The organism is Salegentibacter sp. T436, assembly GCF_001932675.1.
Lineage (GTDB): Bacteria > Bacteroidota > Bacteroidia > Flavobacteriales > Flavobacteriaceae > Salegentibacter > Salegentibacter agarivorans.
In genome coordinates this window covers 862,262-919,932 of record NZ_CP012872.1, presented here as the reverse complement: position 1 = coordinate 919,932, position 57,671 = coordinate 862,262, and the positions used below count along the sequence as shown (strand labels likewise).

The following is a 57,671-nucleotide window of genomic DNA, read 5'->3' as shown; positions in this document are numbered from 1 at the left end:
CGTTCTTTTATTTCCGTTCAGGAAGGGAAAGAGGCTGAAGCCAGAATTATTAAAGATCTTTATGCCCGGCCACAAACCGGTGCAATAATCTCTGGAGAAAGCGAAGAAGAACTAATTCATATAATTAATGAAAGTTCAGAGAAAATGGTTTCTGCCTTTAAAGAAACTGAAATGAAGGAGAAGCAACGCCGAATGAAAAAATCGCTTAAAAAAGATGGAAAGCTGGAAGAAAAATTCGGTTTATCCTTAGATTTTCCATCGGCTTATAGATACGCCTTAGAAGAAGAAGATTTTGTTTGGATTAGAAAGGAAATTCCAAAAGGAAATATGGAAATTCTTATTTATGAGGTACCCATCAGTCAAATTGAAGCCGACACCAATACTATTGGAAATATTATAAAAATGCGCGATTCTATTGGAAAAGCTCATATTCCCGGCCCTACTGAAGGAACTCATATGATTACCGAAGAAGCTTACGCTCCTTATCTTTTTGAGACAGAAATTGATGGTAAATTCGCGTATGAAACCCGTGGAACCTGGGAAGTAAAAGGCGCTTTTATGGCGGGACCGTTCTTAAATTATGCAATTAAAGATGAAGCCAATAATCGCTATTTGGTAGTAGAAGGTTTTGTTTTTTCTCCCTCAAGAGGCAAACGTGATAATATGTTTGAAATAGATGCTATCCTGCAGTCTGCAGATATTGAATAGCACAAATTAAAATACAAATAAAAAGCCCGAACTTTAAAATTCGGGCTTTTTTTATAAGGTAGTTATTGTCTATTTCTTTTCTTCTGAAAAGTTCTTATCATCAGAAGTAACTGGCTTTTCGCCGTTTTCGTCTTTAGAAGCGTCTTTAAATTCTTTAATTCCACTACCTAAACCTCTCATCAATTCAGGAATTTTTCGACCTCCAAATAGTAGCAATATTACCACAACAATTAAGATAATTTGCGGGGCACCAATAGCTAATGGTAAAATAAGTGCATTCATAACGTATAATTTTGATATTACAAACTTAACAAGAATTAAATAATTACAACGTTAATATGGCTTAAATTTAAGTTTTAGTTGTGGGGTATTATAAAACGGGAAGGCAATTTTATTGAAAATCTTATTTTTTCTCTCTAAAAGATCCAATTTGGACCTAAGTTTGAGAACTTCACTAAACAGGCGAAAATTTTAATTTAACTTTGTAAATGTAATATGGCAGAAAATAAAAAAGAGAGAAAAAAATTCACCAAAAAGTTACTTCATAAATACCGAATGGTAGTTTTGAATGAAGATACTTTTGAGGAAAAGCTTTCTTTTAAATTAACCCGCCTCAATGTTTTTGTAACGATCACGCTAAGTGCAATAATTTTAATTGCAGCCACTACTTTTATAATTGCTTTTACTCCGCTTAAAGAGTACATACCCGGCTATTCTTCGGCTCAGTTAAAAAGACAGGCTTCTGAGCTGGCTTATAAGTCAGATTCCCTTCAGCAGGTTTTAAAGCTGAATAATCAATATTTAAGTTCAATTAAAAATGTACTTACCGGGAAAGCAGATACCTCCAGTTTAAGTAGAGATTCTATGGTAGAAAACCCTATAATGGGCCAGGAAATTGAAGCTATAGAACCTTCCCGGGCAGACTCCCTGTTACGAGAAGAAGTAGCGCAGGAAGACAAATACAATGTTTTACCCTCGGCTACAGATAATATTGACTTTTCTCTATTTCCGCCGGTAAAAGGTTCAATTTCTGAAGCTTATGATGCTAAAGAAAAACATTACGCAGTAGATATTGTAGTTGCAAAAAACACTCCGGTTAAATCGGTGGCCGATGGGCGTGTAATTTTTGCAGAATGGACTACAGAAACCGGTTATGTAATAATTATTAAGCACGAATATGGCTTATTGTCGGTTTACAAACATAACGCATCTATAGCCAAAGAACAGGGGGAGAATGTAAGAAGGGGAGAGGTAATTGCCACTGCAGGATCTACCGGAGAATACACCACCGGCCCACATTTGCATTTTGAACTTTGGAACGAAGCCGTGCCTGTAGACCCTACAGATTATATTGATTTTGATTAATAAATCACGACCTTTGTAGCACCAAAGGTATTTCTGAAATTTAAAATACCAATTAATTCAATAAACCTATGTCTTTAAAGTCGTTTGGAGCAAAGATTTTTGCCAATTATATACGCAAAAAAATAGATAAATGGGCTTCCCAACCTGAAGCCACTCAGCAAAAAGTATTCAGGGAGCTTATTGAAAAAGGCAAAGACACGCAGTTTGGCAAAGATCACGATTTTAAAAACATCAAAACTTATAAAGATTTCATCCAAAATGTACCAATTCGCGATTACGAAGAATTGCGCTTTTATATAGATAAAATGGTAGCTGGCGAAGAAGATATGTTATGGCCGGGTAAACCTTTATACTACGCAAAAACTTCTGGTACTACAAGTGGTGCCAAGTATATTCCACTTACAAAAGATTCTATGCCTTCGCACATTAACGCGGCCCGAAATGCGATTTTATGTTATATCGCTGAAACCGGAAATGCAAAATTTGTAGATGGAAAAATGATCTTCCTCCAGGGAAGTCCGGAGATGGAAGAGAAAAATGGAGTAAAATTAGGTCGCTTATCAGGGATCGTGGCGCATTACGTGCCTTCCTATCTTCAGAAAAATAGAATGCCCAGCTGGGAAACCAATTGTATTGAAGATTGGGAAACCAAGGTAGATGCCATTGTAGAAGAAACCCGAAACGAAAATATGAGCGTTATTAGCGGTATTCCATCCTGGGTGCAAATGTATTTTGAAAGACTTCAGCAAAAAACCGGGAAGAAGGTTGGTGAGCTTTTTCCTAATTTCGATTTGTTTATTTATGGCGGCGTAAATTATGAACCTTACCGTTCAAAATTTGAAAACCTAATTGGTAGAAAAGTAGATAGCATTGAACTTTACCCGGCTTCAGAAGGATTTTTCGCTTTTCAGGATAAACAAACCGAAAAAGGAATGTTACTGCAACTCGATTCCGGTATGTTTTATGAATTTGTAAAAGCCGATGAATTTTATGAAGAAAATGCGAAACGGCTTACTATTGGCGAGGTAGAAACCGGTGTAAATTATGTAATATTGGTTTCTTCAAATGCCGGTCTTTGGGCATATAATATTGGCGATACGGTGCAGTTTACAAGCACAAAGCCTTACCGGGTAATTGTTTCAGGCAGGATAAAACATTTTATTTCGGCCTTTGGAGAGCACGTTATTGCCAAGGAGGTAGAAGAAGCTATTCAGGAAGCCACTGCAGCTACAAATGCAAGAATTAGCGAGTTTACCGTGGCACCGCAAATTACCCCAGAAAATGAAGAATTACCTTACCACGAATGGTTTGTAGAATTTGAAAAAGAGCCTGAAGATTTATCTAAATTCAGTAAAATTCTGGATAAAAGTCTTCAGCAGCAAAATTCTTACTATTTTGATCTTATTAAAGGAAAAATTCTTCAGCCATTAAAAATATCAAAAGTTCCGGAAAATGGTTTTCAGCAGTATATGAAATCTATTGGAAAACTGGGCGGACAAAATAAGTTGCCGCGCCTGGCCAACGATCGTAAAATTGCTGAAGTCCTGGAAAAAATTATAAAAGCATAACAAAAAAATGATAAACCTAAAATTACTAGGCCGTACCCGCGCCCAAGAGAGTACCCACGCGATAGAGCGTATGTATATTACAATGCGCCACCTTTTTAATCGTGGTTTTTATAAACCTATGGGCGTTTCGGGAGAGACCTTAAGGGAAGCTTTACTTATACTTCGCCCCGAAATTTACGGCTCTATAGCCGATGATAAAGCTGAATTAAGCGGATTACTTTATGTTATAGACCGTTTACCAAAAGGAATTGAAGAATGCAGGTTTATAAATCTTACCAGTGATGAAGGCTATGGGAATTCGCATTTTAAGCCTATTGTTCCGCCAAAGCGCCGGCGAAACTGCTATAGGATAGACGATGAGCAAATGAATATTGAAATAACCCGTGGCCGTTCTGAAATCTATGATATTCTTACACACCTTACTTTTCTGTTCGTAGAATCTCATAAAATAATGCGTCGCGTAATTATAGATGAAGAAGGTAGCGTTACCAGAGATTGGCAGAAACTGGAAAAAGCTGTTTTGCAGGAAGAACCTTTAGACCAGGCACAACGCGAAATTGCTTTAACTCACACCGCCAATATTTTAGGCCGAACTTTCTTTGAAGTTCAGGATATTTATCCAAAATTCTCATTACCGGGAAATCCAGAACGTTTCTTAAATATAATCTACTGGTTAGGGAAACTCGCTATTGCAGAAACCATAAATAACGATAAAAGGATTATTACTTTTAGTCCCGTTTTAAGAGAACGCTTAGGGCACCATATTCACGGTGAAATTTGGGCCGATAACATTAAGCAACATCTCATAAAAGAGAATTTAATGCACCGCCCTTTACACATTATTAGTGCGAATATGCATAGTGTAATGAACACGCTTTATACTCCTTCAGCCTTAAAAACCGAACTTAAAAAGAAAAAACCACTGGAGATTTACGAATTGCTTAGTAATACTGCCAACGGCGATTTACGCAGCAAAGTAATGAAATCGGCTTTAGATAATGGGATGACGTTTTTAGATGATAAAAGCGGAACCAATATAGATGTGCAAATCTTTGATACAGCTAAACTAAACGGTAAATACGGAAGCTGGGATATTAAAACCGAAGAAGAAGCTCCGGTAATTATCGTGATGGATTATGCTTTTGGTGAGCAGGCTTATGAAACTATGGATGAACTGCTGAAACCATACAATTTTGAAGGAAATGAGATAAAAATGAATGTAGAATCTATCTCCATTATGGGAAAAGCCGGTATCCTGGAAGGAGGAAAAGGAGATATTATGATTCCTTCTGCACATTTATTTGAAGGCACCGCAGATAATTATCCGTTTAAAAATGAACTTAGTCCGGCCGATCTTGAAGGTAGCGGAATTGATATTGTAGACGGTGCTATGATCACTGTTTTGGGAACTTCGCTTCAAAACCGGGATATTCTTAAATTTTTCCACGATTCTACCTGGAATGTTAGCGGGCTTGAGATGGAGGGCGCACATTACCAAAAAGCCATACAGGCGGCTTCCAAATTACGCGGAAGCATAGATAGCGAAGTTAAAGTTAGATATGCCTATTACGCCTCAGATAATCCGCTGGAAACCGGTAGCACCCTGGCATCAGGAGGACTTGGAACTACCGGGGTAAAACCCACTTATTTAATTACTGAAAAAATCCTGGAACAAATCTTTAAATCTTAGTTTATGAAAGTTGAAGAATCACCATTAAAAGACTGTTTTATAATAAAACCCGATATTTTTCGGGATAAAAGGGGCCTTTTTCTGGAGAGCTATCACAAGAAAAAATTTATAGAATTAACCGGGATAGAAAAGGAATTTGTTCAGGATAATCAATCTATTTCCAAAAAAGGGGTTTTACGTGGGTTGCATTATCAAACCGGGGAATTGGCACAAACCAAGTTGGTACGTGCTATTTATGGCAAAGTGCTGGATGTGGTGGTAGATTTACGGCCAGAATCGCCAACTTTTAAACAAAGTTTCAAAATAATTCTTGACGATGAGAATTTATATCAGCTCTATATTCCAAAAGGATTTGGGCACGGCTTTGTAACCCTGTCTGAAACTTCGGTTTTTGCTTATAAATGCGACGAATATTACTATCCGGGTTACGAAGCAGGTGTTATTTTTAACGACCCCGATTTGGCAATAGACTGGGGCTTTCCTGAAGAAGATATGATAATCTCAGATAAAGATTTAAAACAACCGCGATTAAAAGAGATTTTTAAATGAAAAATATTCTCGTTACCGGTGCCAATGGACAATTAGGAGCTTGTTTTAAAAAGATTTCGGGGAATTATCCTAATTTTCATTTCGTTTTTAAATCTTCTGCAGAAGCTGATATTACCAATAAATCGAAATTACAGAGACTTTTTGCTGAGGGGAATTTTGATTGGGTTATTAACTGCGCAGCTTACACGAATGTTGAAAAAGCCGAATCTGAAGAAGAGAAAGCTTTTAAAATTAATGCTGAAGCTGCCAAACATCTCGCTGAGCTTTGTAATGAAAATCAGGCGAAATTAGTTCATTTTTCCACCGATTATGTTTTCGACGGGAAAGCTGAAAAACCTTATATAGAAACCGATAAGACAAATCCTATTAACGTCTATGGCGCTTCAAAATTAAAGGGAGAACAGTTAATCGCTGAGGTTTTAAAAGAACATTTTATTTTAAGGACTTCGTGGCTGTATTCAGAATTTGGTCATAATTTTTATAAAACTATCCTTCGAAAAATAGACGAAAAAGCTGAATTAAATATCACCACTTCTCAAACCGGAACACCAACAAATGCTAATGATCTGGCTAAATTTGTTTTGGAAATAATCGCTTCAGAAAATAATGATTTTGGCTTGTATCATTTCAGCAATTTGGGCGAAGCTACCTGGTATGGTTTTGCAAAAGCAATTTTAGAATTTACGGGAAATTCAGAAGAAATTCGGTTAAACGAAAGCAACAATTTTAAAACTATTGCCGCAAGACCGGAATATAGCGTGTTAGATAAAAATAAAGTTCAGGAGAAATTTCATAAGAAAATTCCGGAATGGAAGGCAAGCCTTAAAGCACTCATCCTTTCGTAAATCTCATAAAATTTGAGTAATTTTCACACAAACTTCAGGAATGGCAAAAAGAATACTCATTACCGGGGCTGCCGGCTTTTTAGGCTCTCATTTATGTGATAGGTTTATTAAAGAAGGTTATGAAGTTATTGCAATGGATAACCTTATTACCGGAGATTTAAAGAATATCGAGCATCTTTTTAAACTGGATAATTTCGAGTTTTTTCATCACGATATCACCAAATTTATTCACGTTCCCGGTGAGTTAGATTATATTCTTCATTTTGCTTCTCTTGCAAGTCCCATAGATTATTTAAAAATTCCCATTCAAACCTTAAAAGTAGGTTCGGTGGGGACTTTACATTGCCTAGGTTTGGCAAAAGAAAAGAATGCCAGGATTTTGATCGCTTCTACCTCTGAAGTTTATGGGGATCCTCAGGTTCATCCACAAAATGAGGAATATTACGGAAATGTAAATACAATTGGACCACGCGGAGTTTATGATGAGGCCAAGCGATTTCAGGAATCTATAACAATGGCTTATCACAGATTTCACGGTTTAGAAACCAGGATTGCGCGTATTTTTAATACTTACGGTCCCAGGATGCGATTAAACGATGGTCGGGTAATTCCTGCATTTATTGGTCAGGCCTTGCGGGGTGAAAACCTCACCATTTTTGGTAATGGCTTGCAAACGCGCTCGTTTTGTTATGTAGACGATCAAATTGAGGGAATTTATCGTTTATTATTAAGCGATTATCCAGATCCTGTGAATATTGGAAATCCAGATGAAATCACTATTAAAGATTTCGCCGAAGAAATTTTAAAACTTACCGGAACCGAGCAAAAAGTGGTTTATAAAGAACTTCCGGAAGACGATCCTTTAAAAAGACAGCCAGATATTAGTCGGGCAAAAGAGGTTTTAGGCTGGGAGCCTAATGTTTCCCGTAGTGAAGGAATGAAAATTACTTACAATTATTTCAAAAATCTAAGTCCCGAAGAATTAGAGAAAAGCGAGCACAAAGATTTTTCCAATCATATAAGGCGATAATCAAGTTATGGAGAATCTCCTGGTTTCAGTAATTATGCCCGCTTTTAATGCGGAAAATTTTATTGAAGCTGCGGTAAATTCTGTAATTGTTCAAACTTACTCCAACTGGGAATTGTTTATTATCGATGATGCCTCAACAGATACTACGCTTTCTAAAGCTGAAAAATTTGCAAAGCAAGATTTCCGAATTAAAATACTTCAAAATCAAAATAATTTCGGCACAGGAATAAGTCGAAATAAAGGAATTAAAGCCGCTCAGGGCGATTTTATAGCTTTTTTGGATGCAGATGACCAATGGAAACCGGGAAAGCTGGAAATTCAGCTTAAATTGATGCAGCAGCAGGATGTTGCGGTTTGTTTCTCCAGTTATTTACAAATAGATGAAAATGGAAATACCAGAAACGAAATTATAGAAGCACTGCCCGTTTTAACTTATCAAAAATTGCTTAAATCAAACTACCTCGGCAACCTCACGGGGATTTACAATACTAAAAGACTAGGAAAGATCTACGCCCCTGAATTAAGGAAAAGGCAGGATTGGGCACTTTGGCTGGAAGCCGTTGAAAAAGGTGGGCCGGCGATAGGAATTCAAAAGTGTTTAGCAAAATACCGGGTGAGAAAAGGCTCTATTTCAAGAAATAAAGTTGAGATGCTTAAATTTAATTTCAACATTTATCACAAGTTTTTAGGTTTTAGTTTCCCTAAAAGCCTTAGTTATATGCTGGTTTTTCTAAAGGAACATTTCTTTGTTAAGCCTAAACAGGTAAAAAAGATTTAGAATAATTTACGTCATCCTGAATTTATTTCAGGATTTATGTTTTGGCCAACCACCCTTTTCTTCAGCTTCGTTAAATTCATTCCCTCCTTTATAAGTAGGGGAGCTTTTTATAAATATATTCGTGAATTCGTGGCCGAAAAACCGGGGGAGTTTTTACCAGGAAATGCTACAAATCTGAAGTAAACTGCTTTAATTTCCCGCTTTTACTACGGGTAAGTTTATCCTTTCTTTCAAAAATCACCTTTAGATTTTTACCCACGTAGGTTTCAATGGCCATTAAAATTTTTTGCTTTTGGTTTTCAGAAAAATCAATTTGACTCACATACTCAATTTTAAAAGAATCCTGGGTATTTTGATTAATCACAAACTCCTTGATACTGCCATTATCTTCAATAATGCTTTTGGTTACATAATAAAAAGTAAGTCCCGGCACCACTTTCCCATCGGGAAGGGTGGCGATATCATTTGTTCGCCCAATTAATTTCTCAAGAATTGGCTTTTTCAAGGTGCTTTTTTTTGAAAGTACGCCGGTATCTCCAATATCGTATCTAATCATTGAATGGGCTTTATTATACAATGAAGTAATTACAATTCGTCCTTCAGTGCCATTTGGTACAGGATTGTTATTCTTATCAAGAATTTCAACAAAAAGATCTTCTGAATTTACTATCCATTCATTTTCCTTATTTTCAAAGGCTATAAGGCCAACTTCACTGGCGCCATATTCGTTCACTACAGGAACTCCAAAAACTGCTTTCATCAGTTTTTTATCTTCTTCAAATAACCTTTCAGAAGTGACTATAGAAAGTTTTAAATTGGGGCAAACTTCTTTTAAAATTAGGTTTTTGTTTTTAAGAAATTTTGCGAAAAGCAAAACTGCGCTGGTGTACCCGTTTATATAGCTAAAGTTTGATTTTTGAAAACGCTTCAGAAATTTTTCCATTTTCTTCTCGCTCAGGTCAAAAATGGGGAATCTTCGCCGTAGACTAATTCGGTCTTTAATTCGTTCCTGGATATTTCCGTAGAAATCTAGTGGAATTCCATAAAACCTGGCCTGTAAAGATTTGTTGAGATCAATATCGTGCCATTGGTAACGATCCTGAAATCCTGCCCAGCTTAGTGCGTGGGCAAATTTATCTTTGGCGAAAATAAAGGGCGTACCGCTGCTGCCCGAAGTTTTTCCGATATAAGCAGTGGATTTAGAAAAACCTTTGCTCAGGCGGTTTTCAAGTTTTTGCTGTAGATCGGTTTTGGCCATTACCGGCACTTCGTTCCAATTAGAAAATGAACTCTTTCCGAAGAAATTTTTATAAAAATGATTATTATTTAAGTGATATTCAACAATTTCCCAGCGTTTTTCACTAAGGTAATATTCATAATTTTCTGCGGGAATTTTCTGTATTTCCTGTAGTACTTTTTGCGCCCGGTTTATGGGAAATTTATTAAGCTGCAACGAAAGTTTAAACCAGTCCAAGGGCGAAAAAGCTTTTTTATAAGAAATAATTGGTGCTTCAATTTACAAACAATTATTTTTGGTGCATAACTAAAATGACTTCAGGATGAAAATTTTAATTCTCGGCGCCGGCGGACGCGAACATACATTTGCTTACAAACTGGCTCAAAGCCCAAAATGTTCTCAACTTTTTGTGGCACCGGGTAACGCGGGAACCGCTGAAATTGCAGAAAACATTGATCTAAAAGTAACCGATTTTAAAGCGATTAAAGATTTTGTGCTGAAGGAAAAAATTGAAATGCTGGTAGTAGGTCCCGAAGATCCTTTGGTAGAAGGAATCACCGATTTCTTTGCGGAAGATGATGCGCTAAACAGCGTAAAAGTTATTGGCCCATCTAAACGAGGGGCGCTTTTAGAAGGAAGTAAAGAGCGTGCAAAAGAGTTTATGGCGATGCATAAAATTCCAACCGCGACCTACGAGAGTTTTACCGAAAAAAGCCTTGAAGCCGGAAAGGAATTTTTGGAAACTTTAAATCCGCCGTATGTTTTAAAAGCCGATGGACTCGCAGCTGGAAAAGGAGTTTTAATTATTAACGATCTGGAAGAGGCTAAACAGGAACTTCAAAATATGCTGGCCGAAAAGAAATTTGGGGCGGCCAGCGCCAAAGTGGTCATTGAAGAATTTTTAGACGGAATTGAATTAAGCGTTTTTGTACTTACTGATGGGAAAAATTACAAAATCTTACCAACCGCCAAAGATTACAAACGAATAGGAGAAGGAGACACCGGCCTAAATACAGGCGGAATGGGCGCTATTTCTCCCGTTCCATTTGTAGATGATGAATTGATGCAAAAAATTGAAGAACGCATCGTAAAACCAACGGTTAATGGTTTGCAGGAAGAAGATATAGACTATAAAGGTTTTGTTTTTATCGGTTTAATTATGGTGAAAAACGAACCTTATGTTATAGAATATAATGTGCGCATGGGCGACCCGGAAACTGAAGTTGTACTGCCCCGAATTAAATCAGATTTAGTAGAGATTTTTGAAAAAGTTTCTGAAGAAAAATTAAACGAAATTTCTTTAGAAATAGATGAACGTGCAGCCACAACGGTAATGTTGGTATCTGGCGGTTATCCTGAAGCTTACGAAAAATCTAAAGAAATCACAGGGTTTGATAAAGTTGAAGAATCCATAGTTTTCCACGCGGGAACCAAATTTGAATGCGATAAAGTAGTAACCAGTGGTGGAAGGGTGATTGCGGTTACTTCTTTTGGGAAAGATTACAAAGAAGCACTAAAAAAATCTTATCAAAATGTAGAAAAGCTACATTTCGATAAGATGTATTATAGAAAAGATCTTGGCTTTGATTTATCCTAAAAACGAGTGTGCTGTAGGATCACGATCTTCATCATTCACTTCGTTGTAGTGCTTTAATTGCTTCATCCAATAAGCAAAAGCAGCCAAACCAACTAAAATAAAGATGAAGTTTAAGGCGTTTGCAGCCCACCAGGAATCAAGCTCCAGCGATCTTAAAGCATCTAAAGGAACAAATAATATTTCCTCGAATAAATAGGCGATACCTTCAAATATATCTCTTAACATTTTTAGTGTATTTTAAGTTCAAATTATTTCAAAGCGATATTAAATTACCTTTGAAGGCGTTCAATAACTAACTTTGGTGTATTTAAGATTACAAAAATATAAAAAACCACAATGCTAACAAGCTTTTTTGGCAAATCAAAACCGGTAAATGGGGTTGCGATCACCGTTTTTCTCATTATATTTTTTATTATCGCTAATTTTAGGGAGTGGTTTTTAGATTTTAACCTATTATTTTTTCTTGAAAAACTGGCGGTTTTATTATCACTTATTTTAAGTGTTTTTACCCTTAATTTTATTGCCAAGAAAAATGAACTTACCCAGCGTAGTGCCTATAAAATCTTGTTTTTTGTAATTTTCACAGCTTCATTTTTTGCACTTTTAAGAAATCACCAGGTGATATTTGCCAATTTATTGGTACTACTGGCTTTTAGAAGAATTATTAGCTTAAAATCTAAAAAAGTAATGCAGAAAAAGGTTTTTGATGCTACCTTTTGGATTTTTATCGCATCACTTTTTTATTTTTGGTCTATTTTATTCCTGGTGGTGGTGTATGCCGGGATCTTATATTATCTTCCAAAACCTAAAAACTGGTTAATTCCCCCAATTGCAGCTTTAGCGGTTGCGCTCTTAACGCTTGGTTTTCATATTATTGCTTACGACCAGTTTTATACATTTTCGCAGTGGTTTGAATGGAGTAATTTTGATTATTCCAATTATCAAAACCTCGAAATTCTTATTCCCGTAAGTATTATTTTGACTTTGGCACTTTGGACACTTGTCCAGTTTTTTGCAGTGGTGAGCAAGGCAAGCGTCTCCATGAAGCCTTCCCTAAACCTGGTTTTGCTAAGTTTACTCACCGCGGTGGCGGTTGCTATTTTTGCGCCTACCAAAGATGGTAGCGAACTTATTTTCTTTTTTGTACCGCTTAGTATAATCACTTCTATTTATTTTGATCAAAGAGAAGACAAAGTCTTTCGGGAAGTTTTGCTGGTTTTGCTTATCTTAATGCCTTTGTGTATTCCTTTTATTTTTTAAATGAATTTACCGGCAATTTAGACCGAATTAAAAAAGCGCTGCAAATACCAGTATCGCTGGTTTCGTAAGCAAATTAATTCGTGGGACAGGCTGTCTTCCTTTGTTTATTCTACTTCAAATTGGGATAAATTAAACGAGCAAATTGCCTTAATTATCGCTACTGAAAAGTTAGACGAAAAGCAATTTTTCCAGTATTGCAGTAATCTTACAGCTTCTGGAGTGCCATGGCCGTGGAGCATATATTTGCCGAAATGAAAGAAGTTATTCCCAATAAAAACCCAAAAAATCGAAAAATTGATTTTAATTTCTTAGGAAATGATTTCGATTTAAAAACAAGTGTTTTCCCAAAAGCGTTTAGTCGTTCCCTTGAATTTGCAAAAAATAATCCTGAAACTCTGATTTCCTGGTTATATAAAAACCAAAGCAAACAAAGCCGTTTTCATCTTGAAAATCGATTATTCTTAATAGTTTATGCTGAAGATGGACAGCATTGGAAGATAAAGGCTGAAATTTCTTTTTTGAAGCAGGTGATTGAAAAATATGTTGCTATTTTTGAAAATTCACAACTAAAAGAATTCCAATTTCAGCAAGGAAAAACCACTTTTGCTGACGTGATCTGGGCAGTAAAATGAATTATATAGGTTCTAAACATAAGCTTGGTAATTTTATAAAATCTACGGTAAAAGAAGTGGTTGGCGAAGATCTGTCTCAAATGGTTTTTTGCGATCTTTTTGCCGGTACAGGCAGTGTGGGCAGGAATTTTAAAACTTCGGTAAAATCGGTTCTTGCTAACGATGTAGAATATTACAGTTATGTTTTACTCAAAAATTATATTGAAAATCATCAGAAATTAGATTCTGAAGACCTCCTCGTTAAATTAAATAAGCTGGAAGGAAAACCGGGTTTTATCTTTGAAGAATACAGCGAAAACGGAAAATCTAACCGACTTTATTTTTCTGAAGCAAATGGAAAGAAAATTGACGCGGTTAGGCAGCAAATTGAAAATTGGAAATTGAATAATGAAATAGGGAAAAACCAGTATTTTTTCCTTTTAGCTTCATTATTAGAAAGTGCCGATAAAGTGGCAAATACCGCTTCAGTCTATGGCGCATTTTTAAAAAAGGTAAAACTTTCGGCCCAAAAAGAATTAGTATTAAGACCAGCAAACTTTGATTTTACAGAACATTCCCACCGGGTTTTCCAAAAAGATGCCAATCAATTAATTAAGGAAATTGAAGGGGATATTTTATACTTAGATCCGCCCTACAATGCACGCCAGTATGGCGCGAACTACCATATTTTAAATACCATCGCAAAATATGATACCTTTGCACCACAAGGTAAAACCGGTTTGCGAGAATATTATCGATCAAATTATTGTAGCAGGACAAGAGTTGAAAATTCTTTTAAAGATTTACTGGAAAATGCAAATTTCAAATATATTTTCTTCAGCTATAATAACGAGGGTTTAATGCCTTCAACAGAAATAAAAAAAATAATGAGTCGTTTTGGAAATTACGACCTGGTAACCAGAAATTACCAGCGTTTTAAGGCCGATAAAACCGAAAACCGAAACCATACGGCCATAAATACAACAGAATATTTACACATTTTAGAAAAAAAATAATTTATGTTTTCAGATAAAGCAAATAAGATTTTTCAGGAAGTAATAGAAAAATATCACGAAAAAGATACGGTAGAACAGCCATTTACCAATCCGTACGACAGCGAAAATGAGTTGATTGAGCATTTATTATACAGGAAATGCTGGATAGATACAGTGCAGTGGCATTATGAAGATATTATTCGCGATAAGCACATAGATCCTGTAGATGCACTGGCGCTAAAACGCCAAATAGATGCGTCAAATCAGGACCGAACGGACACAGTGGAATATATTGATAGTTATTTTTTGGAAAAATTTAAAGATGTTAAGCCAAATGAAGATGCTACAATAAATTCTGAAAGCCCGGCCTGGGCTATAGACAGGCTTTCAATTTTAGCGTTAAAGATTTATCATATGGACGAGGAGGCTAATAGGGAAGATGCCTCACAGGAGCACCAAATGAAATGTAAGGCTAAACTTGATGTTTTGCTGGAGCAACGCGTAGACCTTTCTACCGCGATAAACCAGCTGTTAGAAGATATTGCTGCCGGGAATAAGTATATGAAAGTTTACAGGCAAATGAAGATGTATAATGACGATGAGTTAAATCCTGTTTTAAGAAAAAAATAGCGCTTAAAATTGTTTGAAAATGAAGAAGAAGACCTCTTTTAATAAAAGAAATTCTCCCCTTTCAGGAGAGATTCCACAGGCTGAGGGGGCTTCTCATATTTTGGTTATTCGCTTATCGGCGATGGGCGATGTGGCGATGACGGTACCGGTATTACGGGTGCTTAGCGCCACTTATCCACATTTAAAAGTTACGGTTTTAACCCGCGGGTTTTTTGAACCAATGTTTAAAGGAATTCCGCGGGTTTCTGTTTATGAAGCCGATGTTAACGGAGTGCATAGCGGCGTATTTGGTCTCTGCCGACTCGCAAAAGATTTAAGGGATCTGGGAATTGATAAAGTAGCCGATCTTCACGATGTTTTGCGAAGCAATATCTTGAAATCGGTGTTCTATATGTTTGGGATTTCAGTAAAACAAATTGATAAAGGCCGAAGTGAAAAGAAGGCCTTAACCACTGAAAACAATAAGGTTTTTAAACAATTAAAATCCACCGTACAGCGCTATGCCGATGTTTTTGAGGCTTTAGGTTATCCGTTAGACCTCAAAACCCACAAATTTCCTGAAAAAGAAAAAATTTCAGAAAAGATAAGAACACTGGTTGGCACCGAACCTAAAAAATGGCTTGGCATTGCACCCTTTGCCCAGCACAATTCTAAAGCCTATCCAGCAGATTTAATGGAAGAAGTTTTAGGGAGATTAAGTGAAAATTCAAAGATTAAAATTTTGCTTTTTGGCGGTGGAAATAAAGAAAAACAACAACTGGAAACCTGGGCGGCCAGATTTAAAAATACTCTTAGTATTGCCGGAAAACTCACTTTAGCCGAAGAACTCGCACTTATCTCAAACCTGGATGTCATGCTTTCTATGGACAGTGGGAATGGACATATGGCCGCGATGTTTGGCATCCCGGTAATAAGTATTTGGGGTGTTACGCATCCTTATGCCGGTTTTAGACCTTTTAACCAGCCGACGGAAAATAGCTTACTTCCCAATCTTACGCAATACCCTAAAATACCGACTTCCGTTTACGGGAATAAGTTTCCAGAAGGCTATGAGAACGCTATTAGAACTATTTCCCCACAAACTGTATTAAAAAAGATTCAGGAAGTACTTCTTTAAAGATTGCCTTTTACATATCTGGTTAATTTCTTGTTTAGAAAATGATAAAATTCGTGGTAGAAAGATGATTCTTAGTATCTTTCTTTAGAAGTCTAACATTACGAAAATGCAGGAAATTATAGTTTACGACCTTAATCAAACTTTGTATAAAAAATCGTCTAAAGATGAATTTTTTAAATTCATTTGCTATAAAAAAGGCTATAAGTTATTGCATCTCTTTCAAATTGGCTGGCTGCATGTGTTGGGAAAGCTTCATATAACCAGTAAAACTTATTTTAAAGAAAATTTATATGATTATTTGAATAAGCTTTCACCTGAAAAGGTAAAAAAGTACGCTAAGCAATTTTGGAATATTGAATTTCCCGAACATTTTAGAGAGGATATGCTCACCGATATTAAAGAAAAAGATAAAGCTGGTATAAAAGTGTATATAGTTACCGGCGGATTCGAGGTCTACACAAAATATTTGGAAGAACTTTTGCCTTTAAAAGTGATTGGTACTCTCACAAAATATGAAAATGAAGATTATAAGATAATAGGAAAAACCTGTAATGATGCCGAAAAGGTAAAACGCCTCGAAGCTGAAATGAATGGAGAGTACAGGCTACTAGAGGCCTACTCAGACGATGATGAGGAAATTCTGTATAAAGCTGAAAAAGGCTATTTACTTGAAGAGGGAGAATTGAAATTGGTGCAGAATAGAAAAAAATAAAAAAGAGACTGCCTGAAAAGTTCTTAATATCGTCATCCTGAATTTATTTCAGGATCTAAAATATTGATAATCAAAACATCTTAGAAGCTGAAACAGATTCAGCTTTACGAAACTAGACATTTCAGACAGCCTCTTTGAGATAATAAAAAAATTATCCTTTTACTTCTTCTTCCGTTTTATTAGGTAACGTGTCAAAGCCCATATTATAAAGGGTGAAACCAAAAATATCGGCATATTCTTCAATAATCATTTTTGTAGGTTTTCCTGCACCGTGACCGGCTTTGGTTTCAATTCTGATTAAAGCTGGATTATCTCCGGCTTGCTTATCCTGTAATTCAGCGGCAAATTTAAAAGAATGCGCAGGCACCACACGATCGTCGTGATCTCCTGTGGTTACCAAAGTAGCTGGATATTCGGTTCCTTCTTCCAGGTTGTGCACCGGGGAATATTCAAGAAGGTATTTAAACATTTCTTCACTATCTTCTGCAGTTCCATAATCGTAAGCCCAACCTGCACCTGCGGTGAAAGTATGATAACGTAACATATCCATTACGCCAACGGCTGGTAGAGCCACCTTCATAAGATCTGGACGCTGGGTCATTGTAGCTCCAACTAAAAGCCCGCCGTTAGAACCACCACGAATGGCCAGGTAATCGCTGGAAGTATAATTCTCTTCAATTAAGTATTCCGCAGCAGCGATAAAATCGTCAAAAACGTTTTGTTTTTTAAGTTTTATACCGGCATCATGCCATTCTTTTCCATATTCACCACCACCTCTAAGGTTTGGTACGGCGTAAACTCCGCCTTGTTCCATCCAGACCGCATTTGCGGTGCTAAAAGAAGGCGTTAAACTAACATTGAATCCTCCATAACCATAAAGCATGGTTGGGTTCTTACCGTTAAGCTCAAGACCTTTTTTGTGGGTAATGATCATAGGAACCTTTGTCCCATCTTTTGAGGTATAAAAAACCTGCTTGCTTTCGTAATCTTCTGGATTGAATTTTATGTTCGGTTTGTTATAAACCTCAGAAGTTCCTTCTTCAATATTGTATTTGTAAATAGTACCCGGAGTCACATAATTTGTGAAAGAATAATACAATTCTTCTTTTTCCTTTTTAGCACCAAATCCGCCTGCAGAACCAATTCCCGGAAGTTCAACTTCACGAACTAACTCTCCTTCATAATCGTATTGTTTTACTTCAGAAACCGCGTCTACCATATATTCGGCAAAGAAATAGCCACCGCCTGTAGAAGGGCTTAATACGTTTTCGGTTTCAGGAATAAAATCCTCCCAGTTTTCAGGAGAAGGATTTGCAGCATCTACAGTCACAACCTTACGATTTGGCGCATCCATATTGGTAACGATAAACAATTTACTGTCTTCGTTAGTAATTACGTAGCTATCGGTGTTTTCATGGTCCAAAATAGTAACCAGTTCAGAATTTTCTTTAGAAAGATCCATCATAAAAAGTTTTCCTCCAGAGGTTGAATTCCTTGCAGAAATAAATAAAAACCGGTCATCTTCTGAAACGCCACCACCAACATAACGATGTTTTTGCTCTTCAGAATCTCCAAAGATTACTTTGTCTTCGCTCTGTGGAGTTCCCAGTTTATGGTAAAATAACCTATGCTGATCTGTTTTTGCTGAAAGCTCGCTACCTTCAGGTTTTTCGTAGCTTGAATAGTAAAAGCCTTCGTTTCCTTTCCACGAAATTCCACTGAATTTTACATTTTGAATGGTATCTTCTATACGTTCTTTATTTTCGGCATCTATAATGATTATTTTTCTCCAGTCGCTACCACCTTCAGAAATAGCGTAAGCGGCTTTGCTGCCATCTTTAGAGAAACTTAAGCCGGCAAGGGAAGTAGTCCCGTCTTCACTGAATTTATTAGGATCCAGGAAAACTTCTGTTTTACCATCTTCACCTTTTTTTCTATAAACCACGTATTGATTTTGTAAACCATCGTTTTTATAGAAATAGGTGTAATCGCCTTCTTCAAAAGGAGCACTTATTTTTTCATAATTCCATATTTCAGAGAGTCTTTCTTCAAGCTCTTTTTTATACGGAATGCTGTTTAGATAATCGAAAGTCACCTCATTTTGGGCTTTTACCCATTCTTCGGTTTCTTCGCTACGATCGTCTTCCAGCCATCTATATGGATCTTTTACTTCGGTGCCAAAATAATCGGTTACCGTATCTACTTTTTTGGTTTCAGGATAATTCAAACTGATTTCTTTTTCTGATTTAGAATCGTTGCAGGAAGCCAGGACGGCGAGTGCAAAAATTCCGGGTAATGTTTTTTTCATAAATTATGTTTTGATACAAACAGTTAGTACTAAAAAATGCCTGTAAGTTACAATTTTACAGGCATTAGTTAATTTTTTGTTTGCTACCGTTTACACTAACTTATTTTTAATCAGGTATTCGGCAATTTGTATGGTATTGGTAGCTGCGCCTTTTCTAAGATTATCGGCCACCACCCACATATTTAAACTTTTAGGTTGTGAATAATCCCTACGGATTCTTCCAACAAAAACATCATCTTTTCCTTCAGCATAAATAGGCATAGGGTAAGTGTTGGTATCAGGATTGTCCTGTACGGTTACCCCTGGAAACTGACTTAGAATTTTTCTTACTTCAGCTTCATCAAATTCATTTTCAAATTCAATATTCACAGATTCTGAATGTCCGCCAACAACGGGAATTCTAATCGCGGTAGCACTCACCAAGACCGATTCATCTCCTAGGATCTTTTTGGTTTCTTTGGTAAGTTTCATCTCTTCTTTGGTATACCCGTTTTCCTGGAACACATCGCAATGCGGAAGTGCATTCTTATGAATAGGATAAGGATAGGCCATTTCGCCTTTTTCACCTTTGTACTCATTTTCCAGTTGTTCCACCGCTTTTACGCCGGTACCGGTGATAGACTGGTAAGTAGAAACGATAACACGCTTAATTTTGAAAGCATCGTGCAGCGGTTTTAAAGCCATCAACAACTGGATGGTAGAACAGTTTGGGTTGGCAATGATCTTGTCTTCTTTGGTTAACTCTGAAGCATTAATTTCTGGAATCACCAGTTTTTTGGTTTCATCCATTCTCCAGGCCGAAGAATTATCCACTACCGTTGTTCCATTTTCGGCAAATTTTGGAGCCCATTCCAAAGAAGTTTCTCCGCCAGCTGAAAATAGAGCAATATCCGGTTTAAGATCTACCGCCGTTTGCAAGCCAATTACTTCATAGTCTTTTCCTTTAAAATTGATCTTTTTACCTACAGAACGTTCTGAAGCCACCAAATATAATTCGGTAATCGGAAAATTTCTTTCGGCTAAAACTTTTAACATGATCTCGCCTACCATCCCGGTAGCGCCTACAACTGCTATTCTCATAATTTTAAACTTTTGTCTTTTTCCGCGTAGGCGGAAAACTATTTATTTTAGTCATTCCGGCTAAAGCGGAAATCTTATTTGGGTAATTTCTTTTTGTTACTAAATGTTCTTAAAACAAGCCGCAAATTTATTATCCCCAACTTAACTTACATAGCCCCAGCCCTTAAAATTGAAAAGAATTATTGTTTTTAAACTAATTCGTGTTTTTCGTTAAAAAAAGACCCCACAGTTTCCTGTGGGGTTTGATTAAATTACGATTTATTTAAAATGAGCAGTATAGCGGTGCTCGTATCTTTAAGAATTTTAAGTCGTACTATTCTGTTTTTTTAGCTCATCCCTAATTTGGGTAAGCAAATCTTCCTGGGTTGGGCCTTTTGGTTCCACCAATTTTGGGGCTTCTTTTTCTTTTTTGGTCTTTTCGTAAGCACGTAATACCAAAAATATAAAAAACGCAACGATTATAAAGTGAATAATAGTATCAATTAAATTTCCGTAGGTAATTACAGCGGCTTCAGCTTCTTTTGCAGCTTCTAATGTTTCGTAGGAAACGCCATCTAACGAGATAAATTTCTGTGAAAAATCTGTTCCTCCGGTAATTAAACCAATAATAGGCATAATAACATCGGCCACTACAGAAGCGATGATTTTGTTAAAAGCGGCACCTATCACCACCGCAGTAGCAAGGGCTATAATATCACCCTTGAGCATAAACTTTTTAAAATCTTGAATAAAACTCATGATAAATTCTGATTGGATTAGTAGCTAACCAAATTACACAATAATTCGCTAGAAAAATTCATTTAACTATTGAATAATTATCCGTTTTACTCTTTGTGAAATTCCGGTGATAAGCTCGTAAGAAACGGTTCCTCCTTTGGCTGAAAATTCGGGTACATTTTGGGGACCACCAAAAATTATTACTTCATCACCTTCCTTACAATCAATGTGGGTAACGTTTATCATAATAATATCCATACAAACATTACCAGCAATGGGAGCGTAATCCCCATTAATAAAAACGCCGGCTTTTCCGTGGCCGTATATACGTTTTATACCATCGGCATGGCCAACAGGAAGCGTAGCTATTCTTGTAGTTTTTTCGGCTTTAAAAGCACGGCCATAACCTACCGTATCTCCTTCTTCTAAATTTTGAATTTGCGAAATAACCGATTTTAAAGTGCCAACCGGTTTTAGTTTCTTGTTGAGGTTATCGTCATTGGCGAAACCATAAAGTCCCAGGCCGCTTCTTACCATAGAAAAAGTGGCAGAAGGATAATTAAAAATCGCTGAAGTATTACAAAGATGCAAATGCGGTTCGTAACCAATATCATCCAAAAGTTTACCCGCCAGATCTTTGAATTTATAGATTTGTGAAAGGGTGAATTCCCGCTCTTTCCAGTCTTCGCTGGCTGCTAAATGGGAAAAGGCAGAAGCTATTTTTACCGATTTAGTCTTCTTTAATTTCTCCGGAATATGCTGATAATCGGCTTCAGTAAATCCAAGACGGTTCATTCCCGTATTAAATTTTAGATGCACCGGATAATTTTTCTGTTTTTGCTTTTCAGCGAGCTCTATAAAAAGCTGAAGCGTTCTTGCACTGTATAAATTAGGCTCCAGGCAATTTTCAATTATTTCAGGATAATTTACGGGTTGTGGGTGCAGAATTAAAATAGGTTTGCTAATTCCCGCTTCCCGCAGTCTTATGCCTTCTTCGGTATAAGCAACCGCAAAATAATCGGTGTCCAGTTCTTCTAATTTATGAGCCATTGCTACAGAATCATTTCCGTAGGCATAAGCTTTAATAACCGACATAAATTTAACGCCGGGTTTTAACTGCGATTTTATGGTTTTAAAATTATGAGCTAAGGCGTTAAGGTCTATTTCCAGAACGGTTTCTTCGGCTTTAGGCATTCTTTTTCTTTAGGTTAGGTTGCAATTCTTCGGCATCTTTCACATCTAATTTCTTAACCCTTTCCCTAAGCATAGCTTTGTAATATGCACCACGGCTTAAAGGTTCGTATTCCTCGTTTTCCCCTAGAAAAACCAGATCGTCATTAATAGCTTTTCTATAACTAAATTGTGCCAGGTTTCCGGTGCGGGTGCAAACTGCATGAACTTTGGTTACATATTCTGCAGTAGCCATAAGATAGGGCATAGGCCCAAAAGGATTTCCTTTAAAATCCATATCCAACCCGGCCACAATTACCCGAATTCCTCTATTTGCGAGATCGTTGCAAACCGTTACAATTTCATCATCAAAAAACTGGGCCTCGTCTATTCCTACCACATCACAACCATCGGCAAGAATCCTGATATTGGAAGCCGAAGGAACGGGAGTAGACCTAATTTCATTAGAATCATGAGAAACCACCATTTCCTCGTCATAGCGCGTGTCTATGGCGGGTTTAAAGATTTCTACGGTTTGTTTGGCGAACTGGGCTCTTTTTAAACGGCGAATTAGTTCTTCGGTCTTGCCAGAGAACATACTGCCGCAAATAACTTCAATCCAGCCAAATTGCTCTTCGTGATTTACTGTATTTTCGAGAAACATTTTGTAATTTTCAAATCGAAATGGGAACTTGCCCTTTTTGATAAAGGTGGAACAAATTTATTAAAAATACAAGCCATTAGCGGTTGGTAACCACTAAAGTTATTAAACCAGATTAAGGCACTTTTTTTGTAAGTGTTATATTGAAACTTGAGAGAGACTTTAAATAAAAAGTGGGTTCATAAATATTGCTGAAAAATGAAAAACAGACTTAAAAAAGAGTTAGTAAAACTTGCCGAAGAAATAATTTCTGAAAAAGAAAATCTGGATACCAAAGCCCTTAAATTAAAAGCGGCAACCTTATATGAGCAACTTTCTATATTGAATTTCACCGAAAAGAATCTTGAGGCATTTGAAGCTCCTGAAGCCACTCCAACGCCTAAGATAGAGAAGAAAGTTCAGGCTAAAGCACCAGTACAGCACGAACGTGACGATTATGCTCCAGATGGTACCGAATACCGGGAAGATGCCGATGCAATTACCGAACCTAATACCGAAAAAATTAAAGATATTGTAGCTCAAATGCCTGCAGAATCTGAGCGTGTAGATGAGCTTATAGAACAGGCAAATCCTAAACCACAGGCTCCACCTGCGCAACAGCAATCTCTTCAAATGGAAGAAGAGCCACCAAAGCCAAAAACAGAAGCGCCTAAAAACGATTTTAGAAATATTGGGGTAGATTATGATAACCTTCCTGATTTTGAACCGTTAAATAACAGGCAAAAGGACCAAAGACCAAAGTCTGTAAACGACAGGTTGAAGAAAGGAATAAATATTGGGCTTAACGAACGACTTTCATTTATAAAAAATCTATTTGACGGAAATTCTTCAGATTATAATCGGGTACTTTCCCAGTTAAATACTTTTAGTTCTTTAGATGAAGCCCAAAAATTTATCCAGTTGGTAGTAAAGCCAGATTACAACCACTGGGAAGGAAAAGAAGATTATGAAGAGCGATTTATGGCCAAAATAGAGAACAAATTCAGTAATTAAATTCGCTTTAATGGGAAAATTATTCCTGGTTCCAACGCCAATAGGAAATTTGGACGATATGACTTTTAGGGCGGTAAAAGTGCTAAAAGAAGTAGATACAATTCTTGCCGAAGACACCCGAAATAGCGGGAAACTCTTAAAGCATTTTGATATTGGTACGCATATGCAAAGTCACCATATGCACAACGAGCATAAAACAGTAGATCACATTGTTGAACGGATTAAAAGCGGCGAAAATATTGCGCTGATAAGTGATGCCGGAACTCCCGCAATTTCAGATCCCGGGTTTTTATTAACGCGCGCTTGTGTTGAAGCAGGCATAGAAGTAGATTGTTTGCCTGGCGCTACAGCTTTTGTTCCGGCGCTGGTAAACAGTGGATTTCCAAATGATAAATTTATTTTTGAAGGTTTTTTACCGGTAAAAAAAGGCAGACAAACGCGCTTGAATTTACTTGCCGAAGAAACCCGAACTATGATTTTTTACGAATCGCCTCATAAATTGCTGAAAACCTTAAAACATTTTTCAGAGTATTTTGGCGAAGACAGGCCTGTTTCGGTTTCCCGGGAAATTACCAAACTTCACGAAGAAACTATTCGCGGAACGGCAGCTGAGGTTCTTCAACATTACACCAAAAAAACACCTAAAGGGGAAATTGTAATTGTGGTAAAAGGAAAATCTTGATGCAGGAATTGTTAAAAGAAGCCAGGGCCTGCAAATTTTGTGCAAAGCATCTGCCGCTTGGAGCAAAACCTATAGTAGAAGCCACTAAAAAATCTAAAATAGTTTTAATAAGTCAGGCGCCGGGAAAAATAGTGCATCAAACAGGAATTGCCTGGAATGACCAAAGCGGAAAAAAGCTTAGGGAATGGCTGGGAGTAGATGAAAATACTTTCTACAATACCAATAATTTTGCAATTCTTCCTATGGGATTTTGTTATCCGGGGAAAGCCAAAACGGGTGATGCACCGCCTCGTAAAGAATGTGCACCCATGTGGCACGATACTATTCTTTCAGCATTAAAAAATATTGAACTCACCATTCTAATTGGAGCTTACGCAGCAAATTATTACCTGCCCGGGAAATTAAATCTTACTGAAAAAGTAAGTTCTTATCAGAAATTTTTACCTGATTATTGGTGTTTACCGCACCCTTCACCGGTGAACCGTTTCTGGCGAAGTAAAAATCCCTGGTTCGAAGAAGAGGTGGTACCTAAATTACAAACCAGGATTCATAAAATTATAGATTAGTTTTTATCTATCATATCAACAAAATCAAACTTTCTTCCACTGAACAAACCTTTATCCGAAAGTTTTAGATCGGGAATTACTAGGAGCGCCATAAAGGAAAGTGTCATAAAAGGAGCTTTTAAGGTACTGCCTAAATCTTTGGCCATTTTATCTATTTCCTCGTATAATCTACCGGTTTCCCAACCATCCTTATCGCTAATTATCCCGGCAATTGGTAGTGGAAGTGCTTTTTGCTCATTTCCATTCACGCTACAAATTCCTCCTTTATGCTTGATGATGAGGTTTACTGCGTTACAAATCTCTTCGTCTGATGTCCCAACTGCGATAATATTATGAGAATCGTGTGCTACCGAGCTGGCAATCGCTCCATTTTTTAATCCGAAATTCTTTATAAATGCGACAGCAGGAGCTTTGTCCTCATACCGGTTAACCACCGTGATTTTTAAAATATCATTTTCAATATCAGAAATTAGTTCCCCGTCCTTTTCTAAAGCTTTCTGCTGAATTTCATTAGTAATAAGTTCCCCATCCAGCGCTTCAATAACTTTAATAGTATTACCGGCTGCTTTTACTTTAAAATCTTCATGCGTTTTGGATGAAGTATGAAAATTATTCGGCTTTTCGAATGGAGAAGATTTGATATGAGATTTACCATTTTCAGCAACTAATTCTCCGTCAATATAAGTTTGTAAAACTTCAAAATTGGTCAGGTCTTTTACAGCAATAAAGTCGGCGGGGTCGCCTACTTTTAATTGTCCGACTTCTAAATTATAGTGATTTATGGGATTGATACAAGCGACTTCCAGCACTTTAAAAACATCTATACCTTTAGCCACCGCCCGTGCACAAAGCTGGTTAATATGCCCTAAAACCAGGTCGTCTGGATGTTTATCATCAGAGCAAAACATCATATTTTTATAATGTTCCGCCAGCAAATCTACAAGCGCTTCAAAGTTTTTAGCGGCGCTACCTTCGCGAATAAGTATTTTCATACCAAGACCAAGCTTTTCCTCGGCTTCTTCAGCGGTATAACATTCGTGATCTGTAGAAATACCGGCTTCAGCATATTTTTTAGCGTCTTCTCCGCGCAACCCGGGTGCATGGCCATCGGTAGGTTTATTAAAATGTCTAGCCCACGCGATTTTCTTCATCACTTCTTCATCTTCGAAGATAACGCCGGGATAATTCATCATTTCCGCGAGATATTTTATTTCAGGAAGTGCTAATAGATCTTTAATATCTTCAGCATTAATCACAGCTCCCGAAGTTTCAAAATTGGTAGCCGGAACACAGGAAGGCGCACCAAAATTAAATTTCAACGGACTTTTCTTTCCGTTTTCAATCATAAACTTAACGCCTTCTTTTCCCAAGACATTGGCAATCTCATGAGGATCTGAAACGGTGGCTACCGTACCGTGAATTGCAGCTAAACGGGCAAACTCGGTAGGCACCAGCATAGAACTTTCAATGTGTATATGTGCATCTATAAACCCAGGAAGCAAAAAGCTCTTTACTTCGTGCTTTTTTTCTTCAATCTTTGTAATCTTTCCATTCTCGATGCTGATTTCCGCAGGAAAAATCTTCCTGTTTTTAATATCTACGAGCTGGCCCTGTATAATTTTGATCATATTTTTTCTGTAAATCCTAAAGCGTGAAATTAGGGATTATTATTAATTGCTGAAAAATTTCTATTATTCTGTTTTAGTGAATTCCCCCTTATTGGTATTGAAATTCTATATGTATTTTTGAAAAAAACTTACGATGCGCTGGACTTTAAAACCTAAACCCGATTCTTTAGTTGTTAGTAAACTTGCCGAAGAATTAGGGGTGGAAACGCCTGTGGCTGCACTCTTGGCGCAGCGCGGAATAATGACTTTTGAAGCTGCAAAAAAGTTTTTCAGGCCCAGTTTGGAAGAGCTGCACGATCCCTACTTGATGAAAGACATGGATGTGGCTGTAAACCGAATTCAGCAGGCAATCGCTTCCGAAGAAAATATTATGGTTTATGGCGATTATGATGTAGACGGGACTACCAGTGTGGCTTTGATGTCTTCTTACTTAAAAACCCTTACTCCAAATATCGCGACTTATATTCCCGACAGGTATACTGAAGGTTACGGGATTTCTTACCAGGGAATTGATTTTGCGGCCGATAACGAAATTTCGCTGATTATTGCCCTGGATTGTGGAATAAAAGCCATTGATAAAGTAGCTTATGCTGCTGAAAAAGGAATAGATTTTATTATTTGTGATCACCACCGCCCGGGAGAAACTATCCCTGAGGCCGTTGCGGTGCTGGATCCCAAGCGCGAGGATTGTGAATACCCGTATAAAGAACTTTGTGGTTGCGGGGTTGGTTTTAAATTGATCCAGGCTATAAATACTAAAAGATTAGGAACACCCGAGGTTTTACTGCCTTATCTGGATTTGGTTGCGACCGCCATTGGAGCCGATATCGTGCCTATTACCGGTGAAAACCGAATTTTGGCCTATCACGGTTTAAATGTGATCAATGTTGCCCCCAGAATGGGTTTTAAAGCAATATTGGCACAGGTCAAAAAGGATAAACTCACGATAACTGATGTAGTTTTTATAATTGCGCCTCGTATAAATGCAGCCGGAAGAATGAAGCACGGCTTGCACGCAGTGAATTTATTGACGGAAGAAGACGAAGCAACCGCTATGGAATTCGCTGCTGAAATAGAGAATTTTAACGCCGAAAGGAAAACTACCGATAAAGCGATTACGGTTGAAGCTCTTGGGCAAATTGAAGAACTACAGGAACAGGAACGTTATAGTACCGTGGTTTATCACGAAGGCTGGCATAAAGGCGTGATTGGTATTGTAGCTTCACGTTTAACCGAAACCTATTACCGCCCAACCCTGGTTTTTACAAAAAGCGGTGAGAAATTGGCGGCTTCAGCACGCTCTGTGAAGGGGTTTGATGTCTATAATGCTTTGGAAGCCTGTAAGGAGCATATCGAGCAATTTGGCGGACATAAATATGCGGCAGGATTGACTTTAGAAGCTTCAGAATACGAGAATTTTAAAGCGAAATTCGAGTCGGTGGTTTCTGAAACTATAGATAGAAGATTACTAACTCCTGAAATTGCAGTAGATGCCGAAATTGATCTGGATGAAATAACCCCGAAATTTTTTAGAATTCTAAAGCAATTTGCTCCTTTTGGACCAGGAAATATGAGTCCGGTTTTTATGACACGAAATCTTACCGATACCGGTTACGGGAAATGTGTGGGTGCAGATGAAGCACATCTAAAATGCAAGGTTGTACAGCTGGGAAAATCGGCAATGTTTGATATGATTGGTTTTGGACTGGGAGAAAAATTCGAGACGATTTCAGAAAAGAAAACTTTTAAAGCAGTGTATTCCTTAGATGAAAATGAATGGAACGGGAATGTTTCTATTCAGTTAAAATTAAAAGATATCAGCGAATAAATCTTTTCTATTTAGATTCATTTTAAATAATAATTTTATATTTGGATAACTTATCTCGAAGCAATAGCAAGAGGTATAAAATGATGATGAAATTTCGAGGTAGGCTTTGGAATTTTTAAATCTCGATTATCGAGTAAAGTGTTTTAAAATGGAGGATGTTGCATTAATTTATCACAACAAATTAGGAATTGCTTTTCGGTGGAAAAATAACTTACCAAATGCTGACCCAGGGAGAGTACAGATGGTTTTTAAGGATATGGGCTTCTATTTGTTACCTGAAGAAATTCAGCATTTTTCCAATAATATACAAGCTGCTAAATATTATAATTGTGGTAATTGTACCACTGAAAAATCCTGTAGAAATATTCTGTTAAGATCTCCACTTGAAAAAATGGATTTTGCGGTAAGTGCCATAGAGCTGGAACAAATTTCAGATTTAATAGAGGGAACTTTATTTAAATTAAACCTGGAAGATTATCTAAATGGCTGTGGGAGGAATTAAAATTCTAATTTCTTTAAAACCGTCTTCTCACCATCAAAAACTGCGTAGGTGTAAAAGTCAATCCAGTCGCCGGTGTTGATATAGGTCGATTTTCCGTTTAGGTCGATTTCCAGGGGTAAATGCCGGTGGCCAAAAAGAAAGTAATCGTAATGCTTTTCTTCTAATTTTCGCCTACAATATTGAATAAGCCATTCCTTTTCTTCTCCTAAAAATTTTTGCTCCTGGTCTCCCGAGATCGCTTTATTTTTTACTGAAAAATACTGCGCCAGAGGAATGCCTAAATCTGGATGCAACCAACGATAAAGCCATTTTGAAAACGGATTGGTAAAAACCTTTTTCATTCGTTTATAACCGTGGTCTCCGGGTCCCAGGCCGTCTCCGTGGCCCACAAGAAAGGTTTTATTATTGAATTCAAATTCTTTAGGCTTACGAAATACGGGGATACTAAGTTCGTCTTGAAAATAACTTTCCATCCACAAATCGTGATTCCCTACAAAAAAATAGATCGGGATTCCGCTGTCTTTAATTTCTGCAAGTTTCCCTAGAACCCTTACAAAACCTTTAGGCACGGCGTGTTTATACTCAAACCAGAAGTCAAAAAGATCACCGAGAAGAAAAATAGCAGCAGCGTCTTCTTTAATTTCATCCAGCCATTTTACAAATCTAATTTCCCTTGGTCTACTTTCTTCTTGAGTAGGTGCACCAAGGTGATTATCACTGGAGAAATAAACTTTTTTGCCTTCGGGAATAGTCATTTATGATAATTCTAAGCTGTAAATATAATATTTTAGAAAAAGAGCTCACGGGTTTCACTCCCCCTTCGGAGGATGGGGGCTTATTGATCGTTTGCAAACCATTCCGCAAAACTGGATTCGGTTTCCTGGAGTTTTAGCGAGTGTAGTTTTATATGCTCCGGTAAATGTTTTTGAATCTTTTCAGCAAAATTTACCACCATATTTTCGCTGGTGGGTTGGTATTCTACCAGAATAACGTGATGTCCTCGATTTTTTAATTCTTCAGCAAGCTCTACGTGAGGCGTATTCTTGTTAAAAACCGTGGCATGGTCAAACTTATCTACAATTTCAGATTTTACGATCTTTTTCAAATCTCCAAAATCTATTACCATCCCAAACTTCACATTATCTTTATCGGTAATAGGTTCTCCAATCACACAAACACTAAGTTTATAGCTGTGGCCGTGTACGTTTCGGCATTTTCCGTCGTAGCCATAAAGAGCGTGGCCGGTTTCAAAAGAGAACTGTTTGGTAATTCTAATCTTGCTCATCTCGCGTTATTTTTGGCAAAGTTAAGGGTTTTTTAGCGTTATATTTTTTTGGTCCTGCAATTATGTTTCTGTTGTATATTTGCCCGTTTTTTTAATGAAAAATGATAACAGAAACTGCTCCCGAACTTTTTGAACAACTGGATTTTATAGAAAATCCTTTTTACGAAAACATTATTACCGATTTAGTTGAAAATCAATACTGTACTGTAGACGATTTTTTTAATGCTGAAGAAGTTGCAATGCTTCGCAATTCTTTAAAATCGAAATTTGAAGAAGCGCAATTCAAAAAGGCGGCGATTGGTAATAAAAACAATGAAATTGTTGCGAAATCTATTCGCGGGGATTTTATTTTATGGCTTAACGAAGCTGAAGCGGGAAAAGCCGAAAACCTGTTTTTCAACAAAATCAATTCGTTAGTATCCTATTTAAATAAAACCTGTTTCCTGGGAATTTTAACTAAAGAATTCCATTATGCTCTTTATCCTGAAGGTACTTTTTATCAGCGACATCTGGACACATTTCAGAATGACGGGAGAAGAAAACTTTCTATGGTTTGTTATTTAAACGAAGAAGACTGGAAGCCGGAAAATGGAGGGGAATTGGTAATTTATTCCGAAGAAAATGGGGTTGAGGTTTCAAAAGCTATTTATCCAATGCCAGGTCGTGTTGTAATTTTTGAAAGTCAGGTGCTGGAGCATGAGGTGAAACCGGTACAAACTGCAAGATTAAGTATTACAGGTTGGTTAAAAACTCGATAATCGAGATTAGCTTAACCTAAATTTGTCTCGAAATAAAGAAACACTTTTTCTATCTAGAAAGAAATTGGCCCGGGGCAAGTTATTTCTTGAACCTTTTATAAAGTACTACCACAATTAAAACTAAGGCTAAAATTAACCAGAAGCCCATTCCACTTAAAAAGCTTAGAAATTCCCAGGTATCTTCTCCCATTAATTCATTTGGTTTTTCTCCTGTCTTCTCCTCCAGTTGTAACGCGCATAGAAGAAAATGGCAAGAATTATTAGAATACCCAACAGGTAGAGCCAATTATCGGCTATAAATTCCCAAATGGTAAAACCCCATTCCTCTTCCCGGGTGGCATCTCGGTCTTTTGGTAAATGTTGCTGTGGCAAACTCATAAATTAGTTTCTAAGGTTGAAATTAAGCTTTTTAAAATAAGAAATCTGTTATAGGGATGCTAATTTCCCAAATTGAAACCAATATATGTTTAAGATTAAAAACCCGAACTAATTTTTAATCTGTCGTTTATTGTTTTTAATCATCTTGTAGAGAAAAAACCCAAAAAGCCCGGCAATTATTATAAGACCAAGTAATATAAAAAGAAGATTGTCACCTATAAAATAACCTATAGAATATCCAATACTATGTGCCTTATCTCCGGTTTGGTCAAAGTAAAGTAAATACATGTTTTATTTTTTATATTTAGCTAAAGCGTTTTTGGTAAAATCTGAAAGCACCAATTCTCCAGAAATGGCAGCTCTTTCAGCCAGTAATTCGTCCCAGTGAGAAGTGTTTTTCCAAAACATTTGTTTCATCTCATAGAGTGCTTCTGGGTTGTAAGAAGCCAGTTTTTCGGTAAAAATATCAATTTCTTTATCTAAATCTTTTAAGCTTTCAAATACACGGGCATATAAGCCTTTATCTTTGGCCCAATAGGCGTTTTTCCATTCGTGGGCAGCCAGGCTTAATTCGGAAAGGGCACCCACGCCAATTTTACGTTCTACGGCCGGGGCAATTACAAACGGACCAATACCTATGCTAATTTCTGAAAGTTTTACTGCAGCAGCATCAGTAGCCATAGCGTAATCGCAAGCAGCAACCAGTCCCACACCACCGCCAACGGTTTTTCCCTGGATTCGGCCAACAATGAGTTTTTTACAGTTGCGCATCGCATTTAAAACTTTGGCAAAACCTGAAAAGAATAATTTCCCGGCCTGCATAGTTTCAATTGCTACAAGTTCGTCAAAAGAAGCTCCTGCACAAAAGGCTTTTTCTCCTTCAGATTTTAATAGAATCACTTTTACGTTGTCGTCTTCAGATAATTTCTGAAACTCTTTCTCAAGTCGATCTAATAACACTGAAGGGAAAGAATTACTGGCAGGATGGCCAAATTCTAAATGGGCAATTCCGTTTTTAATATTGGTATATAAACTTCCGTTTTCACGTGTGGTAGACATAAATTTGATTTTTCAGTTAGCTGAATACCCAAATTTAGAAAGATTAATTTTGAAAAATACGGTTTTGGTTTAATTGTTTTTAACTGCTCCCTGGCCACTGAGAATCAAACTTCCTTTTGTAAATATTTTCTTCTGAATTTAATGACCAAACCGGCGCTTCGAATAAGCATCCAGACAAAAAACGCGATCCAGATTCCGTAGAGTTTTAAACCGTAATAATCTGAAATTAAAAGGGCAGGAGTGAAGCCCAAAAATGTGGCTACTAAAAGTAAATTACGCAGATACTTTGCCTCGCCCAAACCTTTAAAGATTCCGTCGAACATAAAAGCAATGGCATTTACCGGTTGCATTAATAATACGATCCAAAAAACCGATGAGAATATGGCCAGCACGGCCATATCTTTATTAAAAACTAACCCAATTTGGTTGTAAAACAGTCCGCAGATGGCCATTAACATAAAAGCGATCAAAACCGCATATTTGCTTATTTTTTTACTGAGTTCCCATAAATTTCTGTAATCCCTGGCGCCGAGTAATTTCCCGCCAATCGCATTCCCGGCGTTCGCATAACCATCTATAAAAAAGCTAAAGAAAAGCCAGATATTCATTAAAATACTTTGAGCAGCGATATAGTTTTTCCCGTAATCTGTGGCGTAGGCATTGGCCAGGTAAATAGCGAAATTTAAGGCGGCCGTTCTAACAAAAAGGTTGGCGGCCATAAGTAAAAGGCCTTTTAAACGCGGATTTATATTTAAACTCAGTTTTAAGTGAAAAGGTGTTTTTTTGAAGAAAAACCATAGTGCCATTACCAGCATTGTTCCTTGTGCAGCAAGACTGGCATATGCAGCGCCTTTAAGATGCATCGCAGGAATAAATCCGTCGATTCCATAAACCAACAGAAAATCCAATCCTACATTCACCGCGGCACCGGCAAGACTACACTTCATTGCCCAAAGTGTGTTCTGAAGTCCGCGAAATACTCCGAAAATAGCAAAAGTCACCAAAGTTAATGGATATCCTAACGCGCGGATTTGATAATAATCTTCAGAATATTGTAAGATCAAACCTTCGGCGTTATAGGCGCTAAAGATTGATTCGGCGAAAAAGGCGGTAGTAGCATAGATCACTAAGCTAAAAGCAAAATTGAAATATATAGCCTGCGGAATAAGCGTTTTTACTGCATGAATTCGGTTTGCGCCCAAATGCTGGGAAACAATGGCAGAAATGGCGGTTTTGGTTTGAGCTACGATCCAAATAATTGCTGAAAGAAATGAGCCTACAATTCCTGCCGCAGCCAGCGCTTCAACCGAGTTTTTTTCTACATTTCCAATTACCGCAATATCTGTAAGCGAGATCAACGGCTCGGCAATCCCGGCGATAATTGCCGGAATGGCAATTCGGTTTATATTTTTAAAACTAACAGAAGATTCCAACAGCGGTTATTTTCAGCAGCAAATATAGAATGCTTTATTGTAAAGCCTCATCGCAAGACTAATTTCTTAAGATTTTCTCAATTTGCGTTGAAAGAATTTGCTAAAAGTTTTTCGTAGCAATGAAAAGGATACTCATTTTTATGCGGAAAATAGACATCACCAAGTTTTGTGTATGCACGGGCTTCATAGAATTTTTGATTGCGAATATTTTTACTGAATGTATCTAATCTTATGGAAGTAAAATTCTTGTTTTTAGCGAATTCTTCAGCAAAATCCATCATTTTCCTGGCGTATCCTTTTCCCCAGAATTCTGGGTGCGTGGCCAGCCTGTGAACATAAAGATTATTGCCGGTTTTGCTAAGCCAGTTTATATTACGATATACATCATCCATTTTTGAGGTGAGTACAATAATGGAGATAATCATATTCTCTTCCTCAAAAATGTATAATTCTTGCTTCTCAATATCTTTTTTAAGCTTTTCCAGGGAAGGATAACGTTCATTCCATTGAAAGATATTTTGCTGCTGAAGCGCTTTTGCACAGGCTTCGGTTAGTTTCTTGATCTCCCTGAGATCGTTTAGGTTAGCTTTTCTAATCATTTTTTAATCAACAATAATAAATAAAAGTTCTTTGTTGGAATTTACAGAAAATTATTACATTTGCCTTCCAATTGGGGGATTAGCTCAGCTGGCTAGAGCGTTTGGCTGGCAGCCAAAAGGTCATCGGTTCGACTCCGATATTCTCCACAAAACCACCGTTTTTCGCGGTGGTTTTTTGTTTGCCCTGCATGCAAACAATTCCGGGACTTGAAAGAAAGCCCGCTCACCTGATCGGAGGGAAGAGCAATGTAAAGTCAAGTGCGTCACTGGCAACGGTGGGGTGTGAAGGAAGACCTAGCAAGTTAGTGGAACATAGAGAAATCGAACCGATTCTGGCATATATTGGGGGTAAGGTTGCAAAAAGTGCCGATGCCCAAAATCCGAATAGCAATATATGTTAAAACGGATGGCTTCACTAACAGGAATGTTTGCTTAACGGGGGAAGCCTGATTATTCGCCTTTCCAGGCTAAGCAGAAACAAGTCGAGAGACAAGGATTTGTTATGGAAAATCAGGTGGCAGATGAGTCCGTAGTAGTGAGAAAATTTAGGCCTGAGAAGCACTGGTGACAGTGTGGAGGAGAAAACCCAAATGACATTGCACAAGAATCGCATAATCGGTTGCAATGACTGTCACAGATTAACTGTGGCGGATGCGAAGGGACGAAGTTAAATTAAGTACAGGAAGTTCTTTAAAGGAATTAGCCATAAGCGAAGACAATCGGAATTGAAACATTCTGAGGAATTGCAGCAAAGAGGAGTGACGAGCTAACTCTGGCTGTTAATCCGCGCGAGTATTGAGTAGTAAGATTTTCTTTTACTGTTATAGATTGCCACAGTGCTAAAGACAACAGTATACCTTATGAACAAACAATCTGTCTAATTCTGCCTAAAGAAATAAACCGTACTGCAAAGAAGAGAAAGTTTCATTATGCGAAAATGGTACAGTCTTATAGACAAGGTATATGCATTACCGAGGCTGGAACAAGCCTACCGTGAGGTAAGGAAAAACAAAGGTTCCAGAGCCAAGGGAGTGGATAACCAAAGTATAGCTGATTTTAGTTCAGCTTTAGAGGAGAATTTGTGCCAACTCTCCAGGGAACTGAAAGAGGGGAGATATAGGCCACAGCCGGTAAGGCGGGTCTATATCGATAAACCAGACGGGAGCAAGAGAGGATTGGGTATCCCAACCATCAAAGACCGCATTGTACAACAATCGCTGCTTAATGTGTTGCAACCTATCTTCGATCCCGAATTCCATCCCTCCAGTTATGGGTATCGTCCTAAACGAAGTGCTCATCATGCCATTGCCAAAGCAGAGCGCTTTAGTCGGTACTATGGTCTGGATCATGTAGCAGACATGGATTTATCCAAATGTTTTGATACTCTAGACCATCGGCTGATAGTGCAAAGCGTGGGCAAACGGGTAAGCGATGGAAAGATACTTAAACTGATAGGGAGCTTTTTAGAATCCGGCGCACTTGATGGAGCGCGCTTCACACCTACAAAGAAGGGGAGCCCACAAGGGGGAATTATCTCACCGCTTCTGATGAATATCTATCTGGACGCATTCGACCAGCATATGAAAAATTCAGGCATACGAATGGTGAGGTTTGCTGATGACGTGCTGTTGTTTGCACCAACCAAAGCTCAAGCTGGAAAATACATGGCTAAAGCCACGAGTTATCTGGAAAAAGAGCTTCGGTTAGAAGTGAATAAAAACAAGAGCAGTCTGACAAACCTTGAAGAAGGCATCCACTATTTAGGTGTGGTGATAAAGCCCTATGGAGTAGTGGTATCCCACAAAAGCATCAAGAGGTTCAAAAAGAAAGTAAAATTACTAACCCCTCGAACTAAAGGGCAAAGTATAGCTTTCTATATTAAAGAACTGAACCCGCTATTAAGGGGTTTTGCCAATTACTTCCGAATAGGCTTGACCAAAAAGCTGTTCCAGGATCTTTTAAGCTGGATCAGGAGAAGGTTACGAATGATGGTGATGAAAAGCTGGAAAAGCTGGAAACCTCTTCACCGACAACTAAGGCGTATGGGCTATAAGGGGAATTTTCTTAAGATATCGGTAACCCGATGGAGAAACTCCTCCACCAATTTAATACACTATGCCCTGCCCAATAAGTACTTCTCAGAATTAGGGTTGTACGCAATGGACACAGTTGAAGGGAATACTTTGCATCAGTACTATCAAACAGTACTGAATAAGATTTAACATGAGCCGTGTACGAGACCCGTATGCACGGTTCTGGAAGAGGGATGAAGATAATAAATGCTCAAATATTTATTATCTTCACCCTACTTGATTATTTCCGAACTTTTCATTTTGAAAATATTGCGGGCTGGCTAGTGCGTCCCGATACATAATCGGGAAGGGCATCGGTTCCCCCGACGCTTCAGGGCGATATTCTTCACAAACCACGCTGTCTAAACAAGGTTTTCGTCAAGCTGAACTTGTTTCAGCTTCTAACATGTTTAGATTATCAAAATATTAGATTCTAAACTAAATTCAGAATGACGATTTATTTAAAATGAAAAACGATCTTAAAAATTAATTCAAGACCGTTTTTAGTGAAAATATACTTTTAAAAAGCTTAAGAATCAGCTTCGTCGTTATCTATGTATTCGTCTTTTAGATCCTGAACGCTGGCATCGAGAAAAGTTGCCGTTCTATTAAGCACGTGCTGAAATTCTTTAGTTAATTCATCTTTATTCCACGGGTGAGAAATACCAAAAACGTGATCGGCATTTTCTACCAAAAGCAATTTAGAAATAGCACTCCATTCAAATAAATTCCCGGCATCGGCAATAGATACCGTGGTGTCATTACTTCCGTGAGCAATAAAATGGGGAATATCCAGCTTTTTGGTTGCTTTTTGAATATTTAAACGCTCCCTGTTTTCTCTAAAATTCTTATAGAATTGGTAATGATGCGGTAATTGCTGCCCGGTACGGGTGTTTTTTATGTATTGCACGCCTTTTTTCTCCCAGGCTTCCAGTTCTTTTTCTTTTGGGAAACGAGAAGCAAAATCACTTACCGCGGCAAGGGTAATAAGCTTGTTAATTCTTTCTTCTTCAGCAGTTTTTATAATTGCAATTCCGCCACCTCGAGAATGCCCAATCAGGTTAATACTCTTCACGTCTATTTGTTGAGCCTGGTCAAAATCTGGGGTTAGCACCCAGTCTATAACGGTTTGGAGGTCATCTAACTCCTTTATATAATTATTATCTCCAAAGGCTTCAATATTTAAGAATTCGGTTGGGTTTTCTGGAGAAGTCCCGTTGTGAGAAAAGTTAAATTTCACGAAGAAATAACCCTTTTCTGCATAAAATTCTCCCATTTTATCCCAGGCGCCCCAATCTTTAAAACCTTTATAGCCGTGGCAAAAAATTATGATTGGCTTGGGTTTCTTATCGTCGTTAAAAATTAAATCTATAAGAATAGGTTTATTGTGCTTTCCATCTATCTGGAGGTTAGTTCTTTTAGTGATTTCCATAGGTTTTTTATATTTCTTTTTCCTTAAAAGGAATTTCAGGATCGCAAATTTCGGTAATTAGTTTCTTTAATTCTATCTCAAATGCGCCTAGAATCTCCTTATTTATAGCAGTTTCTTTATTTTTTGTTCTTGGTTTATCTTTTTTAGCGAATTTCAGGAATCCGCTTTTTAAATTTTTAAATGAAATAATGCCGGCTTCAACCGGTAAATCTATCGAGCTTTGATCTTGCATCATCTTAGTATACGCTAATACCTGGAAACTTTTGCTGTATTTATCGTAATCTGAAGCGAGATCTTCCCAATCTACAATTTCAATTTTATCCTGGGTTACCTTCCCTGTTTTATAGTCAATAATTCTGGTTATACCGTCAGCATTTTCCACACGATCAACTTTTCCGCGCATAAAGATCGGAAAATCAAGATGCTCTATCCTAATTTCAGATTTTAAAGTTTTCTCAATTTTTAGGATTTTAATCTCTTCAGATTTAAGTCTATCTAATTCCAGGTTTAAAAAGTTGCGCAAATAACGTTTGGCCACTTCATAAATCAACAAGTTTTTTCCCTGGTTTACCGGCCCGTTCATATAAGATTTTTTAAACTGAAGCGTGATCTCTTCCTGGATCCTAGCTTTAAAATCTTTTATATGCTCTTCCGTGAGCATTTGGTTCTCCAGCGGTTTATAAAAATTTTCAAGGCTATCATGTACCACCGTCCCCAATGTATTGTAAGCTACTGTTTCCTCAACTTCTTCGCTATCACGAACACCTAGAACGTACTGCCTGTAAAAGTCAAGCGGATTTCTAATATAAGAAGTTAGGGCAGAAGGGGAGAAGCCATAAGTAGCGAGGGATTGGATCTTCTCCATAATTTCAGGAGTTTTTTTCACTTCCCGAAGTTCATTTTTAATTGCCGGAACTCTTGGACTCACCATAGCATGCGTGAGCTGATGCGCCGGTTGTTTCTCAATTTCCAGCTGAGTAAGAAACCTGCTTTTTTCTCCGGAATTCAACCCGTCGGTTTCTGTATTATAAAGCAAATGCACATTTTGAGCGCGTTGTAAAAGTCTGTAAAAATGATAGGTGTAAACCGCGTCTTTCTCTTTGTAAGTGGGCAGTTTGTAAGTTTGTTTTAAATCGAAAGGAATAAAAGAACTCCCCGATTTACCCGAAGGTAAAACGCCCTCATTTACCGAACAAATAATCACATTTTTAAAATCTAAAGCCCGCGATTCCAACATTCCCATAAGCTGTAAACCTTTAAACGGCCTTCCCTGGAAATCCAGGTTTTGGGTACTCATTATTTCTTTATAAAACTGATAAAGTGATTTAATACTTTTTAGGTGAGGATAAGCTTCGTTGAGGTTTTCCAGTTTGTTAAACAGCACATGAAAATGATATAAAAACTCCAAACCAAGCTTATTCTCGCTACTTTTTAAATGAATTTTAACCTGGTTTATAATTTCCTGAAAAGCTTCTAAGGCTTTTTTAGGCGAGTTATCCCAACTTCTAAAACAAGCTTTTATTAAAGGTTTTGCTTCAGGAGAAAACGAATTTATAATTTCTTTTTCTGAAAGATTTACCGTGTTTTCTGACTGGATTTTTTCTATAAAAACTTCGGTTTCCTTTTTTAGAATTTCGTTTAAAGCGGGGTGATTAATTACCGAAATCACATCTTTATAATAATAAGCAGAACCGGTGTTTTGGTGAATTTGAAATAACCTGTCAAACAAAGAAGCGATAGGCGCATTTTTAAGCGGAAAACCCATGGTGATATTCAAATCCTGTACATTAGGCGGCAAACTGTTTAAAACGGGTAACAAAAGGTCTTCTTCTCCTAAAACCACGGCGGTTTCCTGTAGTGTTTCTTCATCTAAATTCGCCAATAATTCTCCTAAATATTTGGCCTGTCCCACATTCTTTGGAACGCCGGTAATTTGAATATTTTTAGCTTTATAATACTCGTTTACATTAAGCTTAGCTTTCTTTTTCTTATAAACCGGCCAGTCTTTTAAATACTGATTTATAAAGAGTGAAGCATCGTGCTGGCGGTCTTTTACAAAAACCTCATCTAAGTCCCAGTAAATCTCTGCTCGATCGTTTTCTAATAGATGTTGAACTATTAGTTGCTCAGCAGTATTTAGGGCATTAAAACCGATAAAAAGGTGCTGGGCTTTGTTGGTTTGGGTGTATTCTGTAATATTTTCTGAGGCTTTCCTATAAATTAAACCCTGGTAGCCGGTGTTTTTGGAAAGTAATTCTTCTTTTAAGGCTTCGTAAAATGCCGGTAAACTATTCCAAAACGATAAATAATTATTTATCAATTCGGTTTTGGGTTCCTGGATAGACCAATGTTTTAGGTCCTGAATATCTGCCAGGTAATTAAAAAAGCTTTTGTAATCTATTAAATAACGGTCTATTTCATTGAAGTCATGGATAAGGCTTTGTGCCCAGGCCGTAAAAGTTTCAAAATCCTCCTGTTCCTCTATTGGTGTAATTTTCTTGTAGACATTATAAAACTCGAAAAGAGTAAGAGTATTATCTACAGTTTTTATTTTAGAAATTACTTCTGTGAATTCTTCAATACTATAAACTTTTGGAGCGAAAATGTGATTTTCACTTAAAGCAGAAAGTTCTTTTAATAGAAAACTTCCTGCACGTTTGCTGGGAAGAATAAAGATGATTTCTGAAATATTTTCTTCTGAAGAAATGAGTTCCTTAAGAACTCCTGAAATAAAAGATACCATAGGCTAAAAATAAAAAACGCCCCGGGAACCGAGGCGTTTTTCTATAATAATTATCTAACTAATTACCAGATTTCTTATTCCATAGAAGAATCAGAATCTTTTACTTCTTTATTTTTATCTAAAGAGATTTCAACCCTACGGTTATCCTGTCTTCCGGCAGCGGTATTGTTAGTAGCAATTGGTCTTTCTTCACCATAACCTTCAGAAGTTAATCTGTTGCTTGGTACACCATTTTCTTCTAACCATTTCTCTACGGACGCAGCACGCTCACGAGATAGTTTCTCGTTATATTCGGCGCTACCAGTACTATCGGTATGACCTTCAATGTGGAATATTGTATTTGAATATTCATTCATAATATCTGCAATAGACTGAAGTGCTTCTTCTGACTCATCTCTAATTGTAGCCTTGTTCAAGTCGAACAATACAGTTTTAGAATATTCGTTCAATTCAGAAATAACTTCTACGTCTGGTTCTGGACATCCGTTGTTAGCTGCAGTTCCAGCAACTTCAGGACAATCGTCGTCTTTATCTAAAACGCCGTCACCGTCCATATCTTCGTAAGGACAACCATTGTTTTCAGCAGGACCTGCTTCGTTTGGACAGTCGTCTTCGTTGTCGGCAACTCCGTCACCATCTGCATCAGGACATCCGTTAAGTTCAGCCAATCCGGCTACTTCAGGACAGTCATCATTAGGATCAGCAATTCCGTCACCATCGGTATCAGGACAACCATCAAATTCAGCTAAACCAGCTTCATTTGGACAAGCGTCCATACGGTCTTCAATCCCGTCACCGTCAGAATCCGGACATCCGTTAAACTCAGGTAAACCTGGAGTTTCTGGACATTCATCATCTTTATCGTAGATGCCGTCACCGTCAGAATCTGTTCCACCGAACATAAATTTCACACCCGCTGCGTGTTGAAAGTGTGTTGCACCATCAACATCAAACACGTGTTTGTAATTAGATTCAACAGTTAATGCAACATTATCTGTAAACCAGAAATTTAATCCGAATTTACCATTAAGAGTTGCTGCACTAAGATCTGAAATTGGGTAATCTCCATTATCAGCAATGCTGGTGTAACCACCACCAATACCAACAACAGGATCTAACCATCCGTCATTTAATAAAGCTCTTAAGCTGTAATTAAACGATCCATCTACAGAATAATATGCCATTTGTGGAACAGATTCAGCGCCATATTGTTCTATTTGGTTTACAGAACCCGCAAGTTCAAATACAAAGCCACTTCCAATATAACGACCTACTGTTAATCTAGACATAGATGGCAAGATATTCCAATGATCTCCAACGTTAAAATAATCGTCAAAAGTTCCTCCTACATCAGTGGTAGGGTGAAAATCTACCGCGTTGGTTTGAATCCCAATAGACCAGGGATTGTTTGCATCCTGCGCAGTCACCGAAGTAATGCCCAGAACCAACATTGTAGCGAATAAAATTTTGCTAAGATGTTTCATATTCAATAGTTTAGTTTTAAGTGTTAATTGTTAACAAAAGTAGACTGTTAAAGCTTATCGGCAAAGCATAAAATAATAAAGTTTTCTTAATAAACCCTTAGATAATGGCGTTTTTGAGAGCTTTTTAAGATTTATAAAGCCTTGTTTTTGCTAATATTTCATTATAAGGATCAGCTACTCTTTAACATTGAAACTAAATTATTTCCAATTCTTTACCCACTTTGGTGAAGGCCGCAATGGCTTTGTCTAAATGCTCCTGCTCGTGGGCGGCAGATAACTGTACTCTTATCCTGGCTTTTTCTTTTGGAACTACCGGGTAAAAGAATCCTATTACATAAATACCCTCTTCCAGTAGTCTCTCGGCCATTTTTTGAGATAATTTAGCATCATAAAGCATTACCGGTACAATAGCCGATTCTCCATCTATAATATCAAAGCCGGCATCTTTAATTCCTTTTTTGAAATATTGAGTATTGCTTTTTAGTTTTTCGCGTAGACTATTGTCATTTTTAAGCATATCAAAAACCTTTAGCGAAGCACCAACAATAGAAGGAGCAAGGGAGTTTGAAAACAAATAAGGCCTGGAGCGTTGTCTAAGTAATTCTATAATTTCCTTTTTTGCTGTAGTATAGCCACCCATAGCGCCGCCAAGTGCTTTTCCTAAAGTTCCGGTGATGATATCCACACGATCCATCACTCCTTTTTCTTCCAGGGTTCCAATTCCTTTTTCTCCAATAAACCCTGTAGCGTGGCATTCGTCTATCATAACCAACGCATCATATTTATCAGCTAAATCACAAATTTTATCTAAAGGAGCTACAAGTCCATCCATAGAGAAAACACCATCTGTAACGATAAGCTTAAATCTTGCTCCTTTTTCGTTGGCATCTTTAAGTTGTTTTTCTAAATCGGCCATATCACCATTTTGGTAACGATATCTTGCCGCTTTACATAACCTAACCCCATCAATAATAGAGGCGTGGTTAAGCGAATCTGAAATTATTGCATCTTCTTTGGTTAAAAGCGGTTCAAAAATTCCGCCATTAGCGTCAAAACAAGCAGCATAAAGAATAGTATCTTCAGTGCCGTAGAAATCGGCTATTTTTTGCTCCAGTTCTTTATGGATATCCTGGGTTCCACAAATAAATCTAACACTAGACATTCCAAAACCGTGGGTGTCCATAGTGTCTTTTGCTGCTTTTATAACTTCAGGATGTGAGGATAATCCTAAATAATTATTGGCGCAAAAATTTATTACTTCCTGTCCGGTAGAAATTTTAATTACCGCATCCTGAGGGCCGGTAATTATTCGTTCTTTTTTAAAAAGGCCGTCTTCTTTAATTTGTTCCAGCTCTTTTTCTAAATGTTGTTTTATTGATCCGTACATAATTTTTAATTTTTTACAAACTTACATTTCTTTTAAACAAGGCGCACCTTAAGTGCTTTATTTGTGTAAACAAGATTTTTGCTACCTATTTTGTAACCCATATCTTCTAAAATCCCGGCATAGCTGTTAATTTGAGCTTCGTGGGAAATATCAAACTTTCCGGTTTTATAATCTATAATATTCACTGTATTTCCCGAAAAATTAATGCGGTCTGGCCTTAATCTTTTACCTTCAGGAGTTAAAATATCGCGTTCATTATAATTTTTAGCTTCTTCTGCGTAAAATGCTGAAAGCTGTGGATGATTGGTAATTTCAAGAAGCAATTTTTCTATTTTTTCTGCGGAATCTTTGGTGATTATTCCATCGTTTACGGCCTGGGTCACAACAGGTTTTACCTGATCTTTAAAATCTATTTGCGCCAATAATTCGTGCAGAATTTCTCCTTTTTCTATTGCTTCTTCCTGTTTGCTATCCCACAGCATTCCCGATTTCGTTACGATATTTACCGCTTGATTTTGAGTGGCTGAAGAATAGAACTTTTTAGAAATAATATTTTCTGAAAGACTTTCTTCTGAAATTTCCGGGCTTCCAATTTCACCAAATTCATAAGTATTGATGTTGGAATCCCATCTTCCAATTTCTTTTAAAAAGCCAATCAGTAAGCCTGAAGTTTTATAGGCTTTTTCATTTCCTTTTGCATCTATTTCTTTTTTACTTAACAAATACAACTGTTGCGAAGCACGGGTGCATGCTACATAAAGTACATTTAAAGTGTCAAGTTCTTTTTGGTGAATTAACTCGGAATAAATATCTAAAGCCTTGGGTCCCCAATTCAGCATTTTATCTGATGCGCTTAGGTAATTCATAGGAATTTCATTTAAGGGAGCCTCCATTGGTAACCAAAGTGAATCCATTCGGGTGCTTTTAGAATCGGAATTCGCATAAGGATAGATCACCACCGGAAATTCCAGGCCTTTAGATTTATGAATGGTCATTATTTGAACCGCATCTTCAGCTTTTGGAACAACGATACTGAGGTTTTCTATTTCTTGTTTCCATAGATCCATGAAATCGGCTATGCCGGCAGTAGCTTTTTGAGTACTTTCAAAGATAAAATCCAAGAAAAACTGCACATAAGCGTTAGATGTTTCTACTAAAGAAAAGCTTCGAATAATATATTCTGCGGCTTCGTAAACTGAAAGTTGCCTTATTTGATCAAGGTCAAAATCGATATTATAATCTTTTAACCAGTGGAAAAAGGCCCTACCGTCTTTCTTTAAATTCGTTGAAATAATAGGGTAGCGATTTTCTATTTCTAGAAACTCGGCCAGGAAATCAAAAAGTTCCAGTTTTAAAGTGTTGTCTTTAGGACTTAAAGAAAATTCAAGCAAATGAGCCATAAAATTTACTTCAGGAGAATTGGCCACTAGCAAAGTTTCCGAAGAAACTACAGGAATATTATTTTCGCTTAAATAACTCGCAATAGTAACGCCTTCCTTTTTTTTACGCGTTAAGATGCAGATATCTCCTTTTTTAATTTTTCTTTTTTCTAAATTCTGAATAATTTCCAGGATTTTTTCAGGATAAATTTCGTGTTCTTCCGCCGCATTTTCGGCTTCAATAAAATCGATATTTACATATCCAAAATCTCCTTTTTTAGGATTTTGACCGCTTTCCTGAAACAAATTAGCATAAGCAGGGTGTTGCAAAGTACCGGCTGCATAGCTAAATAAACTATTGTTGAAGTTCACAATCTGGCTTCCGCTGCGGTAATTATCTGGCAGATTTTGAACGTATTTTTCAATACTAAAAGGGTTAGTATCTAAGCAAAGGTCTATAAACTGCTCGGCTTTTCCGCCACGCCAACGGTAAATAGATTGTTTGGCATCACCAACCAGCATCGCACTGGCAGGATCCTGAATATTTTCAGAAGAAAGTTTATTGTCTATAAGCGGAATAAGATTTTCCCACTGCATCTGGGAGGTATCCTGAAACTCATCTATAAAATAATTCTGGTAACGTTCCCCAAGCCTTTCGTAGATGAAAGGGGCCGGCTGGTCTTTAACCTGGGCGCTAATTTTAGGGTTAAATTCTGAAATTAGAATTAGGTTACGTTCTTTCTTGATAAGCTCTACTTCCTGGTTTATCGCGTTAAGAAGCGAAAGTTGGGTAAGGTTTTTTCTAATTGCCTCAAGAAAATCAAGGTTTAGGTAGGCTCTTTTCGAAATTTCGAAAAAGCTAACTATTAAAGATTGAACACTATCTAGCGCATCTTTTACCGCCTGATTTTTGTTCGATTTTGTGTAAAGTGGAGCGCTGTACAGTTTTAGCATCCAGGCTTTTTCAAATCCGTCAATAGGTTTTTGATCTCTTAACTTTATAAAATGCTTATAAATATAACCGCCGCTAAAATCTTTTTCTTCAATGCTATTTTTCTCAAGCAGGTCGAAGAACTCGTGGCTTGTTTCTGCAATTAAAGCTTCGGTTTTCTTTATTTCTGAACTTATTCTTTCTTTGAATTTCTGAAAATCTTCTGGAGTTTTTCCCTTTAGTTTTTTTAGCGCTTCCTGGTGATTTTCGCCAATAAGTAATTCAGAAATTTCAAAAAGATCTTTAGCTATATCCCAGCTTTTGTCGTCATCGGTTTTACTTATGGCAAAAGCAATAAGAACCTTTGTAAGTTCTTTATCGGTTCCGGCTTTGCTTATAAGCCTATCTACGGCTTCCATTAGTATTTGCCGTGTGTTAAGGGCAATTTCAAAATTTACGGGAAGACCAAGATCTTTAGCGAAAGTTCTAAGTACCCGGTGTGTAAAACCGTCTATGGTAGAAACTTCAAAAGCGGCGTAATTATGAATAATGCTTTTTAAGATCTTTGCAGCTTTAGTTTTAAGCTCGGCTTCAGATAAACCGGTTTCTTCAGCAATAATTTTAAAAAGCGGATTACTATTAATTGAAGTTTCTTCTTCAGTAAAATCTCTTAAACTGCTAATAATCCTGGATTTCATTTCATCTACCGCCTTATTCGTAAAAGTGATAGCTAGAATGTTTTTGTAAGCATCTGGCTTTTTGCTTTTAAAAAGCAAGAGCAAATATTCTTTAACCAGGGTAAAGGTTTTTCCCGATCCCGCCGAAGCATTATAAATAGTGAAATTATTAGTCAAAAAAGCTGGATTTTGATGAAGATTTTGAATTTTAAAGGTAAAATAAAAATGTTTTGTATTCTCCCCCCGCTTTTAAGTATTTTATAACACTAAAATGTTTTTATTAAATAGCTTAATACCTAAATTTGAGTGAATTTTATTACTAATCACTAAAAAATAGATACAAATGGCTTTTGAGTTACCAAAGTTAAAATATGCATTTGATGCATTAGAACCACATATAGATGCGAAGACCATGGAAATTCACCATGGAAAACACCACGCAGGTTACACTAAGAAATTAAACGCTGCAATAGAAGGCACCGATCTTGAAGGAAAAACTATAGAGAATATTCTTGAAAATCTTGATAAAGAAAATACCGCTGTAAGAAATAACGGAGGCGGATTTTATAACCATAACCTGTTTTGGGAAGTAATGTCTCCAGATGGTGGTGGAAAGCCAGAAGGTGAACTTGCAAAAGCAATAGATGCTGCATATGGTTCTTTTGAAGCTTTTAAAGACGAATTTGCCAAGGCAGCTGCAGGACAGTTTGGTTCTGGATGGGCCTGGCTTTGTGTTCACGAAGGCGGAAAAGTAGAAATTTGCTCTACTGCAAATCAGGACAATCCATTAATGCCAGGAATTGGCTGTGGCGGAACTCCTATTTTAGGTCTTGATGTTTGGGAACATGCTTATTACCTAAACTATCAAAACCGTCGTCCAGACTATATTGATGCATTTTTTAATGTAATAGACTGGAAAGAAGTGGGAAGCAGATATGCAAAGCAGAAATAATAACTAAGTTATTTTTCATATATATTAAAAAGACCGCTGTTTGGCGGTCTTTTTTTGTTTGCCCTGCATGCAAACAATTCCGGGACTTGAAAGAAAGCCCGCTCACCTGATCGGAGGGAAGAGCAATGTAAAGTCAAGTGCGTCACTGGCAACGGTGGGGTGTGAAGGAAGACCTAGCAAGTTAGTGGAACATAGAGAAATCGAACCGATTCTGGCATATATTGGGGGTAAGGTTGCAAAAAGTGCCGATGCCCAAAATCCGAATAGCAATATATGTTAAAACGGATGGCTTCACTAACAGGAATGTTTGCTTAACGGGGGAAGCCTGATTATTCGCCTTTCCAGGCTAAGCAGAAACAAGTCGAGAGACAAGGATTTGTTATGGAAAATCAGGTGGCAGATGAGTCCGTAGTAGTGAGAAAATTTAGGCCTGAGAAGCACTGGTGACAGTGTGGAGGAGAAAACCCAAATGACATTGCACAAGAATCGCATAATCGGTTGCAATGACTGTCACAGATTAACTGTGGCGGATGCGAAGGGACGAAGTTAAATTAAGTACAGGAAGTTCTTTAAAGGAATTAGCCATAAGCGAAGACAATCGGAATTGAAACATTCTGAGGAATTGCAGCAAAGAGGAGTGACGAGCTAACTCTGGCTGTTAATCCGCGCGAGTATTGAGTAGTAAGATTTTCTTTTACTGTTATAGATTGCCACAGTGCTAAAGACAACAGTATACCTTATGAACAAACAATCTGTCTAATTCTGCCTAAAGAAATAAACCGTACTGCAAAGAAGAGAAAGTTTCATTATGCGAAAATGGTACAGTCTTATAGACAAGGTATATGCATTACCGAGGCTGGAACAAGCCTACCGTGAGGTAAGGAAAAACAAAGGTTCCAGAGCCAAGGGAGTGGATAACCAAAGTATAGCTGATTTTAGTTCAGCTTTAGAGGAGAATTTGTGCCAACTCTCCAGGGAACTGAAAGAGGGGAGATATAGGCCACAGCCGGTAAGGCGGGTCTATATCGATAAACCAGACGGGAGCAAGAGAGGATTGGGTATCCCAACCATCAAAGACCGCATTGTACAACAATCGCTGCTTAATGTGTTGCAACCTATCTTCGATCCCGAATTCCATCCCTCCAGTTATGGGTATCGTCCTAAACGAAGTGCTCATCATGCCATTGCCAAAGCAGAGCGCTTTAGTCGGTACTATGGTCTGGATCATGTAGCAGACATGGATTTATCCAAATGTTTTGATACTCTAGACCATCGGCTGATAGTGCAAAGCGTGGGCAAACGGGTAAGCGATGGAAAGATACTTAAACTGATAGGGAGCTTTTTAGAATCCGGCGCACTTGATGGAGCGCGCTTCACACCTACAAAGAAGGGGAGCCCACAAGGGGGAATTATCTCACCGCTTCTGATGAATATCTATCTGGACGCATTCGACCAGCATATGAAAAATTCAGGCATACGAATGGTGAGGTTTGCTGATGACGTGCTGTTGTTTGCACCAACCAAAGCTCAAGCTGGAAAATACATGGCTAAAGCCACGAGTTATCTGGAAAAAGAGCTTCGGTTAGAAGTGAATAAAAACAAGAGCAGTCTGACAAACCTTGAAGAAGGCATCCACTATTTAGGTGTGGTGATAAAGCCCTATGGAGTAGTGGTATCCCACAAAAGCATCAAGAGGTTCAAAAAGAAAGTAAAATTACTAACCCCTCGAACTAAAGGGCAAAGTATAGCTTTCTATATTAAAGAACTGAACCCGCTATTAAGGGGTTTTGCCAATTACTTCCGAATAGGCTTGACCAAAAAGCTGTTCCAGGATCTTTTAAGCTGGATCAGGAGAAGGTTACGAATGATGGTGATGAAAAGCTGGAAAAGCTGGAAACCTCTTCACCGACAACTAAGGCGTATGGGCTATAAGGGGAATTTTCTTAAGATATCGGTAACCCGATGGAGAAACTCCTCCACCAATTTAATACACTATGCCCTGCCCAATAAGTACTTCTCAGAATTAGGGTTGTACGCAATGGACACAGTTGAAGGGAATACTTTGCATCAGTACTATCAAACAGTACTGAATAAGATTTAACATGAGCCGTGTACGAGACCCGTATGCACGGTTCTGGAAGAGGGATGAAGATAATAAATGCTCAAATATTTATTATCTTCACCCTACTTGATTGCCAGAATGTTAAATAAAAAAAGGCGGATTTTTTAAATCCACCTTTCTTTGCCCCAAATCTACCATGAACTTAACCTACTTATGTTATGGTGAGTCTAAAGTATACTGAATAAATGTTGCGTGCAAATTTTTTAGATTAAAGGCGTAAATATCTGTTAAAGTATTGAAATTCAATATTTAATGTAAGAAAATTTGGGTTTTTGTGTAAGTTAGTTGTGGGAAGTTTTATTTTCTGAAGCGTTTTAAATTTGGGTAAAAATAAAAAAAGGCGGATTTTTATATCCACCTTTTTTTGCCCCAAATCTACCATGAACTTAACCTACTTATGTTTATGGTTCTGCTAATGTATAGATTCTTATTCCTGTAAAAAATCATTTTAGACGAAAGGCAGAAAAACTTGTTAAACTGCACTTAGTAGGCTCTCCCTTCGTTTCCTTCGTAAAAATTAATAAAAGCTCTATTCACTACCCGGTTACCACCAAAAGTTGGATAGTTCCCCGTGAAATACCAGTCACCCAGGTTTTTAGGGCAGGCTTTATGTAAATTGTCTACTGTTTGGTAAATCACTTTTACCTCTGCCTTTACATCTGTATCACAAAGTAGCTCTGAGATTTTATCTGAAATTTGCTCATCGGTAAAAGGTTCGTAGATTTCCTTAACGAAATTCTTCACTTCTTCATCGGCAAGATCTACCTGGAGTTTACACTTTTCGTAAACCTTTTCCACTATATCGTATTGGTTATTATCTTTTAAAAGCTCTAGGGCTGCCCTAAAAGCAACAAGACCTTCCAGTCGCGCCATATCTATACCGTAACAATCTGGATAACGAATTTGTGGCGCCGAAGAAACTACTACAATTTGCCGGGGGTTTAACCTGTCCATCATTTTAATGATGCTCTTCTTTAAAGTTGTTCCCCTTACAATACTATCGTCTATGATTACCAGGCTGTCTTCTGGTTTAACCACGCCGTAGGTTACATCATAAACGTGGGCTACGAGATCATCACGGCTGCTGTCTTCGGTAATAAAGGTTCTAAGCTTTACATCTTTGATCGCAATTTTTTCGGTGCGTAAACGGTGTGCTAAAATTTCCTGAAGTCTGGCATCAGTTAAAGTATCTTTTTCAGCTAGAATTGCATCGTTTTTCTGTTTATTCAATTCATCCTGTGCCGCTTCAACCATTCCGTAGAAACTGGTTTCAGCAGTATTTGGAATAAAAGAGAAAACCGTATTTATGGTATCGTGATCTATGGATTTTAATACTTCGGGCATTAATAAACGCCCAAGCATTTTACGTTCTTTATAGATTTCGGCATCGCTTCCGCGGGAAAAATAAATACGTTCAAAAGAACAGGCTTTTCGTTCCAGAGGCTCCAGAATTTGGGTGATATTTACTTCTCCACTTTTTTTAGTGATAATGGCGTGTCCCGGCGGAAGCTCATGTACATCATTAAAATCTACGTTGAAAGCGGTTTGAATCACCGGTCTTTCTGAAGCAACAACTACCACTTCGTCATCTTTATAATAATATGCGGGACGAATTCCTGCAGGGTCACGTAAAACAAAAGAATCACCGTGGCCAAGTAAACCGGCCATAGCGTAACCACCATCCCAGTTTTTAGACGATTTTCTTAGTATTTTAGCAACGTTTAATTTTTCGGCAATAATAGGAGAAGCTGAAACTTTAGAATAGCCTTGTTTTTTTAATTTTTTATAAAGTTTTTGAACTTCAGAATCTAAAAAGTGTCCAATTTTTTCCATTACCGTAACGGTATCGGCTTTTTCTTTGGGATGCTGCCCAAGCTCTACCAGGTTATTAAAAAGCTGGTTTACGTTGGTCATATTAAAATTCCCGGCCACAATAAGATTACGGTGCATCCAGTTGTTTTGCCTAAGAAATGGGTGTACACTTTCTATACTATTTTTTCCAAAAGTACCGTAGCGCACGTGTCCAAGATAAACTTCTCCCACATATGGAAGGTTTTTCTTTTGCAGCGCAACATCTTCAGAATACTCAGGGTTTGCTTTAATTTCGTCGTTAATTCTACCATTTATCTGCTCAAAAATATCCTGGATGGGTTGTGCCGCATTAGATCTAATTCGGCTTATATAGCGATCTCCGGGAGCAGTATTTAATTTAATGTTGGCAAAACCGGCACCGTCCTGGCCGCGGTTATGCTGTTTTTCCATCATTAAATACATTTTGTTAATCCCATAAAAGGCAGTACCATATTTTTCTTTATAGTACTCCAGTGGTTTTAACAATCGTATTTGGGCAATTCCACATTCGTGTTTTAAGGCGTCACTCATAATTCGTGGCAGATTTTATTCCTGCTTTATATAAAAAATGCCCTGAAAATTCAGGGCATAAGTTTAGGTTAATGCTATTTCAAATTGAGTTAATTTCTTAAACTCTGCGAGGCGCGAATTTACTTCCTCGCCTGAAAGTTCCTCCATCCTCTCGGTTCCAAATTTTTCTACGCAAAAAGATGCGAGATTAGAGCCGTATATAATGGCGTTTTTCATATTTTCAAAGCTAATATCTCCGGTTTTTGCAAGATAACCTGCAAAACCACCTGCAAAAGTATCGCCGGCACCGGTTGGATCAAAAACTTCTTCTAATGGAAGGGCGGGCGCAAAGAACACCTGCTCTTCGTGAAATAATAAAGCGCCGTGTTCTCCTTTTTTAATCACTACATATTTTGGGCCCATTGTAGCAATCTTTTTAGCAGCTTTGGCTAAAGAATATTCGCCAGAAAGTTGCCTTGCCTCTTCATCGTTAATGGTGATCACATCTACTTTGGCAATTACTTTCATTAAATCTTCCAGGGCGTTATCCATCCAGAAGTTCATAGTATCTAAAATGGCGAGTTTTGGAGATTCAATTTGTTCTAAAACGCTAAGTTGCACCAAAGGATGCAGGTTGCCCAACATCACAATTTCAGCATCTTTATAAGCATTTGGTACTACCGGATTAAAATCGGCCAGTACGTTTAATTGGGTGTCTAAGGTATCTCTGGAATTTAAATCGTTATGGTAACGGCCGCTCCAAAAGAAGGTTTTTCCGCCGGAAACCACTTCAATTCCATCTATATTTATATTGTTTCTGGTAAGCAGGTCCAGGTATTTTTGTGGAAAATCGTCTCCAACAATAGATACCACGGCGCTGTCTACATTAAACTGCGAAGCTGAAAGCCCAATATAGGTGCCTGCACCTCCAAGAATTTTATCGGTTTTCCCAAAAGGGGTTTCAATAGCATCAAAGGCTACAGTGCCTACAATCAGTAATTTACTCATAAAATGGTTTAAAAATTGTGCTGCAAATATACAGTTTGTTTTTCAAGGGCTCAATCAAAATTACTCGATAATCGAGATTTAAATATTGTACGTTTTGTCTCGAAACCAGGATATAATAGTAATAATGCCTTTATGGTTCATCTCGAATACACTACTTAAAGATTAATTCCGTTCAATTTTGTTGAAAACCTTCATCAATTAGAAGTCTTTTTTCTTTTGAGGCGGCTACCGCCAAAGCGTCGCAGCGTTCGTTTTGCGGATGCTCATTATGTCCCTTTATCCACCTAAAGCTTACATTATGTTTGCGTATTTCTTTTAGAAATTCTATCCAGAGATCCCCATTCTTTCGATCTTTAAAATTTTTCTTTTCCCAGCCAAACACCCATTTTTTATTAACCGCATCTGCAACATATTTTGAATCGGTAAAAACTATAGCAGAAACTCCGGGCTTTTTCAGCTTTTTTAAAGCTTCAATTACTGCCAGCAATTCCATCCTGTTATTAGTGGTGTGTTTAAAACCTTTTGAAAATTCTTTGCGGTAGGCTTTTCCTACCCATTCCATTACAATGCCGTAACCGCCGGGGCCGGGGTTTCCTCTCGCGGCGCCATCGGTATAAATGTGTACCTGGGTTGTTTGCACTATTGTGATTTCTTTTGAAGTAATTGCTGAAGGATTTCTGGAAAATGTTTGTACTCCAGCTTATGAATTTTTTCTGCAAGACTTTCGGGAGTGTCTTCTTCTGAAATATCTGTTTTCGCCTGAAAGATTATTTCGCCTTCATCATAATTTTCATTTACATAATGAATGCTAATCCCGCTTTCTTTTTCCTTATTTTGAATTATAGCTTCGTGCACATGCATTCCATACATTCCTTTACCGCCATATTTTGGAAGTAGTGCCGGATGTATGTTTACAATCTTATTAGGAAAACGTTTTAAAATGTCTTCGGGGAAAATCCACATAAATCCTGCTAAAACAATTAAATCTGGATTTATATCTTCTAAAATATGCAGAACATCGTAACTATTATAGAGTGCATCCCGGTCAAAATGAAGCGCTTTAACATTGAGATCGTGTGCTCTTTTTAGCACTTTAGCCGATCTTTTGTTCGAGAAAACCGCTACCACACTGGCATTGGGCTGTTTCTGAAAAAATTTAATGATATTTTCGGCGTTGGTTCCCGAGCCGGAAGCAAAGACAACTATTTTTTTTTGTAGGGTATGGGTTGGATTGCTCAAAATAAGCTTGTTAACAATTATTAGAATGTAAAATTAAGTCCTTTCAACTAAATTTATGTAAATTACGATCACATTTTTAAAGTAAAAATCGGTTTTAAAATAAAGTTTTTTATTTTTGCCACCTAATCAAAATTAAAATAAAAGTATTATGTCAGACATTGCATCAAGAGTAAAAGCGATTATCGTTGACAAGTTAGGTGTTGACGAGAACGAGGTTGTAAACGAAGCAAGCTTCACAAACGATCTGGGTGCTGATTCATTGGACACTGTGGAATTGATCATGGAATTCGAAAAAGAATTCGATATCCAGATTCCTGATGACCAGGCTGAGAACATTGCCACAGTAGGTCAGGCAATTTCTTATATTGAAGACGCAAAAAAATAAAAAGAGTATAGACCATATGGAGTTGAAGCGAGTTGTAGTAACGGGCTTGGGAGCCCTAACCCCCATTGGTAACAATATTGAAGAATATTGGGAGGCTTTGGTAGCCGGAAAAAGTGGTGGTGCACCTATTACCTATTTCGATACTGAAAAATTCAAAACCAAATTCGCTTGTGAACTCAAAAATTTTGATCCACTCGATTTCTTTGACCGTAAGGAAGTAAGAAGACTGGACAGGTTTGCCCAATATGCCATTGTAGCTTCAGATGAAGCAATAAAAGATTCCGGCATCAACCTGGAGACTGTAAACAAGTACCGTGTTGGTGTAATATGGGGGGCCGGAATTGGCGGATTGGAAACTTTTCAGAACGAAGTGATAAACTTCGCGACGGGAGATGGTACACCAAGGTTTAATCCTTTCTTTATCCCTAAGATGATTGCGGATATTGCCCCGGGTAATATTTCTATTCGTCATGGGTTTATGGGAGCAAATTATACTACCGTTTCAGCTTGTGCATCTGCAGCAAATGCTATGATAGATGCATTAAATAATATTAGGCTGGGACATAGTGATATTATTGTTTCCGGAGGTTCGGAAGCTGCGGTAACCATGGCTGGTATGGGTGGTTTTAATGCTATGCACGCCCTTTCTACACAAAACGATAACCCCGAAACGGCATCAAGACCTTTTGATGCTACTCGAGACGGATTTGTGTTAGGGGAAGGTGCCGGTACACTTATTCTTGAAGAATATGAACATGCCAAAGCCAGAGGAGCTAAAATTTATGCTGAAGTACTTGGAGGAGGATTATCTTCTGATGCTTACCATATGACGGCACCACATCCTGAAGGAAACGGAGTTGTTGCGGTTATGGAAAACTGTCTTCGAAATGCAGAAATGAAACCCGAAGATGTAGACGCCATTAATACGCACGGAACTTCTACTCCATTAGGAGACGTAGCCGAATTAAAAGCGATAAGTAAGGTTTTTGGTGAACACGCCAAAACAATTAATATTAATTCAACAAAATCAATGACCGGGCATTTGCTTGGTGCTGCAGGAGCTGTAGAAGCAATTTCTGCAATTTTGTCTATGAAACATGGAATAGTACCACCTACTATTAACCACGAACATAAAGATGAAAATATTGATCCTGAATTAAACCTTACTCTTAATAAGGCCCAAAAACGTGATGTAAAGGTGGTAATGAGCAACACGTTTGGATTTGGAGGTCACAACGCTTGTTTATTATTTAAAAGATTTGATGAATAACCTTTAATTATGGGCGTTCTTCGAAATATATTAAATTCCCGTTCTGATAAAGGCGGGAATTTTTTTTCCGTTTTATATAAAATTCTGGGATTTAAGCCCAAGAATATTCTTCACTACCGCAAAGCCTTTACCCACCGTTCTTTAAATATTAAAGATGAAAAGGGAAATGCGGTGAGTTTTGAACGCCTGGAGTTCCTGGGAGACGCCATGTTAAGCGCTGTAATAGCTTCCCACCTTTTTAAAGCAGTTCCTGGCGGAAATGAGGGTTATCTTACCAAAATGCGTTCTAAAGTAGTTAGCCGAAAGCATTTAAATGAGCTTGGTAAAGACCTGAAACTTATAGACCACGTTCAAACTAATATTCCCAAAGATCAATTTGGAGCAAATATTCACGGCAATTTATTTGAAGCATTAATTGGCGCAATATATCTAGACCGCGGTTATAAATATTGTAAGCGTTTTATTTACGAAAGAGTGATAGATCCTTATGTAGATATAGAACAATTAGAAGGCCAGGTAATAAGTTATAAAAGTCTGTTTATTGAGTGGTGTCAAAAAGAAAAACGGGAATTCGACTTTGAAGTTTATGAAGATACCGGGAACGATGAAATAAAGCATTTTGCTGTAAAATTGAGGTTAGATGATAAAGTTGTTGCCAAGGCAAGGGCAACCTCAAAAAAGAAGGCCGAAGAAAAAACAGCAAAACGGGCTTATTATGCACTTCAAAATAAAATCACATAAAATTATGAAATTAGTGCAAACTATAACGTTTTCGTAGATAAATACGAAGTTTTGGTACGATAAACCTTCATTTTTCTCAATCTTATCTTATCTTTAACCTTAAATTAAAAGCTATGCAATCTCATAAAATGCTGCTTGAGGATGTAGAGGAAGATGATTTTGGCTTAATAGCACTATATGGTGATTTAGAAGAATATAAGATGGCCTATTTATTAAATAAGCATCTTAAACTTCAATTAAAAAGAGAACGCAGGGATATAGACTTCAACCATAAATCGGTAGAAGCTTTCTACGCCCATTATACCTTTAAAGATCTGGCGAATTTCAGGTCTTATCACCTTGTGGCCAATAAGTTTAAAGGAGAACCAAAAAAGATATTAAGCTCGGGTTCTTTATTTGAAGAAGAAGAAGTTAGACCCTTACAGGTAAACCTGGTGCCTGAGTATAAAAAGGTAGATTTCTTTCTTAAAATAGATGAGGAGCTAAATCAAAAAGACCTCAATTTACTTGTTAATGCCATAAGCCAGATACCGCAGGTAATAGCAGTTTATAAAATTGACACAGATTTATTAAAATCTAAACAAAATTTAATTTTTGAATAATGCCAACAAATAAGAAGACTAAAATCGTTGCAACCCTAGGCCCGGCAACGAGTTCCAAAGAAACCTTAGATAAAATGCTCCAGGCCGGAGTAAACGTTTTTAGAGTTAATTTTTCCCACGCTAATTATGACGATGTAAAAGAACGCATTAACATGATTAGAGACCTGAACAAAGAAAAAGGCTACAATGCCGCAATTCTTGGAGATTTACAGGGTCCTAAACTTCGGGTAGGAGTGATGAAAGACGAAGTGGTAGTTTCAGAAGGTGATGAAATTATTTTTGCTACCGGAAAAGAATTTAAAGGAACCGCAGAACGCGTTTATATGAATTATGAAACTTTTCCGCAAGATGTAGCTGCGGGAGAGCGTATTCTTTTAGACGATGGTAAACTTATTTTTGAAGTAGTAAGTACAAATAAAAAAGATGAGGTTAAAACCCGGGTAATCCAGGGTGGACCTTTAAAGTCTAAGAAAGGTGTAAACCTTCCAAATACTAATATTTCGCTTCCTGCTTTAACTGAAAAGGATGTAAAAGATGCGATTTTTGC

General features: G+C 37.5%; 54 protein-coding genes and 1 tRNA gene (2 of these 55 running past the window's edge). 30 read left to right on the top strand and 25 right to left on the bottom strand.

All coding sequences use genetic code 11. The features are described 5' to 3' along the window. Nucleotides 1–708, top strand: partial view of a DUF4837 family protein gene (locus tag AO058_RS04055; RefSeq protein WP_075325356.1) — the 3' portion only. It extends 273 nt beyond the left edge of the window; the window shows 708 of its 981 coding nt (coding positions 274–981); the start codon falls outside the window, past its left edge; it ends in the stop codon at nucleotides 706–708. 69 nt (nucleotides 709–777) lie between these two features. Here AO058_RS04055 and tatA read toward each other — a convergent pair whose 3' ends face one another. Beyond that, nucleotides 778–990 carry a twin-arginine translocase TatA/TatE family subunit gene (tatA, locus tag AO058_RS04050; RefSeq protein ID WP_075325355.1) on the bottom strand — a complete coding sequence of 71 codons (213 nt, stop codon included), beginning with the start codon at nucleotides 988–990 and terminating at the stop codon, nucleotides 778–780. A 213-nt stretch (nucleotides 991–1,203) separates the two neighbouring features. Here tatA and AO058_RS04045 point away from each other — a divergent pair, with 213 nt between their 5' ends. From AO058_RS04045 to AO058_RS04015, 7 genes are all read left to right on the top strand, one after another. Continuing rightward, nucleotides 1,204–2,073 carry a M23 family metallopeptidase gene (locus tag AO058_RS04045; protein WP_075325354.1) on the top strand — a complete coding sequence of 290 codons (870 nt, stop codon included), beginning with the start codon at nucleotides 1,204–1,206 and terminating at the stop codon, nucleotides 2,071–2,073. A gap of 68 nt (nucleotides 2,074–2,141) precedes the next feature. Further along, complete coding sequence (locus AO058_RS04040) at nucleotides 2,142–3,641, top strand: GH3 auxin-responsive promoter family protein (RefSeq protein WP_075325353.1); 1,500 nt, start codon at nucleotides 2,142–2,144, stop codon at nucleotides 3,639–3,641. A gap of 7 nt (nucleotides 3,642–3,648) precedes the next feature. Continuing rightward, the gene (locus AO058_RS04035) at nucleotides 3,649–5,331 is read left to right on the top strand and encodes a DUF6909 family protein (protein WP_075325352.1); all 1,683 of its coding nucleotides are present in this window, start codon (nucleotides 3,649–3,651) and stop codon (nucleotides 5,329–5,331) included. Nucleotides 5,332–5,334: 3 nt separating this feature from the next. Continuing rightward, nucleotides 5,335–5,880, top strand: coding sequence for a dTDP-4-dehydrorhamnose 3,5-epimerase (rfbC, locus tag AO058_RS04030; RefSeq protein WP_075325351.1), 546 nt, complete (start codon nucleotides 5,335–5,337; stop codon nucleotides 5,878–5,880). After that, nucleotides 5,877–6,725 carry a dTDP-4-dehydrorhamnose reductase gene (gene rfbD, locus AO058_RS04025; RefSeq protein WP_075325350.1) on the top strand — a complete coding sequence of 283 codons (849 nt, stop codon included), beginning with the start codon at nucleotides 5,877–5,879 and terminating at the stop codon, nucleotides 6,723–6,725. The genes rfbC and rfbD overlap by 4 nt, the downstream gene beginning before the upstream one ends. A gap of 40 nt (nucleotides 6,726–6,765) precedes the next feature. After that, nucleotides 6,766–7,755 (top strand): UDP-glucuronic acid decarboxylase family protein, encoded by a 990-nt coding sequence (locus AO058_RS04020; RefSeq protein WP_075325349.1) that lies wholly within the window; start codon nucleotides 6,766–6,768, stop codon nucleotides 7,753–7,755. Nucleotides 7,756–7,762: 7 nt separating this feature from the next. Next, nucleotides 7,763–8,533: a glycosyltransferase family 2 protein gene (locus AO058_RS04015; RefSeq protein ID WP_075325348.1), complete on the top strand. Its 771-nt coding sequence runs from the start codon at nucleotides 7,763–7,765 to the stop codon at nucleotides 8,531–8,533. A gap of 166 nt (nucleotides 8,534–8,699) precedes the next feature. Here the strand turns inward: AO058_RS04015 and AO058_RS04010 are convergent, their stop codons facing one another. Beyond that, complete coding sequence (locus AO058_RS04010; protein WP_075325347.1) at nucleotides 8,700–10,007, bottom strand: phenylacetate--CoA ligase family protein; 1,308 nt, start codon at nucleotides 10,005–10,007, stop codon at nucleotides 8,700–8,702. An 85-nt stretch (nucleotides 10,008–10,092) separates the two neighbouring features. Between AO058_RS04010 and purD the strand changes: the two genes are divergently transcribed. Then, nucleotides 10,093–11,367 (top strand): phosphoribosylamine--glycine ligase, encoded by a 1,275-nt coding sequence (purD, locus tag AO058_RS04005; RefSeq protein ID WP_075325346.1) that lies wholly within the window; start codon nucleotides 10,093–10,095, stop codon nucleotides 11,365–11,367. On the opposite strand, the gene AO058_RS04000 is transcribed toward purD, so the two are convergent. Beyond that, on the bottom strand, nucleotides 11,359–11,592 hold the full coding sequence (locus AO058_RS04000; protein ID WP_075325345.1) for a DUF6341 family protein: 234 nt from the start codon (nucleotides 11,590–11,592) through the stop codon (nucleotides 11,359–11,361). The two genes, purD and AO058_RS04000, sit on opposite strands and share 9 nt — an antisense overlap. 111 nt (nucleotides 11,593–11,703) lie before the next feature. Between AO058_RS04000 and AO058_RS03995 the strand changes: the two genes are divergently transcribed. The 6 genes from AO058_RS03995 (at nucleotide 11,704) to AO058_RS03970 (ending at nucleotide 16,692) form a co-directional block, all read left to right on the top strand. After that, nucleotides 11,704–12,627: a DUF6427 family protein gene (locus AO058_RS03995; protein WP_075325344.1), complete on the top strand. Its 924-nt coding sequence runs from the start codon at nucleotides 11,704–11,706 to the stop codon at nucleotides 12,625–12,627. Between the two features lie 251 nt (nucleotides 12,628–12,878). Further along, entirely contained in the window at nucleotides 12,879–13,259 is a 381-nt protein-coding gene (locus AO058_RS03990; protein ID WP_143083650.1) for a hypothetical protein, read from the top strand. Then, nucleotides 13,256–14,254: a DNA adenine methylase gene (locus tag AO058_RS03985; RefSeq protein ID WP_075325342.1), complete on the top strand. Its 999-nt coding sequence runs from the start codon at nucleotides 13,256–13,258 to the stop codon at nucleotides 14,252–14,254. Before AO058_RS03990 ends, AO058_RS03985 begins: the two co-directional genes overlap by 4 nt. 3 nt (nucleotides 14,255–14,257) lie before the next feature. Then, nucleotides 14,258–14,863 carry a DUF4254 domain-containing protein gene (locus tag AO058_RS03980; protein ID WP_075325341.1) on the top strand — a complete coding sequence of 202 codons (606 nt, stop codon included), beginning with the start codon at nucleotides 14,258–14,260 and terminating at the stop codon, nucleotides 14,861–14,863. A 121-nt stretch (nucleotides 14,864–14,984) separates the two neighbouring features. Further along, entirely contained in the window at nucleotides 14,985–15,980 is a 996-nt protein-coding gene (locus AO058_RS03975) for a glycosyltransferase family 9 protein (RefSeq protein ID WP_075327875.1), read from the top strand. Between the two features lie 106 nt (nucleotides 15,981–16,086). After that, a complete protein-coding gene (locus AO058_RS03970) occupies nucleotides 16,087–16,692 on the top strand; it encodes an HAD family hydrolase (protein ID WP_075325340.1) in 606 nt (201 codons plus the stop codon). A 151-nt stretch (nucleotides 16,693–16,843) separates the two neighbouring features. Here AO058_RS03970 and AO058_RS03965 read toward each other — a convergent pair whose 3' ends face one another. From AO058_RS03965 to AO058_RS03945, 5 genes are all read right to left on the bottom strand, one after another. Beyond that, on the bottom strand, nucleotides 16,844–19,000 hold the full coding sequence (locus tag AO058_RS03965) for a prolyl oligopeptidase family serine peptidase (protein WP_075325339.1): 2,157 nt from the start codon (nucleotides 18,998–19,000) through the stop codon (nucleotides 16,844–16,846). 90 nt (nucleotides 19,001–19,090) lie between these two features. Then, entirely contained in the window at nucleotides 19,091–20,080 is a 990-nt protein-coding gene (locus AO058_RS03960) for an aspartate-semialdehyde dehydrogenase (protein WP_075325338.1), read from the bottom strand. 303 nt (nucleotides 20,081–20,383) lie between these two features. Beyond that, a complete protein-coding gene (gene mscL, locus AO058_RS03955) occupies nucleotides 20,384–20,818 on the bottom strand; it encodes a large conductance mechanosensitive channel protein MscL (protein WP_075325337.1) in 435 nt (144 codons plus the stop codon). A gap of 66 nt (nucleotides 20,819–20,884) precedes the next feature. Next, on the bottom strand, nucleotides 20,885–21,991 hold the full coding sequence (gene alr / locus AO058_RS03950) for an alanine racemase (RefSeq protein WP_075325336.1): 1,107 nt from the start codon (nucleotides 21,989–21,991) through the stop codon (nucleotides 20,885–20,887). Beyond that, on the bottom strand, nucleotides 21,984–22,631 hold the full coding sequence (locus AO058_RS03945; protein WP_070054255.1) for a thymidine kinase: 648 nt from the start codon (nucleotides 22,629–22,631) through the stop codon (nucleotides 21,984–21,986). The genes alr and AO058_RS03945 overlap by 8 nt, the downstream gene beginning before the upstream one ends. 195 nt (nucleotides 22,632–22,826) lie before the next feature. Between AO058_RS03945 and AO058_RS03940 the strand changes: the two genes are divergently transcribed. From AO058_RS03940 to AO058_RS03930, 3 genes are read left to right on the top strand one after another with little or no spacing between them, the layout of a single operon-like run. Further along, nucleotides 22,827–23,621: a hypothetical protein gene (locus tag AO058_RS03940; protein WP_075325335.1), complete on the top strand. Its 795-nt coding sequence runs from the start codon at nucleotides 22,827–22,829 to the stop codon at nucleotides 23,619–23,621. A 10-nt stretch (nucleotides 23,622–23,631) separates the two neighbouring features. Beyond that, a complete protein-coding gene (gene rsmI, locus AO058_RS03935; protein ID WP_075325334.1) occupies nucleotides 23,632–24,303 on the top strand; it encodes a 16S rRNA (cytidine(1402)-2'-O)-methyltransferase in 672 nt (223 codons plus the stop codon). Then, a complete protein-coding gene (locus tag AO058_RS03930; RefSeq protein ID WP_075325333.1) occupies nucleotides 24,303–24,869 on the top strand; it encodes a uracil-DNA glycosylase family protein in 567 nt (188 codons plus the stop codon). The genes rsmI and AO058_RS03930 overlap by 1 nt, the downstream gene beginning before the upstream one ends. Here the strand turns inward: AO058_RS03930 and ade are convergent. Next, a complete protein-coding gene (gene ade / locus AO058_RS03925) occupies nucleotides 24,866–26,497 on the bottom strand; it encodes an adenine deaminase (RefSeq protein ID WP_075325332.1) in 1,632 nt (543 codons plus the stop codon). The two genes, AO058_RS03930 and ade, sit on opposite strands and share 4 nt — an antisense overlap. A gap of 133 nt (nucleotides 26,498–26,630) precedes the next feature. On the opposite strand from ade, the gene recJ reads away from it, so the two are divergent. Both recJ and AO058_RS03915 read left to right on the top strand, forming a co-directional pair. Then, nucleotides 26,631–28,325 carry a single-stranded-DNA-specific exonuclease RecJ gene (recJ, locus tag AO058_RS03920; protein WP_075325331.1) on the top strand — a complete coding sequence of 565 codons (1,695 nt, stop codon included), beginning with the start codon at nucleotides 26,631–26,633 and terminating at the stop codon, nucleotides 28,323–28,325. A gap of 148 nt (nucleotides 28,326–28,473) precedes the next feature. Beyond that, entirely contained in the window at nucleotides 28,474–28,827 is a 354-nt protein-coding gene (locus tag AO058_RS03915; protein WP_075325330.1) for a hypothetical protein, read from the top strand. On the opposite strand, the gene AO058_RS03910 is transcribed toward AO058_RS03915, so the two are convergent. Both AO058_RS03910 and AO058_RS03905 read right to left on the bottom strand, forming a co-directional pair. Further along, entirely contained in the window at nucleotides 28,824–29,582 is a 759-nt protein-coding gene (locus tag AO058_RS03910; RefSeq protein WP_075325329.1) for a UDP-2,3-diacylglucosamine diphosphatase, read from the bottom strand. The two genes, AO058_RS03915 and AO058_RS03910, sit on opposite strands and share 4 nt — an antisense overlap. A gap of 80 nt (nucleotides 29,583–29,662) precedes the next feature. Continuing rightward, nucleotides 29,663–30,112: a 6-pyruvoyl trahydropterin synthase family protein gene (locus AO058_RS03905; RefSeq protein WP_075325328.1), complete on the bottom strand. Its 450-nt coding sequence runs from the start codon at nucleotides 30,110–30,112 to the stop codon at nucleotides 29,663–29,665. Between the two features lie 101 nt (nucleotides 30,113–30,213). On the opposite strand from AO058_RS03905, the gene AO058_RS03900 reads away from it, so the two are divergent. Then, nucleotides 30,214–30,870 (top strand): 2OG-Fe(II) oxygenase, encoded by a 657-nt coding sequence (locus tag AO058_RS03900; RefSeq protein ID WP_075325327.1) that lies wholly within the window; start codon nucleotides 30,214–30,216, stop codon nucleotides 30,868–30,870. A 189-nt stretch (nucleotides 30,871–31,059) separates the two neighbouring features. Here the strand turns inward: AO058_RS03900 and AO058_RS03895 are convergent, their stop codons facing one another. From AO058_RS03895 to AO058_RS03875, 5 genes are all read right to left on the bottom strand, one after another. Further along, the gene (locus AO058_RS03895) at nucleotides 31,060–31,248 is read right to left on the bottom strand and encodes a hypothetical protein (protein ID WP_232228887.1); all 189 of its coding nucleotides are present in this window, start codon (nucleotides 31,246–31,248) and stop codon (nucleotides 31,060–31,062) included. Nucleotides 31,249–31,356: 108 nt separating this feature from the next. Beyond that, nucleotides 31,357–31,536, bottom strand: a complete 180-nt coding sequence (locus AO058_RS03890; protein ID WP_075325326.1) for a hypothetical protein — start codon at nucleotides 31,534–31,536, stop codon at nucleotides 31,357–31,359. A 3-nt stretch (nucleotides 31,537–31,539) separates the two neighbouring features. Continuing rightward, nucleotides 31,540–32,307 carry an enoyl-CoA hydratase/isomerase family protein gene (locus AO058_RS03885; protein ID WP_075325325.1) on the bottom strand — a complete coding sequence of 256 codons (768 nt, stop codon included), beginning with the start codon at nucleotides 32,305–32,307 and terminating at the stop codon, nucleotides 31,540–31,542. A gap of 104 nt (nucleotides 32,308–32,411) precedes the next feature. Beyond that, nucleotides 32,412–33,740, bottom strand: coding sequence for an MATE family efflux transporter (locus AO058_RS03880; RefSeq protein WP_075325324.1), 1,329 nt, complete (start codon nucleotides 33,738–33,740; stop codon nucleotides 32,412–32,414). Nucleotides 33,741–33,817: 77 nt separating this feature from the next. Further along, nucleotides 33,818–34,339 (bottom strand): GNAT family N-acetyltransferase, encoded by a 522-nt coding sequence (locus AO058_RS03875; protein WP_075325323.1) that lies wholly within the window; start codon nucleotides 34,337–34,339, stop codon nucleotides 33,818–33,820. A 73-nt stretch (nucleotides 34,340–34,412) separates the two neighbouring features. Between AO058_RS03875 and AO058_RS03870 the strand changes: the two genes are divergently transcribed. Then, a tRNA-Ala gene (locus AO058_RS03870) sits at nucleotides 34,413–34,486 on the top strand. Nucleotides 34,487–35,268: 782 nt separating this feature from the next. Beyond that, nucleotides 35,269–36,561: a group II intron reverse transcriptase/maturase gene (gene ltrA, locus AO058_RS03860; RefSeq protein WP_075325137.1), complete on the top strand. Its 1,293-nt coding sequence runs from the start codon at nucleotides 35,269–35,271 to the stop codon at nucleotides 36,559–36,561. A 379-nt stretch (nucleotides 36,562–36,940) separates the two neighbouring features. Here the strand turns inward: ltrA (AO058_RS03860) and AO058_RS03855 are convergent, their stop codons facing one another. From AO058_RS03855 to AO058_RS03835, 5 genes are all read right to left on the bottom strand, one after another. Continuing rightward, nucleotides 36,941–37,843, bottom strand: a complete 903-nt coding sequence (locus AO058_RS03855; protein WP_075325322.1) for an alpha/beta hydrolase family protein — start codon at nucleotides 37,841–37,843, stop codon at nucleotides 36,941–36,943. A gap of 7 nt (nucleotides 37,844–37,850) precedes the next feature. Further along, the gene (locus AO058_RS03850) at nucleotides 37,851–40,586 is read right to left on the bottom strand and encodes a PD-(D/E)XK nuclease family protein (RefSeq protein WP_075325321.1); all 2,736 of its coding nucleotides are present in this window, start codon (nucleotides 40,584–40,586) and stop codon (nucleotides 37,851–37,853) included. Between the two features lie 74 nt (nucleotides 40,587–40,660). Continuing rightward, a complete protein-coding gene (locus AO058_RS03845) occupies nucleotides 40,661–42,070 on the bottom strand; it encodes an OmpA family protein (protein ID WP_075325320.1) in 1,410 nt (469 codons plus the stop codon). A gap of 193 nt (nucleotides 42,071–42,263) precedes the next feature. Beyond that, nucleotides 42,264–43,457 carry a glycine C-acetyltransferase gene (kbl, locus tag AO058_RS03840; RefSeq protein ID WP_075325319.1) on the bottom strand — a complete coding sequence of 398 codons (1,194 nt, stop codon included), beginning with the start codon at nucleotides 43,455–43,457 and terminating at the stop codon, nucleotides 42,264–42,266. A 32-nt stretch (nucleotides 43,458–43,489) separates the two neighbouring features. Continuing rightward, complete coding sequence (locus AO058_RS03835) at nucleotides 43,490–46,621, bottom strand: UvrD-helicase domain-containing protein (RefSeq protein ID WP_075325318.1); 3,132 nt, start codon at nucleotides 46,619–46,621, stop codon at nucleotides 43,490–43,492. Nucleotides 46,622–46,787: 166 nt separating this feature from the next. Here AO058_RS03835 and AO058_RS03830 point away from each other — a divergent pair, with 166 nt between their 5' ends. Beyond that, complete coding sequence (locus AO058_RS03830; RefSeq protein ID WP_075325317.1) at nucleotides 46,788–47,396, top strand: superoxide dismutase; 609 nt, start codon at nucleotides 46,788–46,790, stop codon at nucleotides 47,394–47,396. A gap of 808 nt (nucleotides 47,397–48,204) precedes the next feature. Next, on the top strand, nucleotides 48,205–49,497 hold the full coding sequence (ltrA, locus tag AO058_RS03820) for a group II intron reverse transcriptase/maturase (RefSeq protein ID WP_075325137.1): 1,293 nt from the start codon (nucleotides 48,205–48,207) through the stop codon (nucleotides 49,495–49,497). Nucleotides 49,498–50,001: 504 nt separating this feature from the next. Here ltrA (AO058_RS03820) and AO058_RS03815 read toward each other — a convergent pair. The 4 genes from AO058_RS03815 to purN form a co-directional block, all read right to left on the bottom strand. Beyond that, the gene (locus AO058_RS03815) at nucleotides 50,002–51,900 is read right to left on the bottom strand and encodes an amidophosphoribosyltransferase (protein WP_075325316.1); all 1,899 of its coding nucleotides are present in this window, start codon (nucleotides 51,898–51,900) and stop codon (nucleotides 50,002–50,004) included. A gap of 63 nt (nucleotides 51,901–51,963) precedes the next feature. Continuing rightward, on the bottom strand, nucleotides 51,964–52,887 hold the full coding sequence (locus AO058_RS03810; RefSeq protein ID WP_075325315.1) for a PfkB family carbohydrate kinase: 924 nt from the start codon (nucleotides 52,885–52,887) through the stop codon (nucleotides 51,964–51,966). A gap of 172 nt (nucleotides 52,888–53,059) precedes the next feature. Further along, the gene (gene rnhA, locus AO058_RS03805) at nucleotides 53,060–53,527 is read right to left on the bottom strand and encodes a ribonuclease HI (RefSeq protein WP_075325314.1); all 468 of its coding nucleotides are present in this window, start codon (nucleotides 53,525–53,527) and stop codon (nucleotides 53,060–53,062) included. Next, nucleotides 53,527–54,126 (bottom strand): phosphoribosylglycinamide formyltransferase, encoded by a 600-nt coding sequence (gene purN, locus AO058_RS03800; protein ID WP_075325313.1) that lies wholly within the window; start codon nucleotides 54,124–54,126, stop codon nucleotides 53,527–53,529. The genes rnhA and purN overlap by 1 nt, the downstream gene beginning before the upstream one ends. Before the next feature lie 148 nt (nucleotides 54,127–54,274). Between purN and AO058_RS03795 the strand changes: the two genes are divergently transcribed. From AO058_RS03795 to pyk, 5 genes are all read left to right on the top strand, one after another. Continuing rightward, nucleotides 54,275–54,511, top strand: a complete 237-nt coding sequence (locus AO058_RS03795; RefSeq protein WP_013069791.1) for an acyl carrier protein — start codon at nucleotides 54,275–54,277, stop codon at nucleotides 54,509–54,511. Between the two features lie 16 nt (nucleotides 54,512–54,527). Next, entirely contained in the window at nucleotides 54,528–55,781 is a 1,254-nt protein-coding gene (gene fabF, locus AO058_RS03790; RefSeq protein ID WP_075325312.1) for a beta-ketoacyl-ACP synthase II, read from the top strand. A gap of 9 nt (nucleotides 55,782–55,790) precedes the next feature. After that, nucleotides 55,791–56,522 (top strand): ribonuclease III, encoded by a 732-nt coding sequence (gene rnc / locus AO058_RS03785; RefSeq protein ID WP_075325311.1) that lies wholly within the window; start codon nucleotides 55,791–55,793, stop codon nucleotides 56,520–56,522. A gap of 113 nt (nucleotides 56,523–56,635) precedes the next feature. After that, entirely contained in the window at nucleotides 56,636–57,124 is a 489-nt protein-coding gene (locus AO058_RS03780; RefSeq protein WP_075325310.1) for an IPExxxVDY family protein, read from the top strand. After that, nucleotides 57,124–57,671, top strand: the 5' end (the start) of a protein-coding gene (pyk, locus tag AO058_RS03775; RefSeq protein WP_075325309.1) for a pyruvate kinase. 883 nt of this gene lie beyond the right edge of the window; 548 of the gene's 1,431 nt are visible here — the first part of the coding sequence; its start codon is at nucleotides 57,124–57,126; the stop codon falls past the right edge of the window. Before AO058_RS03780 ends, pyk begins: the two co-directional genes overlap by 1 nt.

Excerpts from the sequence above, each read along its gene's own strand:
- tatA (WP_075325355.1), bottom strand. The coding sequence starts at position 990 with ATGAATGCACTTATTTTACCATTAGCTATTGGTGCCCCGCAAATTATC.
- AO058_RS04045 (WP_075325354.1), top strand. The coding sequence starts at position 1,204 with ATGGCAGAAAATAAAAAAGAGAGAAAAAAATTCACCAAAAAGTTACTT.
- AO058_RS04040 (WP_075325353.1), top strand. The coding sequence starts at position 2,142 with ATGTCTTTAAAGTCGTTTGGAGCAAAGATTTTTGCCAATTATATACGC.
- AO058_RS04035 (WP_075325352.1), top strand. The coding sequence starts at position 3,649 with ATGATAAACCTAAAATTACTAGGCCGTACCCGCGCCCAAGAGAGTACC.
- rfbC (WP_075325351.1), top strand. The coding sequence starts at position 5,335 with ATGAAAGTTGAAGAATCACCATTAAAAGACTGTTTTATAATAAAACCC.
- rfbD (WP_075325350.1), top strand. The coding sequence starts at position 5,877 with ATGAAAAATATTCTCGTTACCGGTGCCAATGGACAATTAGGAGCTTGT.
- AO058_RS04020 (WP_075325349.1), top strand. The coding sequence starts at position 6,766 with ATGGCAAAAAGAATACTCATTACCGGGGCTGCCGGCTTTTTAGGCTCT.
- AO058_RS04015 (WP_075325348.1), top strand. The coding sequence starts at position 7,763 with ATGGAGAATCTCCTGGTTTCAGTAATTATGCCCGCTTTTAATGCGGAA.
- purD (WP_075325346.1), top strand. The coding sequence starts at position 10,093 with ATGAAAATTTTAATTCTCGGCGCCGGCGGACGCGAACATACATTTGCT.
- AO058_RS04000 (WP_075325345.1), bottom strand. The coding sequence starts at position 11,592 with ATGTTAAGAGATATATTTGAAGGTATCGCCTATTTATTCGAGGAAATA.
- AO058_RS03995 (WP_075325344.1), top strand. The coding sequence starts at position 11,704 with ATGCTAACAAGCTTTTTTGGCAAATCAAAACCGGTAAATGGGGTTGCG.
- AO058_RS03990 (WP_143083650.1), top strand. The coding sequence starts at position 12,879 with ATGAAAGAAGTTATTCCCAATAAAAACCCAAAAAATCGAAAAATTGAT.
- AO058_RS03985 (WP_075325342.1), top strand. The coding sequence starts at position 13,256 with ATGAATTATATAGGTTCTAAACATAAGCTTGGTAATTTTATAAAATCT.
- AO058_RS03980 (WP_075325341.1), top strand. The coding sequence starts at position 14,258 with ATGTTTTCAGATAAAGCAAATAAGATTTTTCAGGAAGTAATAGAAAAA.
- AO058_RS03975 (WP_075327875.1), top strand. The coding sequence starts at position 14,985 with ATGGGCGATGTGGCGATGACGGTACCGGTATTACGGGTGCTTAGCGCC.
- AO058_RS03970 (WP_075325340.1), top strand. The coding sequence starts at position 16,087 with ATGCAGGAAATTATAGTTTACGACCTTAATCAAACTTTGTATAAAAAA.
- AO058_RS03965 (WP_075325339.1), bottom strand. The coding sequence starts at position 19,000 with ATGAAAAAAACATTACCCGGAATTTTTGCACTCGCCGTCCTGGCTTCC.
- AO058_RS03960 (WP_075325338.1), bottom strand. The coding sequence starts at position 20,080 with ATGAGAATAGCAGTTGTAGGCGCTACCGGGATGGTAGGCGAGATCATG.
- mscL (WP_075325337.1), bottom strand. The coding sequence starts at position 20,818 with ATGAGTTTTATTCAAGATTTTAAAAAGTTTATGCTCAAGGGTGATATT.
- alr (WP_075325336.1), bottom strand. The coding sequence starts at position 21,991 with ATGCCTAAAGCCGAAGAAACCGTTCTGGAAATAGACCTTAACGCCTTA.
- AO058_RS03945 (WP_070054255.1), bottom strand. The coding sequence starts at position 22,631 with ATGTTTCTCGAAAATACAGTAAATCACGAAGAGCAATTTGGCTGGATT.
- AO058_RS03940 (WP_075325335.1), top strand. The coding sequence starts at position 22,827 with ATGAAAAACAGACTTAAAAAAGAGTTAGTAAAACTTGCCGAAGAAATA.
- rsmI (WP_075325334.1), top strand. The coding sequence starts at position 23,632 with ATGGGAAAATTATTCCTGGTTCCAACGCCAATAGGAAATTTGGACGAT.
- AO058_RS03930 (WP_075325333.1), top strand. The coding sequence starts at position 24,303 with ATGCAGGAATTGTTAAAAGAAGCCAGGGCCTGCAAATTTTGTGCAAAG.
- ade (WP_075325332.1), bottom strand. The coding sequence starts at position 26,497 with ATGATCAAAATTATACAGGGCCAGCTCGTAGATATTAAAAACAGGAAG.
- recJ (WP_075325331.1), top strand. The coding sequence starts at position 26,631 with ATGCGCTGGACTTTAAAACCTAAACCCGATTCTTTAGTTGTTAGTAAA.
- AO058_RS03915 (WP_075325330.1), top strand. The coding sequence starts at position 28,474 with ATGGAGGATGTTGCATTAATTTATCACAACAAATTAGGAATTGCTTTT.
- AO058_RS03910 (WP_075325329.1), bottom strand. The coding sequence starts at position 29,582 with ATGACTATTCCCGAAGGCAAAAAAGTTTATTTCTCCAGTGATAATCAC.
- AO058_RS03905 (WP_075325328.1), bottom strand. The coding sequence starts at position 30,112 with ATGAGCAAGATTAGAATTACCAAACAGTTCTCTTTTGAAACCGGCCAC.
- AO058_RS03900 (WP_075325327.1), top strand. The coding sequence starts at position 30,214 with ATGATAACAGAAACTGCTCCCGAACTTTTTGAACAACTGGATTTTATA.
- AO058_RS03895 (WP_232228887.1), bottom strand. The coding sequence starts at position 31,248 with ATGAGTTTGCCACAGCAACATTTACCAAAAGACCGAGATGCCACCCGG.
- AO058_RS03890 (WP_075325326.1), bottom strand. The coding sequence starts at position 31,536 with ATGTATTTACTTTACTTTGACCAAACCGGAGATAAGGCACATAGTATT.
- AO058_RS03885 (WP_075325325.1), bottom strand. The coding sequence starts at position 32,307 with ATGTCTACCACACGTGAAAACGGAAGTTTATATACCAATATTAAAAAC.
- AO058_RS03875 (WP_075325323.1), bottom strand. The coding sequence starts at position 34,339 with ATGATTAGAAAAGCTAACCTAAACGATCTCAGGGAGATCAAGAAACTA.
- ltrA (WP_075325137.1), top strand. The coding sequence starts at position 35,269 with ATGCGAAAATGGTACAGTCTTATAGACAAGGTATATGCATTACCGAGG.
- AO058_RS03855 (WP_075325322.1), bottom strand. The coding sequence starts at position 37,843 with ATGGAAATCACTAAAAGAACTAACCTCCAGATAGATGGAAAGCACAAT.
- AO058_RS03850 (WP_075325321.1), bottom strand. The coding sequence starts at position 40,586 with ATGGTATCTTTTATTTCAGGAGTTCTTAAGGAACTCATTTCTTCAGAA.
- AO058_RS03845 (WP_075325320.1), bottom strand. The coding sequence starts at position 42,070 with ATGAAACATCTTAGCAAAATTTTATTCGCTACAATGTTGGTTCTGGGC.
- kbl (WP_075325319.1), bottom strand. The coding sequence starts at position 43,457 with ATGTACGGATCAATAAAACAACATTTAGAAAAAGAGCTGGAACAAATT.
- AO058_RS03830 (WP_075325317.1), top strand. The coding sequence starts at position 46,788 with ATGGCTTTTGAGTTACCAAAGTTAAAATATGCATTTGATGCATTAGAA.
- ltrA (WP_075325137.1), top strand. The coding sequence starts at position 48,205 with ATGCGAAAATGGTACAGTCTTATAGACAAGGTATATGCATTACCGAGG.
- AO058_RS03815 (WP_075325316.1), bottom strand. The coding sequence starts at position 51,900 with ATGAGTGACGCCTTAAAACACGAATGTGGAATTGCCCAAATACGATTG.
- AO058_RS03810 (WP_075325315.1), bottom strand. The coding sequence starts at position 52,887 with ATGAGTAAATTACTGATTGTAGGCACTGTAGCCTTTGATGCTATTGAA.
- AO058_RS03795 (WP_013069791.1), top strand. The coding sequence starts at position 54,275 with ATGTCAGACATTGCATCAAGAGTAAAAGCGATTATCGTTGACAAGTTA.
- fabF (WP_075325312.1), top strand. The coding sequence starts at position 54,528 with ATGGAGTTGAAGCGAGTTGTAGTAACGGGCTTGGGAGCCCTAACCCCC.
- rnc (WP_075325311.1), top strand. The coding sequence starts at position 55,791 with ATGGGCGTTCTTCGAAATATATTAAATTCCCGTTCTGATAAAGGCGGG.
- AO058_RS03780 (WP_075325310.1), top strand. The coding sequence starts at position 56,636 with ATGCAATCTCATAAAATGCTGCTTGAGGATGTAGAGGAAGATGATTTT.